This is a genomic window from Pseudomonas sivasensis, from assembly GCF_013778505.1.
In the GTDB taxonomy this organism is placed as follows: domain Bacteria; phylum Pseudomonadota; class Gammaproteobacteria; order Pseudomonadales; family Pseudomonadaceae; genus Aquipseudomonas; species Aquipseudomonas sivasensis.
On record NZ_JAAOWU010000008.1, the window covers coordinates 165,881 to 222,777 of the forward strand.

Consider the following 56,897-nt stretch of genomic DNA (forward strand, 5'->3'; position numbering starts at 1 on the left):
AAATTCCTCGGAACGGCGATAGCGCTCGTCGTGTTCCAGCCAGTGTTCGCCGATGGCCTGGAACTCGCCCTTGAACCAGCCACTGACGATGTTCACCGCAATGCGGCCGTTGGTGAGTTGGTCGATGGTCGCCAGTTGCTTGGCCGCCAGCGCCGGCTGCCAAGGGCCGGGAAGGATCGCGGCGATGACCTTGAGCTTGGTGGTCGCCGCCAGCAGCGCATGGCTGAACGCCACGGATTCATGCTGGTTCTCGGCGCCGTAGCCAGCGGTGAAGCGGATCTGGGTCAGGCCGTATTCGAAGCCGGCTTCTTCGGCCAATTGCGCCAATTTACGGTTGTAGTCGATGCCCCAGTGGGTGCGTTGTTCGATCTTACTGACCACCAGCCCACCGCTGACGTTGGGCACCCAATAGGCAAATTTCACGGCTTGCTGACTCATCGAACGGTACCTCGTGCAAAAGGGATGTATCGAGGCTTGAGCAGCAAGCGTGCCAGTCAGTGGCAAAGGCCCATGCCATGGGCGTTGCGCCCAAAAAAACGCCCCCGGCGGGCGTGCAGGCACATGTCATGGATCGCGCCGGTTTGTCGGAATGCTGTTGCTGGAGCAACAGTAATCAAAGCAAATCCCCCGTAAACATTGGGCCACGAACCCGGCACGGACTGTGCAATCCCCCTTGCATTGACCACTGCCCCGGAGCCTTGCCCATGACCGAACATCACGTCATTAACCCGCTGTCCATCGGCGTCGATTACCCCACCTTGGCCGCGCGCTTCCGGCCGATCTTCCAGCGCATCGCCGACGGTGCGGTGCAGCGCGAACTCAGCCGTACCCTGCCCCATGAGCCGATCCAATGGCTCAAGGAGGCCGGTTTCGGCGCGGTGCGCGTACCGGTGGAATATGGCGGTGGCGGTGCTTCGCTGCCGCAACTGTTCGAACTGCTGATCGAACTGGCCGAAGCCGACTCCAACGTACCCCAGGCCCTGCGCGGGCATTTCGCCTTTGCCGAGGACCGCCTGAACGCGCCGCCGAGTGCCGGCCGGGACCTGTGGTTCAAGCGGTTTGTCGACGGCGATATCGTCGGCTGCGCCTGGACTGAAATCGGCAACGTGGCCATCGGTGATGTGGTCACCCAGGTCAGCCCCGACGGCGATAAGTGGAAGCTCAACGGTGAAAAGTTCTACAGCACCGGCAGCATTTTCTCTGACTGGATCGATGTGTACGCCCAACGCAGCGACACCGGCGGCGATGTGATCGCTGCGACCCGTGCACGCCAGCCTGGCGTGGTGCACAGCGACGATTGGGACGGCTTTGGCCAGCGCACCACCGGCAGCGGCACCTCGCGCTTTACCGATGCTGAAGTCGAGGCGGATAACGTCATCGACTTTGCCACCCGTTTCAAATACCAGACCGCGTTCTACCAACTTGTCCTGCTGGCCAGCCTCGCCGGTATCGGCCGTGCGGCGTTGCGCGATGTGGCCCACCAGGTGCGCAGCCGCAAGCGCATCTACAGCCACGGCAATGCCCAGCATGTGAGCCAGGATGCACAGATTCAACAGGTGGTGGGCGAAGTCGCGGCGCTGGTGTATGCCGCTGAGGCCAGCGCGTTAAGGGCGACATTGCCAGCGCAACGGGCTTACGTGGCGCGGTTTGGCGGGGATGACGCCGTGGAGCGCGAAGCCAACGTCGCCGCCGAAATTGAATCGGCCACGGCGCAGGTGGTGGTGTCGGAGTTGATCCAGCGGGCTACCAGCGAGTTGTTCAACGCACTGGGGGCGTCGGACGTGCGCCAGGGGAAAGCCCTTGATCGGCATTGGCGCAATGCGCGGACTGTGTCGTCCCACAACCCGGTGATCTACAAAGCGCGGATCGTGGGGGACTGGGTGATCAATGGCACCGAGCCGCCGTTTGTGTGGCAGATCGGCAATGGTCCGGCAAAAGCCTGAGGCTGAGCGGGGTCAAAACTGTGGGAGGGGGCTTGCCCCCGATGGCAGTGGGTCAGTCACTGTATTCAAAAACTGACCCACCGCTATCGGGGGCAAGCCCCCTCCCACATTGGATACTGCGCACGCCTCAGAAGGCCAGTTTGTAACCAACCGCCATTAACATGATCGCCAGGCACGGGCGAAGCACGCCGTCCGGGATCTTGCCGGTCATGTGGCTGCCGAAGTAAATGCCCGGCAACGAACCCATCAGCAGAAAGCCCAGCAGGTGCCAGTCCATATTGCCCATGCCGGCATGGCCCAGTCCGGCCACGAGGGTCAGGGGAACCGCGTGGGCGATCTCGGTGCCCACCAGGCGGCGCGTAGCCAGGAATGGATACAGGATAAACAGCGCCACAGTGCCCAGGGCGCCGGCGCCGATTGAAGTCAGGGCGACCATGGTGCCGAGGATGGCGCCGGTGACAACGGTCAAGCCGTTCAGGTTGCGCGGGTTCATGTGGTAGCTGTCGCCCGCGTGACGCTGGGCGAAGGCCAGCAGGCGTTGCTTGAACAGGATCGCCAGGGCCGTCAACAGCAACACGACACCGAGGGCTTGCTTGATGACCGCGTTCATCGCCGTAGGATCGGTATGCAAGGTGGCGAGAAACCACAGGGTCAGCAGCACCGCAGGCACACTGCCCAGGGTCAACCAGCCGGTGATGGTCCAATCGATGTTCTTGTTCTTGCTGTGTACCAGCACGCCACCGGACTTGGTGATGGCCGCGTACAACAGGTCAGTGCCCACAGCCGTGGCCGGGTTGATGCCGAACCACAACAGGATCGGGGTCATCAAAGAGCCCCCGCCGACACCGGTCATGCCCACGATAAAACCTACGATCAGGCCGGCAATTACGAAACCAAAGTTACCCACTTCCATTACAGCTACCCGCGGCCTTATAAATTTCTGGCGGCAGGATAGCGATTTTTCTTATAACGACTTATACCAATATGATCTGACTTTAGATCTTTTTCGCTTAATGCAATTTTTTTGCCGATCACTGCATCCAGTTGGCGTGCCCATGGGTAGTCCTTGCAGCAACCCTGCTGTTTCATCTAGTGGAGAAACACCCATGAACGCTAAAGCCCTGCTCTGCCTCACCGGTTTGCTCGTTGCCAGCCCCGCCGCCTTTGCCCAGGCCGGTTTGCCGGACAGCATTAAAGTGCCGGACGGCCACAAGGTGGCGATGGAAACCACCGGTGTCGGCGAAATCACCTACGAGTGCCGCGACAAAGCCAACGTCGCTGGCCAGACCGAATGGACTTTCGTCGGCCCCAAGGCGGTGCTCAATGATCGCAGCGGCAAGCAGGTCGGCACCTACTTCGGCCCACCTGCCACTTGGCAAGCCAAGGACGGTTCGAAAATCACCGGCACCCAGCTGGCCGTGGCGCCATCGAGCCCGGGCAACTTGCCTTATCAACTGGTCAAGGCCAACCCGGCCGAAGGCAAGGGCGCGATGAGTGGCGTGAGTTACATCCAACGGGTCGCCCTTAAAGGCGGTGTAGCGCCGAGCACTGAATGCACGGTCGCCAACAAGGGCAAACAGGAAGTGGTGAAGTACCAGGCCGACTACATCTTCTGGGCGGCCAACTGATCAAACTGCGCTACGCTGCCTGTGGCGAGCATGCTCGCCACAGGGGTTCAGCCATTTGAGGGATGTGCGTGTTTGATTACGAAGCCTGTCTGCTGGCCTGTGCCCGTGGCGACCAACGCGCCTTGCGCCGACTGTATGAGCAGGACAGCAGCCACTTGCTCGGCGTAGCCCTGCGTATCGTGCGTGACCGGGCGCTGGCCGAAGATATCGTGCATGACGCGTTTATCAAGATCTGGCGCGGCGCCGGCAGTTTCGACCCCAGCCGTGGTTCGGCGCGGGGTTGGGTGTTCAGCGTGACCCGACACTTGGCGCTCAACGTGGTGCGCAACCAGTACCGTGAGGTGCCGCTGGACGACGAACACGAGCACGTCACCGCGCCCACCGACACCTTTGAGTTTTCCGCGCGTTCCGGGCAGATCCACACCTGCCTGGAGCAGCTCGATCCGGCCCGCCGCACGTGCATCCTGCATGCGTATGTCGACGGCTATTCCCATAGCGAAATCGCTTCGAGGTTGGACACCCCCCTGGGGACCGTCAAAGCCTGGATCAAACGTAGCCTCGCCGCGCTGCGGGAGTGCATGGCATGAACAACCCCTTGGACGAACTGGCCAGCGAATACGTGCTGGGCACCCTGCCCGCCGAACAACGGGCCGACGTGGAACAACGCCTGCCCCACGATGCCGAGTTACGCGCGGCGGTGGATGCCTGGGAGCAGCGACTGCTGCCCCTGACCGCGTTGGCCGAGCCGGTGTTGCCCTCGGCGCAGTTATGGCGGCGCATCGAACGTAACACCGCGACCCCGGACGCCGACGTACCGTGGTGGAACCTGCTGGCCTTGTGGCGCGGCCTGGCCGGTGCCGGGCTGGCGGCGAGTGTGGTGCTGGGGACGTTATTACTGACCCGCCCGCCTATCGCGGACCCCGCCTTTGTGGTGGTGCTGGTGGCCCCCCAAAGCCAGGCGCCCGGCTGGGTGATCCAGGCCAGCAACAATCAGCAGATTCAGTTGATCCCGTTGGGCGTGATGGAAGTCCCAGCGGACAAGGCGCTGCAGTTCTGGACCAAGGGTGATGGCTGGCAAGCTCCCGTGTCCCTGGGGCTGGTGAAGCCGGGGCAAACCCTGTCGCTGCCGCTGGACAGGCTGCCGCCGCTGTCGCCTAACCAATTGTTCGAACTGACCCTGGAAGACCCGAGCGGCTCGCCGACCGGCAAACCCACCGGGCCGATCCAGGCCATCGGCCGCGCGGTCAAGGTGCTCTGATCAACCGAGGCTGGGCAGCCACACGCGAAACCGCGCGCCACCCAACGGCGACGCCTGGGCGGTCAACGTCCCGCCCTGGGCTTCCAGGGCGCGGCGGCTGATCGCAAGACCCAGGCCGAAGCCGCCGGTGCTGCGGTCGCGGCTGCGGTCGAGGCGATAGAACGGTTCGAAGATACGTTCACGCTGGTCCAGCGGTATGCCGATGCCATCGTCATCTACCCAGATTTCACAGCCCTTTGGACACACCTTGACCCCCACCTGGATGCGCTTGTCGCAGTAACGCGTGGCGTTGCGCAGCAGGTTCTGCAAGGCACGGGCGGTGAGGCGCGGGTCGAGGCTGAAGCGTTCTACAGCGCAATCAAGCACCACGTCGATGACGATCTCGGGGTTTTCCAGCTCGTCGTCGACGCTGCCCAGCACGCTGTCGATAAACTCATCGAGCACCACCTCGACCCGCTCCGGCAATTGCGCCGGGTTTTGCAGGCGGCTGTAGGAGAGCAACTCCAGCACCAATTCATCCAGCTCACGAATATGCGCCACAAGGCCGTGCAGACGTTCGCGACTGGCCTCGGGCAAGTCTTCGGACAGCGCCAGGGCCAGGCCGAAATCCAGGCGCGTCAACGGCGTGCGCAGTTCATGGGAGACGGCGTTGAGCAGGTCTCGCTGTTGGTTGAGCAGGTGTTCGATGTCGTCGGCCATGGTGTCGAACACCGCCGCCAGGCTGCCGATGTTAGAGCTGGGCGGGATACGCGTGCGCTCGGCCAGGTTGCCCTTGCCGAGTTGAGCGGCGGTGCTTTTCAGGCGTTCCAGATCACGCCAGTGCGGGCGCAGCCAGAACAGCAGGCAGGCGAGCAACGCCGCGCCGATCAGCACATTCATCGACCAGTACAGCAGGTTCATGTCCAGCGGGTCTGGCGGGATGGTCAGCTTGACCGCGAACTGCTGGTTGAGCGGCGAGCTGATCTCTTCCATCCAGCCCCATTCTCCCAGGCGAATCACCGGCTTGCCCTGCTCCAGCAGCTTGGCTTCTTGCGGGGTATAGCTGGCGTCCTGACGCAGCAGCAGTTGCACTTTGAGCGGCGCAAAGTCGCGGCCCAGTTGCTCGGTGACCTGGGACCAACGCTCCACCGGCGCCCGCAGGTATTGCTTGACGATGAGGGTTTGCTGGCCACGGGACTGCTCAATGTTGTAATCCAGGTAACGGTGTTCGAACAGCTGAATGACCAGTTTGGGAATCAGGTAGATCGCCGCACTGTAGGTGACGATGGTGATCAGGTAGAGGCGCAGCAGTACACGAAACATGGCTCAGCATTCCCACTCGGAACGGCTGAACAGGTAGCCCTTGCCCCACACAGTCTTGATCTTGCGCGCCTCGCCGGCATGGTCGTCGAACTTGCGGCGCAGCTTGGAGATGGCCACGTCTACCGAGCGATCGGTGCCGTTGAACTCGATCCCGCGCAGGCGTTGCAGGATCTGATCGCGGCTGAGCACTTCACCGGCATGCCGCGCCAACACCACCAGCAGGTTGTATTCGCCGCTGGACAGCTCCACCGGCTGCTCACGCCACACCACGGTGCGCTCCGACAGGTCGATGCACAGGTTGCCCATGTGGATCTGATCGTTGGCCACCTGGGGCTCCGACAAACTGCTGCGCCGCAGCAAGGTGCGCACGCGGGCCAATAGCACGCGCGGCTCGCAGGGTTTGGTCACATAGTCGTCGGCGCCCATTTCCAGACCCAACACCTGGTCGTGGCTGTCGTCGCGAGCGGTGAGCATCAGGATCGGCAGCCCTGCCGAATCGGCGCGCAGCAGGCGGCACACTTGCAGGCCGTCGAGCCCCGGCAGCATGAGGTCGAGGATCACCAAGTCCGGCGGATTGAGGCGTGCGCGTTCCCGTACGTGGTCGCCACGGCTGAGCACACTGACGTGATAGCCATTGCGCTCCAGGTAGCTGGCAATCAGCTCCGAGAGTGCGGCGTCGTCTTCCACCAGGAGGATGTTGGGCATGAAGGTGTTTCCAAAAAATACAGTGATAGGTCGTACACAAATCCAATGTGGGAGGAGGCTTGCCTCCGTTGGCGGTGCTTCAGATGCAGAGTCGTTGACTGATTCACCGCCACCGGGGGCAAGCCCCCTCCCACATTGGATCGTCAGTTTTTGCAAGGTTGTGCAAGGATATACGCCCTCGGCGCCCCGCGCGCCGCACCTTACATTTCTTCACAGACCACCTACACAGCTTCACAGCACCGCGGCGCAGGTGAACTTAGGATGCGCCAGTCACTATTGGGATAAGAGCATGTCGAAGAATCTGTTTGCGCCGTTTTGCCTGTTGGCCCTGACGCTGGCCCTGAGTGCTTGTGACAAATCAGCCGCCGAAGCGCCGGAAATGCCCCTGGCCAAAGTGCGCATCGAAACACTTGAGGCCAAGCCTCTGTCCATCACCAGCGAGCTGAGCGGACGCATCGCCGCGCCGCGTGTGGCCGAAGTGCGCGCGCGGGTGGCCGGCGTGGTGATGCAGCGGGTATTCAAGGAAGGCCACGACGTCAAACAGGGCGACGTGCTGTTTCGCATCGACCCGGCCCCGTTCAAGGCCGATCTCGACAGCGCCCAGGCCAACCTGAGCAAGGCCCAAGCCAACGCGTTCCAGGCGCGCCTGCAAGAGCAGCGCTACAGTCAATTGGTGGAAGGCAACGCCATCAGCGGCCAGGACTACGACAACGCCCGCGCCAACCTGCGCCAGACCAACGCCGAAGTCGCCGCCAATAAAGCCGCCGTCGAACGCGCCAAGTTGAACCTGGGATATGCCACTGTGACGGCCCCAATTTCCGGGCGTATTGGCCGGGCGCTGGTGACCGAAGGCGCACTGGTCGGCCAGAACGAGGCCACGCCCCTGGCGATCATCCAGCAACTGGACCCGATTCACGCTGACCTCACTCAATCCACCCGCGAACTGAACGACCTGCGCCGCGCCTTCCGCGCCGGCAGCTTGAAGCAGGTCGGTCAGGACCAGGCCAAGGCCACGCTGATCCAGGACGACGGCAGCCTGTATCCGCTGCCGGGCAAATTGCTCTTCGCCGACATCAGCGTCGACCCCGGCACCGGGCAGATCATTCTGCGCAGCGAGTTCCCCAACCCGGACCTCGACCTGTTGCCCGGCAGCTTCGTGCGAGTGCGCCTGGAGCAAGCGGTCGACAAACAAGGCATCAGCGTGCCGCAACGCGCTATCAGCCGTGACAGTGCCGGTATCCCGATGGTGCTGCTGGTGGATGCCGAGCAGACCGTCAGCCAGCAACCGGTGCAATTGGGTGCGGTGATCAACGATCGCTGGATCGTCAGCAGCGGCCTCAAGCCCGGTGATCGCATCGTCGTCGAAGGCCTGCAACACGCGCGCCCCGGTGAAAAAGTCCAGGTAGACGACAGCCCGACGCCACTCGCTCAGGCTTCCGGCCAATAAGGATTATTCGACCATGCCGCAGTTCTTTATTGACCGCCCGATCTTCGCGTGGGTGGTTGCCCTGTTTATCCTCCTGGCCGGTTTACTGGCCATCCCGCAGTTGCCGGTGGCCCAGTACCCCAACGTGGCGCCGCCGAAAGTCGAGATCTACGCGGTGTACCCCGGCGCCTCGGCCCAGACCCTGGATGAAAGCGTGGTCAGCCTGATCGAGCAGGAGCTTAACGGCGCCGATCACTTGCTGTACTTCGAATCCCAGAGCAGCCTGGGTTCGGCCACCATCACCGCCACCTTCCAACCCGGCACCGACCCAGAAATGGCCCAGGTCGATGTGCAGAACAGGCTCAAGGCCGTGGAGCCACGCCTGCCCCAGGCGGTGACCCAGCAAGGCTTGCAGGTAGAAAAAGTCTCCGCGGGTTTCCTGCTGCTGGTGACCCTGACCTCCAGTGACGGCAAGCTCGATGACGTAGCGCTCAGCGATTACCTCGCGCGCAACGTAATGAACGAACTCAAGCGCCTGGACGGCGTGGGCAAGGCGCAGTTGTACGGCGCCGAACGGGCCATGCGCATCTGGATCGACCCGCAGAAGCTGATCGGTTTCAACCTGACCCCGGCCGACGTCAACAACGCGATCAGCGCGCAGAACGCCCAGGTTTCCGCTGGCAGTATTGGTGATTTGCCGGGCACCAAGACCCAGGAAATTACGGCGGCTATCCTGGTCAAGGGCCAGCTTTCCACCCCGGCGGAGTTCGCCGACATCGTGCTCAAGGCCAATCCGGACGGTTCCACCGTTCGCGTCGGCGACGTGGCGCGGGTAGAAATCGGCAGCCAGGAATACCAGTTTTCCACGCGCCTGAACGGCAAGCCATCCACCGCCGTCAGCGTGCAACTGGCGCCCGGTGCCAACGCGCTGAACACCGCGACCCTGGTGCGGGCGAAGATGGATGAGCTGTCACGCTACTTCCCGGCCAATGTGGAATACAAGATTCCGTACGACACCTCGCCCTTCGTCAAAGTCTCGATCACCAAGGTGGTCTACACCTTGCTGGAGGCCATGGCGCTGGTGTTTGCGGTGATGTTCCTGTTCCTGCAGAACGTGCGCTACACGCTGATCCCCACCCTGGTGGTACCGATTGCGCTGATGGGCACCTTTGCCACGATGCTGTTGCTGGGTTTCTCGATCAACGTGCTGACCATGTTCGGCATGGTGCTGGCCATCGGCATTTTGGTGGACGATGCGATTGTGGTGGTGGAGAACGTCGAACGGATCATGGTCACCGAGGGCCTCTCGCCCAAGGACGCGACGAAGAAAGCCATGGGCCAAATCACCGGCGCCATCGTCGGCATTACCCTGGTGCTGGTGGCGGTGTTCCTGCCGATGGCGTTCATGGCGGGCTCAGTGGGGGTGATTTACCAGCAGTTCTCGCTGTCGATGGCCACTTCGATCCTGTTCTCGGCATTCCTCGCCCTGACCTTGACCCCGGCCTTGTGCGCCACCCTGCTCAAGCCGATAGCCAAGGGCGAGCACCATGCCAAGGGCGGTTTCTTCGGCTGGTTCAACAAACGCTTCGAGCAACTAACCGACCGCTATGAAGGCTGGGTGGCCTATGCCCTCAAGCACAGCGGCCGCTACCTGCTGATCTACCTGGTGCTGCTGGTGGGCCTGGGCCTGATGTTCATGCGCCTGCCCGCCTCGTTCCTGCCGGTGGAAGACCAGGGCTACACCATCACCGATATTCAGCTGCCGCCGGGCGCGAGCAAAAACCGCACGGTGCAGGTCGCCGAGCAGATCGAAGCGCACAACGCCGAGGAGCCTGGGGTGGGTGACACCACCATGATCATGGGCTTCAGCTTCTCCGGTTCGGGGCAGAACGCCGCGTTGGCGTTTACCACCTTGAAGGATTGGTCCGAGCGCAGCAGCGAGGATTCGGCCGCATCGATTGCTGAGCGGGCCAATATGGCGTTCAGCGAATTGAAAGACGCGATTGCGTACTCAGTGCTGCCACCACCAGTGGACGGCCTGGGCACGTCCAGCGGTTTCGAGTTCCGCCTGCAGGACCGCGCTGGCGTCGGCCATGCCGCGTTGATGGCAGCGCGCACCGAGTTGCTGGCGGCAGCCGAGAAAAGCCCGATCCTGGCCAACGTGCGCGAAAGCGCCCTGGCCGAAGCGCCGCAAGTGCAGCTGGAAGTGGACCGTAAGCAAGCCAACGCCTTGGGCGTGTCGTTTGCGGATGTGGGTAATGTGCTGTCGTCGGCGATTGGCTCGGCCTACGTCAACGACTTCCCCAACCAGGGCCGCATGCAGCGCGTGGTGGTGCAAGCCGAAGGCGACCAGCGCAGCCAGGTGGCGGACCTGATGAAAATCAACGTGCGTAATAACGCCGGAAAAATGGTGCCGCTGTCGGCATTTGTCGAAGCCAAATGGACCCAAGGCCCGGCGCAACTGACGCGGTATAACGGCTACCCTGCCATCGCCATTTCCGGCGAGGCGGCCCCCGGGCACAGTACCGGCGAGGCGATGGAGGAAATCCAGCGCCTGGTCAGCCAACTGCCAGCGGGCCTGGGTCAGGAATGGACCGGGCTGTCGTTGCAGGAACGCTTGTCCGGCGCACAGGCACCGATCCTGCTGGGCCTGTCGCTGCTGATCGTGTTCCTGTGCCTGGCCGCGCTGTATGAAAGCTGGTCGATCCCGACCTCGGTGTTGCTGGTGGTGCCACTGGGCGTGCTCGGCGCGGTATTGGCCGTGACCTTGCGCGGCATGCCCAACGATGTGTTTTTCAAGGTCGGTTTGATCACCATCATCGGCCTGTCGGCGAAGAACGCGATTTTGATCATCGAGTTCGCCAAGGACCTGTATGACCAGGGAGAAGACCTGATCGAAGCCACGTTGAAGGCTGCGCGCTTGCGCCTGCGGCCGATCATCATGACCTCGCTGGCGTTTATTCTCGGCGTGGTGCCATTGGCGATTGCCACCGGGGCCAGTTCGGCAAGCCAGCAGGCGATTGGTACGGGCGTGATTGGCGGGATGATTACCGCGACGTTGGCAGTGGTGTTCGTGCCGGTGTTCTTTGTGGTGGTGATGAAGCTGGTGCGCAAAAAGCGCTGATGCGAACAGCCGGCGGGTTGTAGCGAGCAACCCGCTCGCTACAAAAAATGCGCTAAGGTGCTAACAGGTAACCATCTGTGAGCTGCCATGCCCTTCCTCGCCCGTACCCACCCTCGCCTCTCCGCCGCCGCCGTACTGGGTATTGCCGCAGGCATCCTGATGCCCGCCGAAACACTCATCAGCAAAATCCTGATCGGCTGGAACGCTGGGGTCTGGACCTACCTGGTGCTGATGCTGTGGCTGACCAGCCGCGCCAAGGCCGAAGACGTCAAACGCATCGCCGAAGTCGAGGACGAAAACGCCGGGCTGGTGCTGTTCATGGTGTGCATCGCCGCCATCGCGAGCCTGGCGACCATTACTTTCGAATTGGTGGGCAGCAAGGAGTTGGCCACCGGGCAACGCCTGTTGCACTACGGTTTCACCGGGCTGACGGTCATCGGCTCATGGCTGCTGATCGGGGTGATTTTCAGCGTGCATTACGCCCGGCTCTATTACACCTGGGCAGGCAAGGAGCCGGCGCTGCGTTTCGCCGAAGGGTTGCTCACGCCCAACTACTGGGACTTCCTGTACTTCTCCTTCACCATCGGCGTGGCCGTGCAGACCTCGGATGTGGGCGTCGCCACCCGTGGCCTGCGCAAGGTTGTACTGGCGCAGTCGTTGATCGGGTTTCTGTTCAACACCGCGATACTGGGGTTCTCGATCAATATCGCCGCCGGCCTGTTCGGCTAGCCTTGCACAAACCTTCTAGACGCTCATTAGCGGATGGGCGCCAATAGCCTCACTTATTCCTCAACGGTGATGTATGGCCGCGCACAATTGGATCGACCTGTCTCAGGACGCCGACACTGGCATCGAGACCCTGCGCGCGCATTTTGAAGGCCATGCTTATGACCCCCATTGGCATGACAGCTACCTGATCGGCGTCACCGAACAAGGCGTGCAGCAATTCAACTGCCGCCGTGCCCGCCACAACAGCGTGCCCGGCCAGGTTTTTTTGGTGGAGCCTGGCGAAGTGCATGACGGCGACGCGCCCACGGCGGACGGCTTCACCTACCACATGCTGTACCTCGACCCACAGTGGCTGGCGCGGGAAGTGAGTGCGGTATTTGAAGAAGCGCCGGTCAACAGTCAATTGGGCTTCGCCAGCACCCTGGCCAACGATGCACGCCTGGCGCTGTCCACCAGCCAAGCCTTCCAGACACTGCACAGCGGTGAACTGCGCATCGTGCGGCAACGGGCAATGGACCACTTGCTGGAATGCCTCACCGACCAACTCTACTGGCGCACCCGCTACCGCGAAGATCCGCGCCTGCCGCGGGTGGCCCACAAGGCGCGGGAATACCTGCATGACCACCTGCATCAGGACGTGGGCATGGACGAACTGGCCCTGGCCTGCGGCGTCGACCGCTTTCGTCTGAGTCGCACCTTCAAAAGCGCTTTCGGCCTGCCGCCCCATGCCTACCTGGTGCAACTGCGCCTGGCCCGCGCGCGCCACTTGCTGGGCAAGGGCGCGCAACCGGCCGATGTGGCGATTGCCTTGGGCTTCGCCGATCAAAGTCACTTGGGCCGCTGGTTCGTGCGCGCCTATGGCCTGACACCGGCGGCGTACCGCAAGCGCTGCTCAAACGTTCCAGACAGCTAAGTCACGGGCTTGCAAGGATGGACACCACTGATCTGTTCACTGGAGTCCCGTCCCATGCTGTCTACCTTACTGCCCTTCGCGTTATTTGCCTTCGTCGCCTCCATTACGCCCGGCCCCACCAACATCCTGGTGCTGAGCAACAGTGCCCGCTATGGCCTGCGAGCGGCATTGCCGATCATCCTCGGGGCTTGTGCCGGTGCAGCGGGCATTGTGCTGATAGTGGGTTCGGGGTTCGGTGAGTCGCTGATTCATCTGCCCAAGGTACAAGCCACCCTGCAGTGGGTCGGCGTCGCATGGCTTAGCTACCTCGCCTGGCAGATTTTCAGTGCGCCCGCCCAGGCCGTTGAGCGCGATGCATCCCACAAGCGCCTGGGCCTGCTCGGCGCCGCCAGCTTGCAACTGGTCAACCCCAAGACCTGGATGATGGCGTTGGCGGTGGTCAGTGTGTTTGCGGGGCAAGGAGACGGGCGTCAGGCGCATGTGCTGGCCCTGTCCCTGATGTTTTTTGTAGTGTCCCTGCCGTGTCTTGGCATGTGGGCGGTGCTGGGCGCCGGATCGACCCGGCTGCTGGGCTCGGCCAGGGCCATGCAACGGTTCAATCGGTTAATGGCGATCTTATTGCTGGTGTCGGCCTGGATGAGTGTGTGGACACAGGGCTAGAACCGACGAATGGCAGAGCGAACCTGTTAGTTCTGACAGTTGCCAACCCTGCTCTTATAGCGCGCAATAGCTTCACCCACAGGGATTCATCGGAGCTGGCGAGATGCCTGGACAGAGTACGTTGATCAACAATTTGCTGCGCAACGGCAACTTCAGCAAATTTGGCGCCGACTGGACCACGCAAGACAGCGTGGACTACTCACGCCAGTATTGCCGCGTACTCACCGGCCAGGCTTCCCAAGTCATTGACGCCAGTGCCGAAACAACCTATCTGCTCGAGTTCTGGAGCCAGGTCCTGTTTAAAGGTAACGGCACGCTTTCTATCCGTTCCAACGTGCCCGGTGCCGACTTGGAAGTTGAGCTCAACGACTTCCATGTTTGGAGATGGCAGCAAATCAGCTTCACCACTCCACCGGCGACAACCCTCCTCACCGTGGCTATCACCGGCACCAGCGGAGAAGTGTGCGTCGACGAGATGCAACTGACTCTGGATACGGGCATCCCGCCCCGACCTGAGTTGGTGCTTAACGGGGATTTCTCCAACAACATGGATCACTGGAACACCGAAGGCTCCCCGATCGGCTCCCGCACTCATTTTGACGGAAATACCCTGGAGTGCGCCCTGGGCGGCCGTGCCCGGCAAACCGTCCCTGTCACCGGAGGAAACACCTACGAATTTTCCTTTCGCTCGCGCAGTGATTTTGGCGGGCATGGGTTCTGCCGATTCGAAGTAGAGCCATCCGGCACGTTTGCGGAAATTCGCGTAGATGCGTCGAGCTGGACCACCTATCCAGAGGAACTGGCGATGCCCGCCAGCGCTACCGCGCTAACCATCATTCTTATTGGCATTGATGGCGCAGAATTTTTCGATGATGTCTCGTTGAGACGCAAAGCTTGAGCCTATCCGCAACCACTGCGCCTCCATCCAGGACGTGAACCGGAGTCGCGATCACTATGTAGAGGAGATGTCGCCATGACAGCCGTTCAAGAAATACTCACCCCAAAATCATCCCAAGAGCTTAATCATTTCAAAGGAACAATCGACGGGAAGGACTTTACTGCCACAGCGTTTTCCATCTCCAAGACAGCGGACCGATGGACTGTTTCCGGCACTCAAGTCGTCGTTCCGGGTCTCGTCCGTCATAAAATCCAGCTCTCGTTTCCGACGACTTTAATGAAAGGCGTTTACAAACTGGAAGAAGAACGTCATCAGATTAGGCTGACCTATACAACAGATGACTTGTTGGATCCCATCTTTATACGCGGTGATACAGGCCTCATTGACTTGACCACCATAGACCCAGCCAATGATCACGTTGAAGGCGGATTGCTAAACATCCTCACACACGATGATGGAAATCCTGTCTCTACCATCACTGCGTTGTTCAGGGTGCGTTGAGCCCTGAGCGATAACCAAAAGCCACCGCCCAGACACCCAAAAAGGAAGCCGAAGCTTCCTTTTTGGATTACCGCACAGGCTTTTACCAGCTATAGCGCAACCCCACGTTAACGCCCCACGGTTGATCCACATGCTTGCCTTGGCTGTGTTCAAAGTCGCCATGCAACTGCAGGTTCTGCGAGAGCGACACCGCCACACCCGCGCCAAACTCGGCACGCGAGCCCGACAGATCATTCTTGAAGACTTGGCCGTTCACCCGCGCTTTGTTATCGCTGGCAAACTCGTGGGCCACTGCAGCGCGAAGATATGGCTGAACCACACTGCCGTCATTCATGATGAAATCGCGGCCTACCGTCACACCCAATTTACCCAGCACAGAGTGAGTATTTTCACCTTTGGCCTGGAGGCCGTTGTCCAGATCATACTTCTTGCCCTTGACCACCACCGTAGAGGCCTGAGCAAAGGGCTCAATGAAGAACGCGTCATCCAGTTTGATGTGGCGCCCCACTTCCGCCGACGCACCAATACCGTTGGTTCCGTACTTGCCTTTAGCCTGGGCACCATCGCTCATGCCGACCTTGGATTCGTTCTCGAAGCGGTTGGCTTTGACCACACCGTCGAAGTAGTAACCGCTGTCCGCATCCATCCACGTCGCATAGAGACCGGCGTAGTAGCTTTTCACTGTTCCGGAGGTGCCACGGCTCAAGTCCAGGTCCGAGGTGCTGTGCCCCGCCATGACACCGACCAGCCAATTGCTGTCTTCGCTCAGCGGTGTATCTGCACCGAGGGAGAACCCGCGCTGAGTCTGTTTGAAACCCGTACCGTTGGCATCAGAGACTGTGTATTTATTGCCATAACTACGAATCCAACCGCCGGCCTGGGCATCATTGTGCCGCAATTCGCCCATGCGACTGCGCAACGAGGTCATCTCGCCGTACCACACGGTAGGCGCGGTATTGAGCAGCGCCAGTACCGAACGCGTGCCCGGGCTGATAGTGCGTGCGCTGGGGTCGAGAAACCAGTCGTTGCCATCCTGCTTAAGGCCATAAGACCAGGCACCGATATCCACGGCCCCCCCCGCCAGAGAGAACTCCGCGTCGCCGCCACCGGTATGCACGATGTGCACGTCACCGGGGGAAACAGGTTCCAAACCACTGCTGGCCACTAACAAACTGTGTTGGCCGGTAGCTTCCCCGGTGATATTCAGGAAATCGTTCGAGCCGACCGCAAAGTCGGCGCCCATCACGAACGTGCCGTTACCACTGAGGGTGTCCAGGTTCAACTGGTAAAACGCATCGGTCTCACCGAATTTCACCGTACCGCCAGCGAGTTCCAGGTCCCCCACCAAGCTGTCACCGGTCAGGTTCCAGAACGACCCATCAGCAATGCTCAACGTGCTGACGTTCAACAAAGCGCCCGTCAACGATGCGTTGTTGTGCAAATTCAAGTTGGCATTGCTGCCAGCTTCAACGATGACATTGCCGTTCAAGTGGCTGTTATTGACGTTCATATTGGCCGTCGCACCACCGGTCACTTCCAGCAGGTTGCCGTTGCCGCCGATCAATTGAGAGCCGTTGTTCACCTCGATGGTTGCCGTCGGCACCCGACCCGGCAAGCCGGCGACCAGAATTGCCGCGCCGGTTTGACCTTCGACTGTCGTCTGATCCAGGACCAGTGAGCCATCTTGAGTGGTTCCGGCCACACGGGTAAGACGAACCCCATTTTGCTCACCCAACAGCACACTATTCTGGGCAAACGCAGAGCCGCCGATTAACAACACGCCGGTGCTGCCGACGGCAGTCCCTTGTACCAGGGAATCCTGCAAATACAGTTCACTGAATTGAGTCGCCGATGCACCCGCTTGTGCGCCCTTTATCGTGCTGTGACTGACGTCTGCACGAGAACCATCCGGCGTCGAGCTATAACGATTGAGTACCAGGCCGATAGATTGGGCACTTTCCAGATGGCTGCCGGAAATGGTCGCGCTGCCGTTGGTCAGCTCCATCGCTGACGCGCCCGCAGCACTGGCTTTAACAGTCGCGGCGTCCAGGCTCACAGTGGAACCTTCCTGGGCAACAATACGTTCAATGGCGCTGCCACTATTCACGGTCAATTGCGCACCCAGGCTAAGGATGGCACCGGTAGTTGCTCCGTTGACGGTCAGGCTGGAGCCGGCCTGCAGCGCCCAGTTTTTTACTGCCTCTCCAGACTCAATAACTTTGGATTCACCTGGGGCGACGACTTCCTGACTTGCCTGGCTTTGTACCGATACGCCCAGCAACAGGCCCAGTGAAGACACCTTGACAGCCGCACTTATGGGGGAAAGTTTAAAAAAATACTTGATGGACATGCTGTAACACTCGCTCTAACTAAATGCCATGAATCAGTGGCATGACTCGTTCCGAAGGAGTGGAGCCAGACCTGTAGAGGCCGCGAGGTTATAGTTGGGGGAGGTAGGCGTAAGTAGGATAAATCTGAAGAGCGCAGAAGAACTGAGTGGTGCAACCGTAGTAAAAAGCACCGAGACACATCATGTCTCGGTGCTTGTCGCACGCCTTGGGTTACGCGGGCGTTCCATCGCAATAGTTATTGGACGTCACCATACGAATCGGAACAACCGCAGGTATCGATCGTGCCGGTGTTCCGGCGATGTCCAGAGAGTATTGGAACCAGAGCGTATTCCACGGCGCGGCGGCACCGACCACTTTGAGATGCGGATCGAACGGTTTGAGTTGGAAGATAAACCCTTTCGCCGCCATCTCCGCGTCCAGCGTAACTGAAGCTGTACCGCGTGTAGCCTCGATAGGGATATCGCCTAGAAGTCCCGTGGAAGCAACAAACTCAACGGTGATTTGTTTTCCATCCGCAAAAAACTCAGAATTGGGCGGAATCCTCACCTCAACATACTTCTCACTCCACGGCGTACCGGCATCTGTCGGCCGCAAGGAATCACAGATAAGCCTGCCTCTAGGATCCATGCTCCAGGGTCCCAAATGGAGAAACTCCGCCGGGTCGAGTTGATGAGTAATGGCGTCGTCCACGTTCACGGACGTGCTATCCGAGTAGTTACTATTGCTTGCCCCGGAGCGGCTCACCCCATAGAACACCGGAATATCGTCGCCATTGCCTCCCGCAGCAATCGCAGTTTTATCTACCTCGATTTCAACCTCAGTGCCAGGCCCATCGCCAGGCCCAACGGTGTATGAGCCTGCCGGGTTCAACTTGCTCCCCCAATACAGCGTAACGACGTCGTCTTCTTCCGGCTCAGGGTCGACAGACCACAAATCGAAGGTGGCCAGGATGGGGCCAACGTGATCGATGTCGGCGGAGTTCAGATAGTTCGTCGTGGGGGCCGACGCGGGGCCGGTGATGGTGACGATGTCCAGGTCTGGGCTAGGCTCGCCCGGAACCGGACCCGGAGGCCCAACAACGCTTAAATCAACACTCACCAGAGTGTCATCGGTCGGAGAATTGGTAGAGCCGGTCCTGATGATGTCATAACTGGCCGTCACCGAAACCGGGCCTTCCTGATCGGCGTACTCGTCCACAATCAGTTGGCCAGGGACCGTGAATTCGAACGGAAAAACCCCGCTTAGAGGCGCCAGAGCGGTGGTCTGGTCGCCCCAATGCAACCTGTATTGATCGCTCGGCTCCCATGCATATTGTGGAATGGCCCCCTTCACGCCGGCCTGCCATGCTTCGATATCCACCATCCCACCAGAGGGTGGTGCAACGATTACAAGAGGATCCAGGTTCAGGTTTGCACTGCGCTTAAGCCTGCGCCCGGTGGGGATTCTGGAAATCTCGCTGTAATTGCCGGCAGCGTCGACGAATTGGTAGTAAGCAAATAAAATGCCATCAGCCATAGCAGCAATGGCTGAAATAGGTACGTTGAACACTGTTCCACCAGCCTCCATGGGTTTGCTGCCCAAAGAGGGCGCATCGTCGGGCGGCTGGATGGCGGTAAGCCAGACCCGGGCCACGGTGTCCCCCGCCTCATAATCCCCATAGCCAGGAATATCAAGCTCAAACCCTCCGGGGTTCAGGTCCAAGGTCTCTTGCGTAATATCAACACCGAGAGGCAATGAAGCCGGCCAAACAACTCTTGCAGGTGCTTCACTCTTACCGGGCGCTTTGTAAGGACCGTACAGATCAATCTTGACCCGTTGTTGGGCAGAGAAGTCTAAATAATCACTGCCCGAACCTGGCCTTACTTTAAACCTGAGATCAAACTCACCATGGCCGAGGGGTGCGATATTGATGGTCACCTGAACGAAAGGTCCCGAAGGTTGAACTGGAAAGAAAATGGGATCCAGCGGTATCCAGAAGGCTTGCCCAACCACGCTGAAATAGATCTGCAGTACGTCCCCGTCATCCGGGAAGGCCCAGATCGGGCAGTCAACCCTCAAACCGCCATCGCTCTCCAAGTACGGTCGCCAGATCAAACCACTTGTACTATTGAGGGCCTGAGGAAAAATCGGCGCAGCCAGGTTGGGGGTTTCCCAGTCCGCCACACTTGCTTTTTTTGAACGGTTAATTGCCATCTCAGTTTCTCCTTGCCAGTAGTAAGGCGCTCAAGAATGACCCGGGTATGTTGTCGGCCGCTCAGCAACCGAAACAGCCGCCAGCCCGTACATAACCAAGTTCAAATCAAGCACGATGAAGAACGATCAATTAATCTTTAATTACCCTTCACAGCCACGAATGGAAACTTCGCTTTTTAGTCCGGACCATCACCACCAGGTCCACAAAACAGTGGCAAACTATGTGATTTACGCCGATCAATTTTTATATAACGAATCGATGAGCTGCCTATGCGAGTTTTATTACGCCATACCGTGAACTCAGCATAAGCGCCTGCATCGTCTTTCATGGGTTTTACATAAGGAACATAAGGCACGACACATTCGTAATAACCCTGAGCCTCATGGGCGGCCGACCAATAATCCACAAACACCTCAGTGGTTTCCGGGATAGGCTGGTCGCCGCCGAAGCCAAGCGTACCCTGCCATTTCAACCGCACTTCGTCCCCTATCTTGATATCAGCATGTTTGAGCACGTGAACACGAACCCCGTCCCAGATGCGTGGGTAGGTGTCACAGTTCAACCAGGCGTTACTGTTTGCATTTGGAAATTCCGGCCGAGGAAATCTAACCGGCGGGGCTATATTTATATTCACCAGTTGACTGGGCGCCAGTTGGTCATTCACACCATTACGGGTTCGATAACTCACTGGGAACGCCGGGTTATTGGGTGTTTCAGCAACCACCGACCAGGCAATAGGGGTAAATGTCACCAAGGCCCCTGCTACGTCCCCGGGCTGTACATGATAGGAGGCCACTGGCTCTTCTTTATCTCCCCAATACAAGTCCAACCACTTACCGACACTCGGACCGTCGGGCAGCGCGACGGTCGCCGTGACAGGTTGATCCGAATCACTGAAATCCAAGTGGTTGGCCGTATCGGAAACCGCACCGCGAATCTCGACCCGCTCCAAGTGTCGATTCAACTCTTCAGGTGCCTGATCATGATCCACGCCAAAGACCCGGAAGTCGGCATCGACATGCCGCACGGGCGATGGAATGGCCGTCGGAACGCCTGCACGATAAATGAAGTATTGGACCGGTAGATGGGTCTGCAGGTAACCCTTCTGGATCAACGTAGACCAGGGCACCGGCACCACTTTCGGGAAACCCTCGACCCCCTCTCTTGCCAGAACAATACCGTCCCAGCTGACCACTACCTCGTCTGCCGGATCCCAATCGAAATAGGCTTCAAACCTCACACTGACGCCCGCACGTGCATCCGCGCGATCAATCAGGCCGTCAAATTCGTAGGCAAGGACTTGGGGTGGTTTAAGCCCACTTTGAGACGGTTTCAAATTGATGTAGACGGGCGTAGGCCCCGAATAATTGGTCTGCTGGTTACCTGCCTGGTCACGCAGGCCATAACGAATAAACCGCGGGCCATTCGGTAATTGTCGAAACAAAATAGAAGGCAGAGTGACTAGCAACAGATCCTGAACAGTCGTGAGCGTGTACGTATAGTTGGCCTCGAAAGGGTTCGACTCTTCGCTCAATAATAAAAAAATCAATATATCGTCACGGAGTTGGGCATCTATATACCTAGGAATACGCAGACCCGTGTTCTCATACTTGCTCAAATACTCTTCAGTGACGCCGTGCTGGATGATCTCGTTGTTTATGAAGGTCGCAGGCTGCAAAGGCCCTGTCCCACCGGGCGGTATCCAGTCCAGTGTGAAGGTCGTGGTATATGGGCAGTGTTCTATGCCGCCGGGTCCGTCAACATAATAGGTAAGGTCATAGGAGCCGCTGATCTTCAGCCAATTTCCGCCTATGGTCAGCTCCACAGGGAAATCGTCTTCCTGGCTCAGTGGCCCTTCTAATGGAATCGGTGTCAGCGGATAGGCTGGCTCAGGCGTATGAGGTTTGATGAAGAAGTGGACATAGTCCGTCTCACCCTCTTGGGCAGGGAACCTCCAGATGTTCTTCAACTGAATTTTTATCGGGTGGTACAAAAACTCAGTGGGAATCAATCCGACTGGATCACCCTCAATGGCATCCACTACTACAGCGGCCTCAAGTGACGATACCTGCCCTCCTGAACGGCCGCAGAAGGATTTTTGGGTGGTCTTCGAAAGCGTCATCGTGCGCTCCTTGATGCTCAGACAGACAGGTAGAAAACCATGGCTGGATCAAATTAAGCGCCCATTTCGAACCTCTGGATACTGTCATAAGTAACAGGTAGGCGACCCCTTTCGTCGGATTCCACAGGAGCCTCCCGACGAGCGCCCCCTTGACGCAAGGGTTGTGTTGGTGTTTCCTGAAACCGGTTTCAAGGCAACCTCCAAACTAATAAAAAAGGCTCTACCGTGACTTCCTTTTCCGATGCCCAGCGCTCTCGCGTCACCATGCTCGACGTCGCCCAACACGCCGGTGTATCCAAGGCCAGCGTGTCGCGCTTTATCGGCGACGACCGTGCCCTGCTCTCCGATGCCATTGCCTTGCGCATCGAGCAAGCCATCGAACAGCTTGGCTACCGCCCCAACCAGATGGCCCGTGGCCTGAAACGTGGCCGCACCCGTCTGATCGGCATGCTGGTAGCCGATATCCGCAACCCCTATTCCATTGCCGTGATGCACGGCGTCGAAACCGCCTGCCGCCAGCACGGCTACAGCCTGGTGGTGTGCAACACCGACCGCGACGACGAGCAGGAACGCCAACACCTGGCTGCACTGCGCTCGTACAACATCGAAGGGCTGATCGTGAATACCCTCGGCCATCACCTCGACCAACTGCTGGAACTGCAACGAGAAATGCCTCTGGTGCTGGTGGACCGCAAGGTCGAGCCGCTGCACAGCGACCTGGTGGGGCTGGATAACCCGGCAGCAGTGCGCATGGCGGTGGAGCATCTGGAACAACAGGGTTATCGCGAGGTATTGCTGGTGAGCGAAGCCGCCGATGGCACCAGTTCACGGGTAGAACGCTTGGGCAGTTTCAAGGCCGAAATTGCCCGGCGCCCGGCGCTGACCGGCGCGGTGCTGGAGTTGGATGGCAACCTCGAAACCGGCCTAAAGAATTTTCTCGCCAAGCCCGGCCCCAAGGCGGTGTTCTGTGCCAACGGCGTCGCCGCGCTGGCCTGTACTCATGCGCTCAAGACGCTGGGCTGCAACTTGTTTGAAGACGTGGGCCTGATCGCCCTGGATGACCTGGATTGGTATCCATTGGTGGGCAACGGCATCACCGCCCTCGCCCAGCCGACCGAGGCAATTGGCGCCAGCGCGTTCGACTGCCTACTCAAGCGCTTGCGCGGTGACGATGCACCCACGCGCACCCTGGACTTCCTGCCACAACTGATCGTTCGCGGTTCTACCCACCGTCGATAATTTTTTTGCACAAAAATGAAACCGGTTTCAGAGGTAAACAACAATGCATAAATACCCCGTCTCCATCAGCCTTTCGAGCTACGGCGCCGACTTGGTCCGCCAGCAAGGCCAGTTGAGTTTTGTCCAGCTATTGGCCGCCGCCGGTGCCCAACGCATCGAGTGGCGAGAAGAGTTGCTGACCGGCGAAAACGCGGCCGAACTCGCCCAGGCCGCTGCCGAAAAAGGGCTGGAAGCCGTGTTCTCATCGCCCCTGGAACTGTGGGTCGCCGGTCGCGCCCAACCCAACGCCGAACTGAACGCGACTCTGGACCGCGCCCAGGCTTTTGGCGCGCACTGGTTGAAAGTCTCACTCGGATACTTCACCGACACTAACGATCTGGAAAGCCTGCACGCCCTGCTCAACCGCCACCCGGTCCATCTGTTGGTGGAAAACGACCAGACTCTGCACGGCGGGCGCATCGAGCCCATGCAGCGGTTCTTCACCGAGGTCGAGCGCCTGGGCCTACCGGTGAAAATGACCTTCGACATCGGCAACTGGCAATGGCAGGACCAATCCGCCCTCACCGCTGCCCGCCTGTTGGGCCGGCATGTGGACTACCTGCACTGCAAGGCCGTGGCCCGCCGCCCGGACGGCAAGTTGGTAGCGCTGCCGCCTGGCGCCACCGACCTGCACCTGTGGGAACAACTGCTCAAGCACATGACTCAAGGCATTACGCGGGCGGTGGAATTTCCGCTGCAAGGCGATGACCTGATTGATGTCACCGCCCAACAGGTCGCCACCCTTGCCCTGCTCGGCCAACCCCGCCAGGAGAATGCCCATGTCTGAGATCGATATCCTGTCGTTCGGTGAAACCATGGCGATGTTCGTCGCCGAGCAGACCGGTGATTTGGCGCAGGTCAGCCAGTTTCACAAACGCATCGCCGGAGCCGACAGCAATGTCGCCATTGGCCTCTCGCGCCTGGGCTTCAACGTGGCCTGGCTGAGCCGGGTAGGCAACGACTCACTCGGCCGCTACGTGGTCGACACCCTGCAAAAGGAAGGCCTGGATTGCCGCAATGTGGCCGTCGACCCGCTGCACCCCACCGGTTTTCAGTTCAAGTCCCGCGAAGAAGCCGGCGCCGATCCCCAGGTGGAGTATTTCCGCAAAGGCTCGGCTGCCAGCCATTTGTCCATCGCCGCCATCAGCCCGGCGCTGCTGCAAGCCCGTCATTTGCACGCCACCGGGATTCCGCCGGCGTTGTCCGAGGCCACCGGTGAACTGTCCGTCGAGTTGATGACCCAGATGCGCAAGGCCGGGCGCAGCGTGTCATTCGACCCGAACCTGCGGCCGTCGCTGTGGGCCAGCCAAGCCCAGATGATCCGCCAGATCAACGCCCTCGCCGGCCTGGCCGATTGGGTGTTGCCGGGCTTGAGCGAAGGCCGCCTGCTTACCGGTTTCGACGACCCGGCCGACATCGCCGCGTTCTACCTGGACCAGGGCGCCGAAGCCGTGGCCATCAAGCTCGGCCCGGACGGCGCCTACTACCGCACCCACCTGGACCAAGGCTTCGTCGCCGCCGTACAGGTGGACAAGGTCGTGGACACCGTCGGCGCCGGCGATGGGTTTGCCGTGGGCATGATCAGTGCCCTGCTGGAAAACCTGAGTTTCCCCGAGGCGGTACAGCGCGGTAACTGGATCGGCAGCCGCGCCGTGCAAAGCCGTGGCGATATGGAAGGCCTGCCCACCCGCGCTGAATTACCCACCCGATCCGTTGCGTGACCCACACCCTGTTGCCACAACTACAACAAGCTCAGGAGCAACCTTATGGAAACCGTGAAATTCGCCACCCGTCGTTGGTGGTACATCATGCCCATCGTTTTTATCACCTACAGCCTGGCCTATCTGGACCGCGCCAACTACGGCTTCGCCGCCGCCTCCGGGATGGCCAAAGACTTGATGATTACTCCCGGCATGTCGTCGTTGCTGGGCGCACTGTTTTTCCTCGGCTACTTTTTCTTCCAGGTGCCGGGGGCGATCTACGCGCAGAAGCGCAGTGTTAAAAAGCTGATTTTCGTCAGCCTGATCCTCTGGGGCGGCCTGGCCACCCTGACCGGCGTGGTGTCCAACGCCTACATGCTGATCGTTATTCGTTTCATGCTCGGCGTGGTCGAAGCCGCAGTGATGCCGGCGATGCTGGTGTACCTGTGCCACTGGTTCACCCGCGCCGAACGATCGCGGGCCAACACCTTCCTGATCCTCGGCAACCCGGTGACCATGCTGTGGATGTCGGTGGTGTCGGGCTACCTGGTGCAGCATTTCAGCTGGCGTTGGATGTTTATCATCGAAGGCCTGCCCGCGGTGCTGTGGGCGTTTATCTGGTGGAAGCTGGCCGATGAGCGTCCCAAGGATGCCAAGTGGCTGAGCGACAGCGAAAAGCACAGCCTGGAAACCGCCCTCGCCGCCGAACAGGTGGGCATTAAGGCGGTGAAAAATTACGCCGAAGCGTTCCGCTCGCCCAAGGTGATCATCCTGGCGCTGCAGTTTTTCTGCTGGAGCATCGGCGTGTACGGCTTTGTGCTGTGGCTGCCGTCGATCCTCAAGGCCGGTTTGCAGATGGACATGGTCGAAGCAGGCTGGCTGTCGGCACTGCCGTACCTGGCGGCAGTGATCGGCATGCTGGTGGTGAGCTGGGGGTCGGACAAACTGCAAAAACGTAAACGCTTTGTATGGCCGCCGCTATTGATTGCCTCCATCGCGTTCTATGCCTCCTACGTACTCGGCGCCGAACACTTCTGGTGGTCCTACACCCTGCTGGTGATTGCCGGGGCCTGCATGTATGCGCCTTATGGACCGTTTTTCGCGATCGTCCCGGAAATCCTGCCCGCCAACGTCGCCGGCGGCGCCATGGCGCTGATCAACAGCATGGGCGCGCTCGGCTCGTTCGGCGGTTCGTACCTGGTGGGCTACCTCAATAGCAGCACGGGTTCACCCGGCGCTTCGTACCTGCTGATGAGCGGTGCGTTGATGCTGGCGGTGGTGCTGACGATTTTCCTCAAGCCAGGCGCCAGCGACCGTGAGCGCGTGCCCCTGCAAACCCTCGAATTGAAGGTAAAAGCCCAATGAAAAAGTCTGTGGTGTTGTACAAGAAACTCTCCGCGCCGCTGATGGCCCGCCTGCATGAACAGGCCGAGGTCACGCTGATCGAAGCCCTGGACGACACCGGCCTGGCCAAGCTGCGCGACGCCCTGCCGACCGCCCATGGCCTGCTGGGCGCGAGCCTGCGCCTGGATGCCAAATTGCTGGATCTGGCGCCTCACCTGGAGGCGGTAGCCAGCGTGTCGGTCGGGGTCGACAACTACGACATCGACTACCTGACCCAACGCGGCATCCTGCTCAGCAACACGCCGGACGTGCTGACCGAAACCACCGCCGACACCGGCTTCGCGCTGATCCTCGCCACCGCCCGGCGCGTGGTGGAACTGGCTGATATGGTGCGCGCCGGCCAATGGAACAAAAACATCGGCCCCTCGCACTTTGGCAGCGATGTGCACGGCAAGACCCTGGGTATCATCGGCATGGGCCGCATCGGCGAAGCCCTGGCCCAGCGCGGGCATTTTGGCTTTGGCATGCCGGTGATCTACCACAGCCATTCGCCCAAGCCGGCGGTGGAACAACGCTTTGGCGCGCAATACCGCAGCTTGAACGACTTGCTGGAGCAAGCCGATTTTGTCTGCCTGACGTTGCCGCTTACGGCTGAAACCGAAAAACTGATCGGCGCGCAAGAGTTTACGCGGATGGGCCCCGAGACGATCTTCATCAATATCTCGCGGGGCAAGGTGGTCGACGAAGCGGCGCTGGTCGAGGCGTTGCAGCAGCGCACAATTCGGGCAGCGGGGCTGGATGTGTTCGAAAAGGAACCGCTGGATCACGGCTCGCCGTTGCTGCGTTTGAACAACGTGGTGGCAACCCCGCATATCGGCTCGGCGACCCATGAGACGCGGGAGGCGATGGCCACCTGTGCGGTGGATAATCTGCTGGCGGCATTGGCGGGCGAACGGCCAAAAAACCTGGTGAACCCAGATGCCTGGAAACACTAGTTTCTAACACTGCGTAGAACACATGTGGGAGGGGGCTTGCCCCCGATAGCGGTGGATCAGTTATAGATATCTTGACTGACACACCGCCATCGGGGGCAAGCCCCCTCCCACATTTGATTGCGTTGCACAGTGGGTCAGATCACGAACTTGGCCACCATCCCGTTCAAATCCACCGCCAGGCGTGACAGTTCATGGCTGGCAGCGCTGGTCTGGTTGGCCCCCGCCGCCGACTGGGTGGCCAGGTCGCGGATATTCACTAGGTTGCGGTCCACCTCGCGGGACACCTGAGCCTGTTCCTCCGAGGCGCTGGCGATCACCAGGTTGCGCTCGTTGATCAGGCTGATCGACTGGGTAATCTGCTCCAGCGCCACCCCGGCGGCGCGGGCCATTTCCAGGGTGCTCTGGGTACGTTGATTGCTCTGCTGCATCGATTGCACCGCTTCACCGGTGCCGTTCTGGATGCCGGCGACCATTTTTTCGATTTCCTGTGTCGACTGCGCGGTGCGGTGAGCCAAGGCCCGCACTTCGTCCGCCACCACCGCAAAGCCACGCCCGGCTTCACCGGCGCGGGCCGCTTCAATGGCGGCGTTGAGCGCCAGCAGGTTGGTCTGCTCAGCGATCGCGCGGATCACATCAAGCACCTTGCCGATATCGCGGCCCTGAGTGGCCAGGCCTTCGATCATCGCGGCGGTGTTCTGCACGTCCTGGGTCATGGTCTGGATCGCGCCGACGGTTTCCACCACCCGGTCGCGCCCTTCCCGTGCAGCCTGGTTCGACTGGCTGGACGCCTCAGAGGTGGACACCGCATTACGTGCCACTTCTTCGACTGCGGCGGTCATCTCGTTAACCGCGGTGGCCGCCTGATCGATTTCATTGTTCTGTTGCTGCAAGCCTTTGGAGGCTTCTTCGGTGACCGCGCTGAGCTCCTCGGCGGCAGACGCCAGTTGGGTGGCCGAACCGGCGATGTGCTGGATGGTCTGGCGCAGGTTCGCTTGCATCGCGGCCAGGGCGCCGATCAAGCGAGCCGGTTCGTCGTTGCCGTCGTCTGCGATGGTGCTGCTGAGGTTGCCGGCGGCGATGGTTTCGGCCACGGTCACGGCTTTGCGCAACGGCGTGACGATGCTGCGGGTCAGCAACCAGGCCAGTAATACGGTGAGCAACGCGGCGGCGACCGAGACCATAATCACGCCGGTGATGGCACTGTCGTACCCTCGCCCAGCTTCAGCGTCGGCGGTCTTGGCGTCAGCGGCGTTGATGGCAATCAACTTGTTCAGCTGTTCGCCCATCTGATCGGTGCCGTCCTTGATCCGGGTGTTGATCAGCGCACGCATTTCATCGACCTTGCCTTGCCTGGACAGGGTCAGCATGTCGGTCTGGGCCTTGAGGTAGTTGTCCAGGGTCGTACCAAATGTCTTGTACAAAGCCGCCTCTTCCGGCCCGGCGGGCAGCGTGGCGTAACCGGCCTGGGCGGTCTTGACCTTGTCGGCCAACACACCGATGCGGGTTTCTGCTTCCTGCAAAGCGGCCGGTTCACGGTTGACCAGCACGCGAAAGGACAGGATGCGCAGGCGCAGCACGTTTTCCGTGATCGTGCCCAGGTACGTCACGCTGGGCAGCAGGTTGGCACTCATGGCCACTGACGCCTCGCGAATCAGGGTCATGCGGTTGACCGCAAACACTTCAAGAACAACCACTAACAGCGCGATGAACGCGAAACCCAGAGAAGCACGAGGGGCGATATTCAGGTGACGGAGGGACATAGGCGAGACTCTCAGGAGTAGTGTTTGCGCGCGTCCCTGCCGCGAAACGATCCGCCGGTGTCAACGCACCGCTCAGACCTTGGCCCACTGTTGTTATTGAGGGGTGGGCCTATAAACGGTATCGGCCGGCTGCAGCATTTTATGCAGGGGGTTCATAAATATTTTTTTACACTTCTGACGACTAGCGGTTTCTGGCATCCTACGCCTCCATTTTCTGACCCGAGCCCTCAACTTGTCTGACGCTCAAGCCCCCCGCCCGCGCTATAAATCCGACCTGATCTACGGCCTGGAAGACCGCCCACACTTCACCGCAGCGATCTTTGCCGCGTTGCAGCATGTGCTGGCGAGTTTCGTCGGCATCATCACCCCAACCCTGATCGTCGGCGGTGTGCTCGGCCTGGAAAGCGAAGTGCCGTACCTGGTGAGCATGGCGCTGTTTGTGTCGGGGCTCGGCACTTTTGTGCAGGCACGCAAGTTCGGCCCGATCGGTTCGGGGCTGCTGTGCCTGCAAGGCACCAGTTTTTCGTTTATCAGCGTGATCCTCAGCGCGGGTTTCATGGTCAAGGCCCGGGGCGGCGGCACCGATGAAATCCTTTCGACCATCTTTGGCATCTGCTTTTTCGCGGCGTTTATCGAAGTGGTCCTGAGCCAATTCATCGGCAAACTGCGCAAGCTGATCACCCCGGTGGTCACCGGCACCATCATTACCTTAATGGGCTTATCGCTGATCAAGGTGGCGGTCACCGACATGGCCGGCGGCTTCGGCGCCAGTGACCTGGGTGCCGCGAGTAATATGGGCCTGGCGGCGCTGGTGCTCGTGACCATCGTGGTGCTCAACCGCTTCAACAACCCGTTCCTGCGCCTGGGCTCGATCGTAATCGGCCTGACATTGGGCTTTGTGGTCGCCTGGTGGCTGGGCCGCGTCGACCTGGCCGCCTTGCCCCACGTGCCCTTGATCAGCGTGCCGGTGCCGTTCAAGTACGGCTTCTCTTTCGACTGGGTGGCGTTTATCCCAGTGGCAGTGATCTTCCTGATTTCGCCGCTGGAAGCGGCGGGTGATCTGACAGCCAACTCAATGATTTCCCAGCAGCCGGTCAAGGGTCCGCTGTATATCAAGCGCATCAAGTCCGGCTTGCTGGCCGACGGCCTCAACTCGGCGATGGCGGCCACGTTCAACAGCCTGCCGATGGTGACCTTTGCGCAGAACAACGGCGTGATCCAGCTGACCGGCGTGGCCAGCCGCTACGTGGCGTACTTCATCGCGGGTTTACTGGTACTGCTGGGGCTGTTCCCGATGATCGGCGCGGTGCTGCAACTGATGCCCAAGCCGGTGCTGGGCGGCGCAACCCTGATCATGTTCGGCACCGTGGCCGTGGCCGGCATCAAGATCCTCGCCGAAGCCGGGCTGCACCGGCGCAATGTGCTGATCGTGGCGATCTCCCTGGGCATGGGCCTGGGCGTCGCCGCCGTGCCGGAAGTACTGCGTGACCTGCCCAAAGCCCTGCACAACATCTTCGAGTCGCCGATTACCGTGGGCGCGTTCTGTGCGATCCTGCTGAACATTTTCCTGCCGGAAGAGTTCATAGAACTGCAAGAAGATGAATTTGATCCGGAGTCCTCCACCCTCAAAGTGATGCAGGACCCGGACGTCACGAAATAGGAGCACCTTTGTATGCGCAAGCTCATGGTTCTATCACTGTTGCTGCTGACCTTGAGCGCCTGCGCGCTGTTCCCCAACCGAGATCCGGTCAACATCAATGTAGTGGGCATCGAGCCACTGCAAAGCCAGGAACTGGAAGTGCGCTTCGTCGTGAAACTGCGGGTGCAAAACCCCAATGAAACGGCGATCGACTACAACGGCGTGGCCCTGGACCTGGAGGTCAATGGCCGGCCGTTGGCGTCGGGTGTCAGTGATCAGGCCGGAAGCATCCCACGCTTTTCCGAGGCCGTTCTGAGGGTCCCCGTCAGCGTTTCTGCGTTCTCGGTGTTGCGCCAGACCCTGGGCCTGAGCCAGACCCAAAGCTTGAACAATCTGCCGTATGTGCTGCGCGGCAAACTCGCGGGTGGGCTGTTTGGCACGATGCGGTTTGTGGATCGCGGTACCCTGGACCTACCCAATACTGCCACTTGGTAAACCTGGAGTTTCTGCAACATGGATGCGTTGCCCACCCTTTACACCGAACGCCTGATCCTACGCCCGCTGACGCTGGACGATGCGGACGCCGTCCAACAGCACTTTCCCCACTGGGACGTGGTGCGTTACCTCAACGCCCTCGTGCCCTGGCCCTACCCGGCTGACGGCGCCCTCGCCTATCTGCGAAACGTGGCCTTGCCGGCCATGGCACGGGGCGAGGAATGGCATTGGGCAATCCGCCTCAAAACCGCGCCTGAACAACTGATCGGCAACGTCAGCCTGATGGATGAAGTGGATAACAACCGTGGCTTCTGGCTGGCGCCCGCATGGCAAGGCCAGGGATTGATGACCGAAGCCAGCGCGGCGGTGACCAACTATTGGTTCGGCGTGCTGCAACGCCCCGTGATGCGTGTCCCCAAGGCCGCGCCCAACCTGGGGTCGCGGCGAATTTCCGAGCGTACGGGGATGCGCTTGATCAGGACCGATGAGGGGCAGTTTGTCGAAGGCACCTTCCCACGGGATATCTGGGAGATGACCCGCGAGGAGTGGTTGGAATCCCAATGACCCAAACGCTGAAAATCAACTGTGGGAGGGAGCTGCCCCCGATGGCAGTGGGTCAGTCAGGCCTGCACCCATTGACACAGCGTCTTCGCGAGCAAGCCCGTTCCCACATTTAGACCCGGTTCAGTCTGTAACAAAGCGCACGCCCGGCTTGGCCCGCTCATCCACCGTCAACTCAAACACATCCGGGCGAGCGTAGTGCCCCACCACGTCATAGTCGTACCGCGCCTTCACCAAGTCATCGGTGTTGATCTGCGCCGTCAACAGCCCAGCCCCACCCAGCAACGGCCCCGCGAGGATGTCACCCATAGGGCCGACAATCACACTGCCGCCAGCAATCAACGGACGGCCTGCTGGCCAGTTGGCAATCTCCAGCACCAATGCCTCGGGCGAAGCTTGCACCTGGCACGCGCTCACCACAAAACAGCGCCCTTCATGGGCCACATGACGCATGCTCACCTGCCACATTTCGCGCTCATCCACTGTTGGCGCGCACCAGACCTCGACGCCCTTGGCGTACATCGCCGTGCGTAACAGCGGCATCATGTTTTCCCAGCACACCGCGCCACCGAGACGCCCTACTGCGGAGTCGATCACTGGCAAGGTGGAGCCATCGCCCTTGCCCCAGATCAGCCGTTCGGTGCCGGTGGGCATCAGCTTGCGATGCTTGGCCACCAGACCACCCGAGGGTTCGAAATACAGCACGGTGCAATACAGCGTGCTGCCACTGCGCTCGATCACACCCAGAACCAAGCTGGCGCCGGTGCGCGCCGACAAGCCGGCCAGCGCCTCGGTTTCAGCGCCTGGCACATCAATAGCGTTGGCAAAGTAACGGGCAAACGCCTCGCGCCCCTCGGGCAGGCGGTAGCCCAGTTGTGTGCCGAAGCCTTCGCCTTTGGGATAGCCGCCCAGCAGCGCCTCGGGCATGACCACCAATTGCGCGCCGCTGCGTTTGATCTCGTCCTCGTAGCCCAGGATTTGTTCAAGGGTTGCCGCCTTGCCGTCCGGCAACGAACCCAGTTGCAAAGCTGCCACAGTAGAAACAGGCATTACGATCACTCCGAATTAGGGGGGTTGCCCATTCTCCGGCCAGCCGTGATCATGAATAAAGCCCACCTCAGCACTGAATGATATGAGCCAAATGAATATCGCCCAGGTCGATCTGAACCTGCTGAAGACCTTCGAAGCGCTGCACGACGAATCCAGCGCCAGCCGCGCGGCATTGCGCCTGGGCGTCACGCAATCGGCCATCAGTGCGGGCTTGCGACGCTTGCGCGAGGTGTACGGCGACCCGCTGTTCGTGCGCACGGGCCGAGGCCTGGCGCCGACGTTGCGGGCCAATCAGTTAAAGCCGGTGATCAGCGAGGCGCTGGACCGTTGCCGGCAGAGCCTGGCGATGGTCAACCCGGATAACCCGCATTACCAAGGGCGTTCCGTGGTAGTGGGGTTGTCCGATGATTTCGAGATCGCCTACGGTCGCCGCTTAATGCAGGAGATCGCTCAACGTTTGCCGAAACTGCGCGTGATCTTTCGCCAGACCCACAGCCAGATCGTGGCAGGCGCCCTGCTCGACCGCACGCTCGATCTGGCAATTACCGCCGGCGGGTTTGCGCAGAACCGTTTGAGTCGACAGGTATTGGCGGAAGGAGACTACCTTTGCCTGGTGGACCCCGGCAGTCTTGCTCCGGACCAGAACAGCATCGGCCTGGAAGAGTTCGTCAGCCGAGAGCATGTGCTGGTGTCGTCAGGCGGTTTTATCGGAATTACCGATGAGGGGCTCGCAGCGCTGGGGCTGAGCCGGCAAGTGTGTGCGTCGACCAGCCACTTTGCCGCACTGCCGTTTTTGCTCAAGGGCAGCCAAGCGGTTGCGACCATTCCGGGGCATGCGGCACAGGCGATCGCCGAGATGACAGGCCTGCGCGTACTGCCCTGCCCGCTGGCGCTGCCGCGCTACCCCGTGGAACTCGGCTGGCGGACACAGGCCCAGTTGGACCCTATGTTGCTCAAAGTACGTGAGGCGATTGCCGCCAGCTTTACTTCGCCGCTGCCATCAGCTTATTGACTTCGCTGCGCACCATATTGGAAAACTCTGGCGGTGACATGCCATCAAGCTCTGCGCGGACCCACTCGGCCCACTTGCCCTTGCGCTTGGCACGCTCACCGAACAACCGCGCCGCTTCGCTCTTGGCCTTGCCCAGATTGGTTTGCCACAGGTCATAGAGGCGGGACTTTTCATCTTCCAGCTCGGCACGTTCGGCGAGGGTCTTGTTGGCGAGATTGAAGCTCATGTTGAATTACCTGCTGCACAAATAGGCGACATCTTACACTGTAGGTCGAAATTTCCTGATTCGGATTTTGGCTGGAACTGCGCTCAAGCAAAAAAACTGCAACTTTTGCCATCGCGCGATACTCCATTGTTCACTGTCACATTCACTCGCAAGGAGTCACACAATGGCCCGCAAAACTGCTGCCCAAGCTGTCGAAGACCAGATCAAGGATCAAGCCTTCAGCGAACTCACCGCGCTGATCGAAGAGTCGGACAAACTGCTCAAAAGCAGCGCCGCCCTGGTAGGCGAAGAAGGCGAAACCCTGCGTGAGCAGGTCGCGATCAAACTCAAGCAAGCCCTGGACTCAGTGTCCAACGTGCGCGAGCGTAGCAAGCCGGTGGTGGATGCCACCGAAACCTACATCGGTGGCCACCCGTGGCAAACCGTGGCCATTTCCGCAGGTTTTGGCCTGGTAGTGGGTTTGTTGCTGGGTCGTCGTAACTGATCAAGCAAGCGGCGCAATAGCAACCACACCGCTGATGCTATTGCGCCGTTGCCCTGGCTCTTGATCTGCTTGTGATCTTGATTTTAAGCACCCGACAAACAGTTATCGCTGGCAAGCCAGCGCCTACATTTAGGCTGCGCCAAACCCTTCTCAGTCAATCACCAGCGCCTGTAATCGCGCCAGATCCTCAGCCTCCAGCTCAATCCCCACCTCCAACGACTTCGTCCGCGTGCGATGACGTCGATCCCCCGGCAACCTGCGCAACCCTGCCGCATGCATCTGCCGCACCAGTTCCTGGCTGCGCTCGGCAAAGCTTTGCCCAGCGGTTTTACTTGGGTCGATCACGATCAGCAACTGCCCAGTCCACGGCGTGCGGGCGCCTGGGTGATCTGCCCAATCAAACTCAAAGGAGAAGTTGCCTCCGGTCAACGCCGCCGCCAACAGCTCGACCATCATCGACAACGCCGACCCCTTGTGCCCGCCAAACGGCAGCAACGCGCCGCCTTCGAGCACGGCTTTAGGGTCAGTGGTGGGTTGGCCGAGGCTGTCGACGCCCATGCCCGGCGGCAATCGCTCGCCCTTGCGCGCGGCTATTTGCACGTCGCCATGGGCAATGGCGCTGGTGGCCAGGTCGAAGACAATGGGCGCGCCATCGGCACGCGGTGCGGCGAAGGCGATGGGGTTGGTGCCGAACAACGGGCGGTCGGCGCCATGGGGCACCACGCAGGTCATGCTGTTGACTACGCTCAGCGCCACCAGGCCTTCTTCGGCGAAAGGTTCGACGTCGGGCCACAGCGCCGCAAAGTGATGGGAGTTGTGAATCGCCAGCAACGCAATGCCGGCGCTGCGGGCCTTGTCCACCAGCAACCCACGCGCTGCCGCCAGGGCCGGCTGAGCGAACCCGTTGCCGGCGTCGACCCGCACGAAGCCGGACGCCACGTCGGTGACCACCGGCACCGCCTGGCCGTTGACCCAGCCGCTGGCCAGGGTGCTGAGGTAACCAGGAATGCGGAAGATGCCGTGGCTGTGAGCGCCATCGCGCTCGGCGCTGGCGCAGTTGTGCGCAAGGATCGCCGCGACGTCGGGCGAGGTGCCGTGCTTGACGAAGATCGCCTGCAGCAACGCCTTCAGCTCGTTGAAACCCATGAATGCTGTAGCACTGTCGATGATCGGGGACTGGGCAGACATCTGTAGCTCCGATTTTATAATTGGAAGAGACAACAACAATCCAGACCCGTCGATTAAACAACGCCTCCTGTGCTTGCTGTCAACGTCCGCTTGCCGCCGAAGCAGTTATCTACCGCCCCGCCCCTGGCGCAAGCGCCTACCGTGGAGCCTCGTGATTGCCAGTTTGATGGAGCGAGCACCATGGCGACGCTTTCCCCGCCGTACTTTTTCGACGAATTCCTGCTGCCTGCCGGGCGTAAACAGCCGAGCCTGCAAGGGATGCTCGATAGCCTGCTCGGACACGCGGGGGATTTTTTCAGCCGTGACTCGCAGCAAAAAAGACCGTCGCTGGCTGGCCTCACAACCGTTGCGCGAGGCGCGGCTGCAGTTGTATGCCAAACAAGCCCGGCCCCAGGAGCAAACCCATATCGTTCGTCAATATCGGCTACGAAAGCGGCGCCGTGACCGCAGACCTGCATGAACAGCGAACTGGGGCGCAGTCTGAAAGCGGGAGCCTGAGCAGGCTCCCGGCGGGGTAGATCAGTCTTTCTGGTCGCGCAGGATATTGCCCGAAGCGCCGTCGATACGTGCTTCATAAACGGTGCCGTCGGACTTGCGCCCTTTGACTTCCCAATAACCGTTGTCGTCGGCTTCAGCGGCGTAGACCTCGACATAGCCTGCCTTGGTCTTGGCCACTTCGATGGCCTTCTCGATGGTGATCCAGCCCGCACCCGGTTTATCGGCCAGCGCGGCGCCGGCGCTGAGCAGCGCAGTGGTTGCACACAGGGCGACTAAGGTTTTCTTCAGCATTTTCGTTCTCCATTGTAGGAATGTCCTGAATTTTTTAGGCGCCTCCAAACGAGAATAAGTTCCAATTGATGTGCAATCGCCATGATGGATGTTCTCGCGATGCACCCTGGGGGTTAGAATGTGGGAAATCAGGATGAGTTAATGAGCGAAAAGTCCCTTTCAGAAGCCGAATATGACGCCATCACCGACGCCGCTGCGCATTGGTGCATGCGTATGCATGCAAGTGATTGCACCCCCGGTGAACGTCAGGCTTTTGCCCAATGGCACGATTGCGACCCGCTGCACGCCTTCGAATACGCCGCGATGCTGGAAATCTGGGACGTCGCCGACCATCTGCCCCGCCACGAACCCACCGCCTTGGTGGTGCCGTTCAAACCGCGCAGTCGGCTACGTACCTACGCCGCCGCGGCAGCCATATGCCTGGCAGCCTTACCGGTGGCGGCCTTTACCGGTTGGGAAGCGGGCTGGCTGCCCAATGCCTACGAGCGCTTTGAAGCCGCCGATGGTTTGCGCCAGGTGACGTTGGGGGATGGCAGTCAAGTGGAGCTGAACCTCGGCACAGAACTGGTCTACAGCAACTACAAGGACCAACGTCGGGTCACGCTGAAAAAGGGCGAAGCGTTTTTCAAAGTCAGCCACGACCGTGAGCATCCGTTCGTCGTGCGTGCCGGCGAAGGCCAGGTGCAGGTGACGGGCACGCAATTCAATGTGTGGAAATATGGCGATCAGGTGCGGGTCATGCTGCTTGAAGGCGCAGTCCAGATTTCCAGCGACCGGATCCACGGCAGCGTGCCGCTTACCCCCGGGATGCAGGCCAGCTATCAACTGGGCGACGCTACACCGCGTGTCGCCACGATCAGCCCCAACGACAGCGCGCTGGCCTGGCGCCAGGGCAAGCTGATCCTCGACAACCTGGCCCTGGTCGACGCGTTGCCGCTGATCAACCGCTACCTGAACAAACCGGTGATGCTCGCAGATGCCAGCACCGGGGCGATTCGCATTGGCGGCATCTACAACATCAATGAAGTCAACAACCTCATCCCCTCCCTGCCCAAGGTGCTGCCGGTCTACCTGACCCAGAACCAGGATGGCAACCCCGTGCTCAACTCCATTCCGCGTCAATCCCCCAAAGGCTGAGCCTGATCCACATCCCCGGGCCTCTTTGCGCCCGCAGTGTCCATTTTTGAAACACACGGCGCCTCTGAAGCGCCCGTACTGTGCGGATTCATCGATTTGTCATGGGCGGTGTTACAGCGGTGATACAACAGGGTGAATCGTTTGTGGTACGGCCGCGTGCGCGTGCCGTGACCGCAGGTGTATCAGTCATGAAACAGCACTGACATCACTTTGCCCTCGATTCATTCCAACCTATTGAAAATAAACACTAAATAAAAAGCGGCACGGCTTCTGCTCTATCCCTTACAGCGCTGTTTAGGGTCAGCGCGAAGAATAGGGAATGCCGCCGTGATCACACTCACTCAAGGTCCGATGAACGTACTGCTGATCAGCTGTGTACTCAGCGTCGGCATCAGTGTTCCAAGCTTTGCAGGCGATGGCGTGATCGTGACAGGGCGCAACGTACAGGCTCACATGTACGGTCGCGCCGCCTTCGGTAAAGACCCCTACCCCACCACCGCCAACGCCAATCCCAGCCGCGACATCATCGGTGCAACCGGCGAGCTCAGTGATATGGATATCGGCGGCATCAGCAGCGGCTCCAGCATCGTCGGCGCGATTCCGACGAACAACACCTTGACCGGCCTGCATGCCACGCAAAACAGCATGTCCACCCTGGGGGCCGGCTCTGCCGCCGGCCACGGTGCGGGCAGCAGCATGGGTGGACAGATCAGCGACTCGATCCAGCGCGGCATGGCGCCGCTGAACAACATCGGCAGCATGATGGGGGGCAAGTAATGAACCGCTCCCTGCTCGTTCTCGCCCTGCTGGCCGCCGCTCCGGTCTTCGCCGACAACACCGCGGTGATCAACAACAGCGGCCAACAATACGAAGGTGTCGTGTCGATCAACCAGGCGGCCGGCAACCAGCAACAAATGTCCAACAGCCGTGCCATTGCGCTCGGTGGCCAGGCCACCAACGTCAACATCCAGCGCCAGAACGGCAGCGTCGACCCGTCCCTGAACGCCAAAGCGGCGATTCATGGCACCTCTTTTACCAACGGCAACGGTGTGCTGGGTATCAACCAGTCGGCCGGGGCCAATAACCAATCAGTCAATGCCGTGCGGATCAGCATAAACCCTGGCCCGCAAAGTATTGATGACAGCGTCCTGTTGCAACAGAACTCGACGCAGTTGACCGACTCAGGGCTCACCCCCACCACTGGCAGCCGCCAGGTCGCTACCAGCGACCAGGCCTTCACAGGCAGCCGAGGAGTGATTCAGGTGAACCAGAGTGCCGGGGTGGGGAACCGAGTGGCTAACACCCTAGGCATCACTATCAAGTAAACGCTTGGTAGTACTCGTTAGACCGTACCAACACTTAACCAACTAATTAGAAGCAAGGAGAAACACCATGAAACCTCAAATGGCTCTGAAACCAATGGTTTTCGCTCTCGCCGCACTCATGGCTGCTGCTGCTCAGGCAGGTGGTGGTTGGCACCCTGCGCCTCAACCAACCGGCGTTGTTGCCTCTGTCGTTACAGACGTACAAAACAGCGGCGGCAACAAGTTTGACGACACCAAAACCGAAAACAATGCCTCTGCCGACAACTCGGTAAACGGCAACAGCGGCAACACCGGTGTTAACGTTCAGTCGGGCAGCGGTAACCAGGCAGACAACTCCGGCGCCATCTCCAGCGCCAAGGGTGACTTTGCAACAGTATTCGCTGTCGTCGATGTCAATCAAAACAGCGCGCTGAACAACTTCGTCAACAAAGGCACCCAGAACAACGCCTCTGCGGATAACTCCCTTAACGGTAACTCCGGCAACCTGGGTTACAACGGCCAGGCCGGTCAAGGCAACCAGGGTAAAAACAACCTGGCAATCACCACTGCTGATGGCAAAAACATCGCAGCGGCCGCCAACACCGAGCAAAACTCCCTCGCCAACAGCTACCTGAACACTGCCGCTACCAGCTACGGGTATGGCCATGGCAAGGCTCAATACGTGTCCAACAACTCCAGCCTCGACAACTCGGTTAACCGCAACTCCGGCAACGTGGGTGTGAACCTGCAATCCGGCGGCGGCAACCAAGGCAGCAACAGCCTGTCGATCGGTCAAGGTTGCACCGTCTGCTCCAGCGGCGTGCGCTTCTGATCCAACGGGGCCTTGGCAACAAGGCCCTTTTTTATTCCAGTGTCCAGCAGGTCACACGATCATGCGCCTCGCGACCCTCACCCTCCTGATGTTACTCACCGGCCCAACGTGGGCAGGCAACATGGCGATCTCCGCCCTGCCTGGCGGTGCAGTGATCTACAAGAAGGTCGAGAGTATTCGTGAGCGCCGGTTCGCCAACCTGGTGGAACAGAAAACCGATTTCAGCTGCGGTGCTGCGGCACTCGCCACCATTCTGCGCCAGGGTTACTGGCTGGACGTGGACGAAGATCACGTCATCAAAGGCATGTTGGTCAATGCAGACCAGGACCTGGTACGTACCCAGGGCTTTTCCATGCTGGACATGAAGCGCTACCTCGAAAGCATCGGCATGCGTGCCCGGGGCTACAAGATCGGACCAGAGACCCTGGTCACCGTGAAGATCCCTGTGGTGGTGCTGCTGGAAATTCGTGGCTACAAGCACTTCGTGGTGATGCAGCGCGCGGACAAGGACTGGGTCTATATCGGCGACCCGGTATTGGGCCACAAGCGCTATTCGCGTGACGACTTCCTCAAGGGCTGGAATGGCATCGTCTTCGCTGTGCTGGGTGAAGGTTACGACAAGGCCAATGCCTTGCTCGACCCGCCTACTCCGCTGACCGCCAAGAACCAGTTGAATGAGTTCAGGCCCGTAGGCGATGCCGAGCTGATGGACTTCGGTTTTATCCAGAGCGACTTCTTCTAAGAAGCGCAATAAGGGGCAGGACGCTCCAGGAGCAGAAGATGAACACTTCCCGTTGGCTGACGGTCATGTGTCTGGCAGCCTCAATGCCCGCTTATGCTTCATCGGGGTTCAAACCGATCGAACTCAAGGATTCGGAAATGGCCGACCTGCGCGGCCGCTACGTCATGCCGGGGCGCATCATTAGCTTCGGCATTGTCATGAGCAGCACGTGGACCAACGCCGTAGGAGACACCATCACCGGCAAGGCCAGCATGCAGGTCGACTCGTCGACCATCACCCCACAATTCTACGTACAGGCCACCGGCTCGACCGGCAACGGGACCAACCCGAACACCGGTACCGGCACAGTCACAGGCGGCGCCGGGCTGGGCAGCGGCCAAGGCGTGACCCAGAGCGTGCGAACCGCTGGCGATGGCAACACCGCCTATAACAACGTAGGCATTACCGTCGAGAACGGCTTCGCGCCTTCCAACGCGGTGCAATCGGGGCAAGTACTCGTCGCCGGCGGTACCGTTACCGGGGACAGCGCAGCAGGCCGGGTGAGTGTGTCGGCCAACAATGGCGGCTTGCAGATGGCGATCCAGGCCAACCATAACCAGGGCAACAGTTTGCAGCAGATCGGCGGCGGTACTGTGCTGCAAGGTACGGTTTTGACCGGCAACACCAACTTCGTCAACAACATGACCCAGCTCAACGTCGTGATGAATAACAACGGTTTGAACAACGGTGCGCTGAACTGCAACTTGGACCAACTCAAAGGCCTACGCACCCTCGGTTATTGAACTACGCTGACCCTCGACACTTACGCATTAGAAAAGGACGGCTTATTTCATGCATCGATCGTTATCGCTTCGTGCGGTGGTCTGTTTAAGTACGCTCTTGCCTGCATCCGTTCTGTATGCCGCGCCAGACGCCGATATAGAAACGCTCAAACAGGAACTTCTAGAACTCAAGCAGCGGTATGACGTTCAGCAAAAAGCTTTGGCGGTACTGGAACAACGGGTACGACAGGTCGAAGATCAACCGTCGGCACCAGCGCCCAAGCGCCTGGCCAAATCCCCGGCAGACTTTCAGAAAGCCAGTGGCGCGACGGTCGCAGGCACGGGCGCCGCAGCAGCATCCGGCGGCGCCGGTGGTGGCGGCGGGAGTTCCTACGGCCAGTCCCTCAAGGACGACTCGGCCCCTGCGCAAAGTGTGAGTAACCTCTATAACGAAGCCAGCGGCTTTTTCGGGAATGGCAAGTTCAGCTTTGAAACCGGTATTACCTATGCCCGTTACGATGCTCGCCAGTTGACCCTCAACGGCTTCCTGGCGCTGGACTCGATTTTCCTCGGCAATATCAACCTGGACCGGATCAAGTCCGATAACTGGACCCTGGACCTGACCGGGCGCTACAACTTCGATAATCGCTGGCAGTTCGACGTGAACGTGCCCGTGGTGTACCGCGACTCCACCTACCAGTCCGCCGGCGCCGGCAACAACGGCACGGCGACGTCGGAAGCCTCGGTCACGCGCGACCCGACCATCGGCGACGTCAACTTTGGTGTGGCGTACAAATTCCTCGACGAAACTCCCAATCTGCCGGACGCCGTGGTGTCGGTGCGGGTCAAGGCGCCTACGGGTAAAGAACCGTTTGGTATCAAGCTGGTCAACACACCCGGCAACGACAACCTGTTCGTGCCGGAAAGCCTGCCTACGGGTAACGGGGTCTGGTCGGTCACGCCGGGGATTTCCCTGGTCAAGACCTTCGACCCGGCGGTGTTGTTTGGTTCGCTCTCGTACACCCACAACTTCGAGGGTTCGTTCGACGACATCAGCAGTGACGTCAACCAGAAGGTCGGCGGCAAGGTCAGCCTGGGTGACAGCTTCCAGTTTGGCGTTGGTGTGGCCTTTGCCCTCAACGAGAAGATGAGTATGTCGTTCTCGGTGTCGGACCTGGTGCAGCGCAAGAGTCGGCTCAAGCCTAATGGCGGCGACTGGCAGTCGGTGGTGTCCAGTGATGCGAACGCCGGGTACTTCAACGTGGGGATGACGATCGCGGCATCGGATAATTTGACGATCGTGCCGAACCTGGCGATTGGGATGACGGATGATGCGCCGGACTTTACGTTTAGCCTCAAGTTTCCGTATTACTTTTAACTGATCCGACGGTGTATTCATGAGGCGAAGGAGCTTGCTCCGATAACGTAATAAAAGGAAAAGCCCCGCAACGATAAGGGTCGTTGCGGGGCTTTTCGGTTTACCCGCCCTAGCGGATCTGGTGTTTGTGCAGCAACCGATAGAACGTTGGCCGGGAAATTCCCAGGACGCGGGCAGCGACACTCAAGTTATCGCTGTGCCGGTTGAGCACATCGCACAGCGCCTGGCGTTCGGCGCGGTGTTTGTAGTCTTCCAGTGTAGACAGGGGTGGCGAAATTGCCTGTTCGCTGATCAATCCCAGATCAATAGCCTCGATCTGCCGCCCTTCGGCGAGTACCAGGCCACGACGCACGCGGTTGGCCAACTCGCGCACATTGCCCGGCCACGGGTGTTGCCCCATCGCCACCAGCGCGTCTTCGCTGAAACTGCGCGGACGGCGGCCGGTTTCCTGGCTGTAGAAGCGTGAGAAGTGGTTGGCCAGCATCGCTACGTCGCCATGGCGCTCGCGCAGCGGCGCAGTGACCACTTGCAGCACATTGAGTCTGTAGTACAAGTCCTCACGAAAAGCCCCCTTGGCCACAGCGGCTTCGAGGTCGACGTGAGTTGCCGCCAGTACCCGCACATCCACGGGGATAGGCTGGCTACCGCCGACGCGCTCAACCTGTTTCTCCTGGAGAAACCGCAGCAGATTGGCTTGCAGTTCCATGGGTAAATCGCCGATTTCATCAAGGAACAGCGTGCCGCCATGGGCCGCTTCGATGCGCCCGACCTTGCGCTGATGGGCGCCGGTGAAGGCGCCCTTCTCATGGCCGAACAGTTCGGATTGGATGAGGTGTTCAGGAATCGCACCGCAGTTGATCGCGACAAAGGGCTTGGCGTGGCGTTGGGATTGGCGATGCAAGGTCTTGGCCACCAGTTCTTTACCGGTGCCACTGTCACCACGGATCAAAACCGGGGACTCGGTGGGTGCGAGCTTGGCCAATAGCTTGCGAAGTTCGCGAATCGGCCGACTGTCGCCGAGCAGTTCGTGCTCCGGCTCATTTACAGGTGTATTGCCCTTGCCGCGCAAGCGCGCCATGCCAAAGGCCCGGCCGAGGGTGACCTGCACGCGCGCGACGTCAAACGGCAGGGTATGGAAGTCGAAGAACCACTCGCAGACAAAATCACCGACATTCTGCAAACGCAGCACATCCTGGCTGAGCACAGCGATCCACTCGGTGCCGCTGCGGCCAATCAATTCCTTGACTGCTTCCGGTCGCTCCAGGTGATAGGGCTGCAACCGCAGCAAACCCAAGTCACACGACCGGTCGCCCACCGCCTCCAAAGCACAGCTGTCCACCTCCCAACCTGCCGTGCGCAAACCGGGCAATAGCCCATGGCAGTCATCACAGGGATCGACCACGAGCAAGCGGCGTTGCGCAGGTGTAACAACCATGACTATTCCTTGGCGCCAAAATTGTTGATTGCTGGAGGTAAAGTTATTTAGAAACAACGGTTTGTGGCGCTCAGCGCTAACACTAGCAAAATCTTGACGCGGGCCTTGTACCGTTTCGCTATAAGTGCGGGCAAAAAGCCACCCACTGTCGCGCCCATCAAAAAAAGTTGGGCACGGCTAAAACTTTCATTCAGCTTTCAAAACAGCCGCTTACATGACAGTCATCAGGAAAAGTTAAAATTTGTTGCTCTAACATGTGACCCGTACCCCGTCATCGTGCATCAGTACAAGTAACCCGCCGCACGGTCAGCCCAACCGCCGGTACTCACTTGAATGGGCATTTAGAGAGAGACCCACATGAACGCCCCGCTCCGCATCAACGAAGCTCTTTTGATCGCAGACCGTGCTTTTCAGCCCTTTCAGTGCGTGGCCTGGCACGATGGCAACGGCGCCTTGAGCCTGAGCGTCATCGACCGCACCAATACCCGTATTGGCAGCAAACAACTGTCATCGAACACCTACAGCGACCCGGCGCAATTGGAAGACCTGCTGTTGCAGGCCCGTGCCGAACTCGACAAAGATGGCTACCAGTTGCAGTCCTGGGCCATGCCTAAGTAAGTTGCTGCACCAACTTCCGATCACTGCAAGACACTGATCGGAAGTTGGGCAACTGAACTTAAGACGTTTATCGCGCGGCGAGAACAAACCGCTCGATTGCCTCTGCAGCACCGTCATCAATATTACTACCGGTGACCACATTGGCCTGGCGCTTGACGGTTTCTTCCGCCTGCCCCATGGCAATCGATAATCCGGCTACCTGAAACATCGCCGGGTCATTTCCCCCATCGCCGATGGCCGCCGTCTGCTCCAGCGGGACCCCAAGGTGCGCCGCCAGGGTCTTCAAGGCCTCGCCTTTATTGGCCAGCATGGCCGTCACATCCAGATAAATCGGTTGCGAACGCGATACCTGCGCCAGGCCTTGCACCTTGGGCTGTAAACGCGCCTCCAGTTCCACCAACAACTGCGCGTTGTTGCTGGCGGCGACGATCTTGTCGATCCGATCCAGGTACGGCTCGAAACTCTCCACCACCACTGGCCCATACCCCAGGCCATGAGCTTCGCGCGGTTCCATCGGGCCTGGCGGGCCACGGCGCAGCCAATCGCCGTCGGCAAATACCCATGGTTCCACGTCCGGCTCGGCCGAGAACATCGCCAGTGCGACCAGCGCCGCCTCCGCCGGCAGATGGTGGGCAACCAGGATGCTGCCGTCCGGGTTGATCAAGGTGCCGCCGTTAAAACCGGCTACCGGCACATCGATCCCAAAGGTTTCGATCAGGTGCAGCATGGCTTTGGGCGGTCGCCCGCTGGCGAGGCTGAAAAACACCCCCGCCTCGCGCAACGCACTGACCGCATCGACCGTACGCTGGCTCAGACGGTGATCTGGGTGCAGCAACGTGCCGTCCACGTCGCTGAGGATGAAACGGATGGGATGAATCGCGGCATCACTCATCCCAGGGTGTGCCAAGTGCGACCATCGCGGGCCAGCAACGCATCTGCAGCAGCTGGACCGTCTTCACCGGCCTTGTAAGCCTGGATTCCATCGTCTTCCTTCCACGCATCGAGAAATGGCTGCACGGCACGCCAGCCGTTCTCGATATTGTCGGCCCGCTGGAACAAGGTCTGATCGCCGGTCATGCAGTCGTAGATCAGGGTTTCGTACCCGGTCGACGGTTGCATCTCGAAGAAGTCCTTGTAGGCAAAGCCCAACTGAATGTTGGCCATATCGAGGGTCGGCCCTGGCTTTTTAGCGAGCAGGTCAAACCACATGCCTTCGTTGGGCTGGATCTGGATTTTCAGGTAGGTGGGCTTGAGCTCATCAACCTCGGTATCGCGGAACTGCGCATAAGGCGCCGGTTTAAAGCAGATCACGATTTCGGTGTCGCGCACGCTCATGCGCTTACCGGTACGCAGGTAGAACGGCACACCGACCCAGCGCCAGTTGTCGATCATCACCTTGAGGGCAACGAACGTCTCGGTGCTGCTGTCGGGCGCGACGTTGGCTTCTTCCCGGTAGCCCGGCAACGACTTGCCGCCGATTTCGCCGGCGGTGTACTGCCCACGCACCGAGTTGGCCCGCGCATCTTCCAGGGACCACGGCCGTACCGCGCCAATCACCTTGGCCTTTTCACCGCGCACAGCGTCGGCACCAAATGCGGCGGGCGGTTCCATGGCCACCATCGCCAGCAACTGGAACAGGTGGTTCGGCACCATGTCCCGCAGGGTGCCGGTTTTTTCGAAGAAATTACCCCGGGTTTCCACACCAACGGTTTCGGCGGCGGTGATTTGCACATGATCAATGTAATGGTTGTTCCAGAACGCCTCGAACAGCACGTTGGAGAAACGGCTGATCAGGATGTTCTGTACGGTTTCCTTACCCAGATAATGGTCAATGCGGTAGATCTGCTTCTCGCTCATCACCTTGAGCAAGCTGGCGTTCAGCGCTTCGGCGGTGGCGAGGTCGGAGCCGAACGGCTTTTCGATCACCACACGCCGGAAGCTGTCATCAGTCTCCGTCAACAATCCGGCGCTGCCCAGGCGCTGCACCACTTCACTGAAAAAGCGGGGCGCAGTGGCCAGGTAGAACACAGCGTTGCCGGTGCCGCTGTCGGCGATTTTCTTGCCGATGTCGGCGTAGGTGCTGTCGTCGAGGAAATCACCCTCGACGTAGCTGATGCCTTTAGCCAACTGCGCCCACAGGTCCGGGTCCAAAGCGTTCTCGCCATTGCCCTTGACCTTGCTCGCAGCCTCGGTGCGAATGAAATCCTCGAGTTTCTTGGCGAAGTCGGCATCGCTGATGGCGTTGTGATCAACGCCCACAATGCGCAGCCCATCGCCCAACAGGCCATCACGACTGAGGTTGTACAGCGCCGGCATGAGCAGGCGCTTGACCAGATCGCCATGGGCGCCAAACAGAAACAGCGTGGTTGGGGGTGCGGGTTCGGCCTTGGGTTTCTTGCCGTTAGCGGTCATTTTTTGGAAGTCTCCACATGACCACCAAAGCCGAAGCGCATGGCAGACAGCATCTTGTCACCGTAGGTGCTCTGCTGGCGCGAGCGGAACCGCGCGAACAACGAGGTGGACAGCACCGGTACCGGCACGGCTTGTTCCATGGCGGCTTCGATGGTCCAGCGGCCTTCGCCACTGTCGGCGACGGAACCCGAGTAGTTTTCGAGTTTCGGGTCGGTGGCCAGGGCGTCGGCGGTCAGGTCCAGCAACCAGGACGAAACCACACTGCCACGGCGCCAGACTTCGGCGATATCGGCAACGTTGAGGTCGAAACGCTGGTCTTCCGGCAGGTTGTCCGAGTTCTTGGTCTTGAGAATGTCAAAACCTTCGGCGAAGGCCTGCATCATTCCGTACTCGATGCCGTTGTGGATCATCTTGACGAAATGCCCGGAACCCGCAGGACCGGCGTGGATATAACCCTGCTCGGCGCGCGGGTCTGCGGAGGCGGAACGGTCCTTGGTGCGCGGGATATTGCCCAGGCCCGGTGCCAGTGCGGCGAAGATCGGGTCGAGGCGTTGCACGGTCTCGGTATCGCCACCGATCATCATGCAGTAGCCGCGCTCCAGGCCCCAGACGCCGCCAGAGGTGCCGACATCAACGTAGTGCAGGCCCTTTTGCGCCAACGCCTTGCCGCGACGAACGTCATCCTTATAGTTGGTGTTGCCGCCGTCGATGATCACGTCACCGTCTTCGAGCAGCTCACTGAGTTCATTGATGGTGTTTTCAGTGGGGTCGCCTGCTGGCAACATCACCCACACGGCGCGAGGCTTTTGCAGCCCGGCAACCAGGGCTTTCAAGTCGGCAACGCCAGTGGCGCCCTCCTCGCTCAAGCCTTTGACAAATGCTTCGTTACGGTCGAAAACAACGGTGGTATGCCCATTGAGCATCAGGCGCCGTGCAATATTCCCGCCCATGCGGCCTAGTCCGATAATCCCCAGTTGCATGTGCTGATGCTCCTAACTACTAAATAAATGTGTGACATAGTTTATAGCGCAATGAGGCTAATGAGGGTTAGTCAGGGGCAGATCCATGTAGTTTCATGACAAAAAAGTTGCCATCGTTTCAACATCACAGCAGCAAAAGTCACAGGACCACCAAAAATAAAAAAGTTCCATTGCGCTGAAAAAGAATTCAGAATTGCTTCCGACTGTTGCCGAGAACCTCGACTCAAGCGTTCTGGCACACCGCGACACACCGGCTATTTGCGAGGTAAGCAATGAGCACTGCACAGATGACCCGTCCTCCCCAGACCCTCTACGTCACGCTCCGTCGCGATGAACTGCGCCAGTTGAAAGACGAACGCGAGCAGTTGCAGCAGGAGGTCATGCGCCTGCGTGCTCATATCATTCAAGCCCAGCTGGATCAGCCTTACGGCGCGCAACCTGCGCTCTGCTGAGCCCTGTCATGACTTTGTAAGATAACGGCTACACAAATCTCACAAAGTTTTCACACGCACTTCCCGATACTCCCGCCCACAAGGGCCACCCCAATGCAAGGGTGGCCTCTATTGCGCGCAGCCCTGCGCGTGATTGAAAAACTACCGGGTTGGAGCGCTGGATGGCGATGTTCGAACGCAGCACTAAGTCTGCGAAAGGCTTTGATTGGGCCGGTCTTGGCTGGCTATTCCTGTTTTTCTGGTACTTCTCCGGCATCACACAACTGCTGATCCAGCTCAGCGGCACGTCCGGCTTCAGTGGTTTTCGCCAAGCGTTCTTCATGAGCGCACTGTGGCTCGCCCCCCTGCTCGTTTTCCCACGCCGTACGCGCTTACTCGCCGCCCTGATTGGCGTGGTGCTGTGGGCCTGCTCCATGGCAAGCCTGGGTTACTTCTTCATCTACCAGCAGGAGTTTTCCCAAAGCGTCATCTTCATCATGTTCGAGTCGAACATCTCTGAAGCCGGTGAATACGCCACTCAATACTTCGCTTGGTGGATCGTGCTGGCCTTTATTGCCCACACCGCCGTAGCGGTTTTCCTGTGGACCCGCGTGCGACCGGTGTACCTGCCGCGCGGCCAAGCCCTGGTGGCGGCAACGGCGATCCTGGTGGCCATTGTCGGATACCCGCTGGTCAAGCAAATTGCCCGCAGCGACACCCTGGACGATGCCATCGACCGCTTTGAATCGCGCATCGAGCCTGCCGTGCCTTGGCAGATGATCGTCGCCTATCGCCGCTACACCGAACAACTCGACAACATGCAAGGCATGCTCGACAGCGCCAGCCAGATTGCGCCCTTGACCAATCTCAAGGACACCATGGCCGGCCAGCCCTCGACCCTGGTGCTGGTCATCGGCGAATCCACCAACCGCCAGCGCATGAGCCTCTACGGTTACCCGCGCAACACCACGCCGGAACTGGACAAGCTGCGCGACCAACTGGCGGTGTTCGACAACGTCATCACCCCGCGCCCCTACACCATCGAAGCGCTGCAACAGGTGCTGACGTTCGCCGATGAAGAGAACCCGGACCTGTACCTGAAAACCCCGTCGATTGTCAGCGTGATGAAACAGGCCGGCTACAAGACTTACTGGATCACCAACCAGCAGACCATGACCAAGCGCAACACCATGCTCACGACCTTTTCCGAACAGGCCGACGAACAGGTGTACCTGAACAACAACCGCAACCAGAACGCACGCCAATACGACGGCGACGTCCTCGCGCCATTCTCCAAGGCCCTGGCCGATCCAGCGGAGCGCAAGTTCATTGTGGTGCACCTGCTCGGCACTCACATGAGCTACCAGTACCGTTACCCGCCGACGTTCGACAAATTCACCGATCGCCAAGGCGTACCGACAGGCATCAGCGATGATCAATTGCCCACCTACAACAGCTACGACAATGCCGTGCTGTATAACGACTTCGTGGTGTCGAGCCTGATCAAGGATTACGCCAAGACCGATCCAAACGGCTTCCTGCTATACCTGTCCGACCACGGTGAAGACGTATTCGACTCCGCCGGCCACGCCACACTGGGACGTAACGAAGGCAAACCGACTGCGCCGATGTACACCATTCCCTTCATGGCCTATGCCTCGCCGAAATGGCGTGAGAGCCATGACTGGAGTTTCGCCGGCGATCTGCAACGCCCTTACACCAGCTCGCAGTTGATCCACACCTGGGCCGACCTGGCCGGGTTGAGCTCCGATGAAATCGACCGCAGCAAAAGCCTGGTGAGCGACAGTTTCAAAGCACGTCCGCAACTGATCGGCAACCCGTACTTGCGCCAGCAGAAGGCCCTGATCGACTTCAGCCTGATCAAGCCGAAGAAGGTTGGCCCGACCGATGTGGTGCTCCAGGAAGCGCCGGGTTCGTAACAGAAAGATAACAATCATTCTCGTTTAACCCTAAAGTTCCGCTCCTCCTTTCGTCTTTGAGCCAAGGCCTTCCCTTTCCGGGGTGGCCGCAAAGACGACAAGGAGTCTCACGCGATGTTCGCGCCAATTACCCGTTCCATGACCCTCACGCTCGGCCTGTGCAGCGCCGCGCTGAGCCCGGACCTGCTGGCTGAAACCGACCCCGAACAGACCCAACTCGAACTCGGCGCCACCCGCATCACCGCCGAAGGCCTGGGCGCAACCACTGAGCACACCGGTGCCTACACCACCGGTTCGATGAGCACCGCCACCCGCCTTAACCTGTCCGTGAAAGAAACCCCGCAGTCGATTTCGGTGATCACGCGCCAGCAAATGGACGATTTCAATCTGAATACCTTGACCGACGTGCTGCGCCAGACCACCGGTATCAACGTGCAGCACAACGACTCAGACCGCGTGTCCTACTCCTCTCGCGGCTATGGCATCACCAATTTCCAGATTGATGGGATGCTCAACACCTTCGGCTACATGAAGTCCGACGCTGACACCATCATCTACGACCACATCGAAGTGGTGCGCGGCGCCACGGGCCTGACCACCGGAGCGGGCGACCCTTCAGCCACTATCAACATGGTGCGCAAGCGCCCCACCGCCCAGTGGCAGGCGAAAACCGGCGTAAGCGCGGGCAGCCATGACAACTATTACAGCTACGTGGACGTGGGCGGCCCGCTGGCGTTCGACGGCAAGTTGCGCGGGCGTACCGTGCTGGCCTATCGCGACAGCCAATCCTTCCGTGACAACTATGAGCTACAGCGGGAGGTCGGCTACGGCATTCTCGAAGGCGATCTGTCAGACGACACCGTGCTGGCCGTAGGTTTTGATTACCAGAACAAACAAGTCCAGGGCACTTCCTGGGGCACCGTGCCGTACTGGAACAGCCAGGGCGGCAAGGCCGGGCTGTCGCGCTCCACCAACATGGCCGCGCACTGGAGTTCCTGGCCGCTGACGGACAAGACCACTTTCGCGACCCTCGAACATCGACTGGGTGGCGATTGGCATATCAAAGCCGCCTACACCCATCGCCAGAGCGACACAGATGGCAAGGTCTACTATGGCGGCTCGGGTTTCCCCAACGACGACCGCAGCGGCATGACCGCCTGGGCGAGCCACATGCGCGGCACCTCGCGGATGGAAGCCATCGACCTCAACCTGGCCGGCAGCTATCAGTTGCTGGGCCGCGAACACGCCTTGATGATGGGCTACGGCGAGGCCGCGCAACGGGACAGTTCGCCGTTTATGCGCGAGAACATCCCAGCCGGCTACTACAGCATTGAAGACTGGAAATACATGGGTGGGATCGCTAAGTTCGGCGACACCGTCACCGGCCTCAAAGGCGAACACAGCAGCAAGGAACAGAAGGCCGGCTACCTGGCCACGCGACTGAGTCTCACCGACCGCCTGCATGCGGTACTGGGCAGCCGCTATGGCAGTTGGGAACTGAAAAGCGCAGCCCCTCGATACGACGACAACGACCAACTGACCGCCGCTGGCAAAACCAGCCAGACCCACAACGACATGTGGACGCCCTATGCCGGGCTGCTTTACGACATAACGCCGGAGTACACCGTCTACGCCAGCTACACCGATATTTTCAAACCCCAAAGCCTCAAGGATGCCAACAAGAAATTCCTTGAGCCGGTGGTGGGCAGCAACTACGAAGTGGGCATCAAGGGGAGTGTGCTGCAAGAGCGCCTGAACCTGGCGGCGGCGTATTTCTGGAGTACCCAGGACAACGTTGCCGAGCGCGATTACTCGGTGCCACGCAACCCAAGGACCGGCGAGGAATATTACAAGTCAGGCGGCAAAGGCAACAAAGTGAACGGCTTCGAACTGGAAGCGTCCGGGGAAGTGATGCCCGACTGGAACCTCACGGCAGGCTACACCTACACCCATTCGGTCAACGGTTCGGGCAACCGCAATAACACGGGTCAGCCGCTGAACCTGCTGAAAGTATCCAGCGCTTACCGCCTGCCGGGTACATGGCGCAACCTCACCGTCGGCGGCGCCGTGAACTGGCAAAGCGATTTCTTTGATTTCAGCAATCGACCGACCGGTGCGCGCGATACCGATGGCGACCCGATCACCACCCGGGCAAAAATCACGCAGCAGGCCTACACCGTGGTTAACCTCATGTCCCGCTATCAATTCGACGACCATGTTTCAGCGTCGCTTAACGTCAACAACCTGTTTGATAAAAAATATTACGAGCGTGTCGGCTTCTATAACGGCGTGTACTGGGGTGACCCGCGCGCCATTACGTTGGCCTTGGACTGGAGACTTTAAAGCGCACAACCCGAAGTTAACGAAATTGTTAACTTCGGACGTTTCTCGAGTTAATTCCCACTTAATAAGATCGCTGCAAAATCGCCCCATGAATCTGCTCAAGGACAGAACGGATAACCGATCACACTTAATGAGAATACCCCGATGAAACTCTCTACTTTGATGCTTGCCAGCCTGATGACCCTAGCCTCCGCCGCCGCTTTTGCAGAAGATGGCTCGGAGCGCGCGAAGGAGTACTACAACAACTTCACCTTCATGCAGCAGAAGGTTCACGGCACTAACGAGCAAACAGCATCCGCCGACGACACGTCTTCCAAGACCAGCACCACCAATCAGGAACAACCTAAGAGTTAATTAATGTTTAGTTAATCCGCAACACCCTGGGCCATTCCGCTCCGTTGGCAAAGGTTTATTGGGCGCCATTTAATGGCGCCCTTTTTTTGCCTGTTATTTATTAAAGCGGCTTGTTCCAGAACAGCATACGGCCATGAGCCGGATCAAACTTTGAATCATCAAAACCAAACTTTCGGTACGCCGACTGAGCGATAGCATTACCCTCAAGCACCTCCAAGGTGATCTTGCAGCAACCGCGCTGGCGGGCAATTTCCTCGACCTTTTGCAGCATTTTCTGACTCAGGCCCAGGCCGCGGAACTCATTCATCACCACCACGTCATGAATGTTGACCAGTGGACGGCAGGCAAAGGTGGAGAACCCCTCAAAACAATTCACCAGCCCCGCCGGCACGCCGCCGACGAACGCCAGCACACTGAAGGCATGGGGGCGCTTGGCCAATTCGGCTGGCAGTTGTTCTAGAAGGTCAGCGGGCAGGCTATGGCTTCCGCCCATGGGGTCTTGTGCGTAGTGGTTGAGCACGCGGCCTATGGCTTCAGCGTGCACGGGGTTGGTGTAGCTGGCTTGCAGCACCAGGATATCTGGGGTTTCCATTGCCTTCCTCGATCACGACAACAAGGGAATCGGCTCCCTTTGAGGGGCTCGATTGTAAGCGTGGAGTTGGCGGTAGATGAAGGAGAAAAACTACAAATATTTGCCAGAAAGCGCGAGGTTCATGCCGACGAAAAAGCGCTGGCGGCAGATTTCGGAGGTTGCCCTGCACGCCTTAACCGAAACGCTGCAATTGCATCTCCTGCAGCCGGCTCAGGGTGCGGCGGAAGGGAAACTCCAGGTAGCCCTGGGTATAGAGGCGCTCCAGCGGCACTCGGGCCTCGATGAACAGGGGCACCTTGCGGTCGTAGCACTCATCCACCAGGGCGATGAACCGACGCACGCTGTCGTCGTGCACCGACAACTGCGGCAATTCGCGATCACCCGCCACCACCCGCTGGGCGCCGTCTTCGGTGCCTCGGGCAATCCGGCCCGGGCGCTGCTGCGCACTCAGGTCAGGCACCTCGCCGAGTAAAATCGCCTTGAAGCGATCACACAGCAGCATGAAGTCCATAGCGGCCAAGGGTTGTTCGCACAGGTCGGCATAACGACACCAGAGCACGCTGTCACTGGACCGCACCGTCACGATGCTACGGTGACCGACAACGACCGGCTCGTGGCTCACCACCTGCCCTTCTGCCAATTGCGTGAAGACAGTCGCAAGCGCCTCGGGCTGATTCACCCAATAACGCTGCATGCCGACACCTGGATGCAAACGATGGTCTTCAGCGCCGTCCACCGCCACCACCCGCATATGCTGCTTGATCGCTGCGATACCCGGCAAAAACCGTTCGCGGTTGAAGCCATCGGAATACAGTTGGTCGGGAGGCTGGTTGGAGGTACAGACCATCACCACACCTTCCTCGAACATCACCTGGAACAACCGCCCCAGGATAATCGCGTCCCCGATGTCATTGACGAACAACTCGTCAAAGCAGAGTACGCGCACCGCCCTGCTCAGCTCTCGCGCCAGGGCCTGCAACGGGTCGGCGGTGCCAGTAAGCTCGAATGAACGCTGATGCACCCACCCCATGAAGTGATGAAAGTGCTGACGCCGCGCAGGCACTCGCAGGCTCTGGTAGAACTGGTCCATCAACCAGGTTTTGCCCCGACCCACCGGCCCCCACAGGTAGACACCAGTGACCGACGCACGCCCTTGGTGCAGAGCCTCATGGCAGGCTTGCAGGGCATCCACCGCCCGCCGCTGGGCATCGTCAGAGACGAAGCCCTGTTGGGCGATGGCGTGTTGATAGGCAGCGAGAGGCGAGTCGAAAGTCATGCACGCACTCCTGACAGGCCGTTTTCTTAAACTTCGAACTTACGCAAGGCTCTTACTGACCACCTCGAAGACATCGCTCGACAGCTCGCCCGAACCACGAATGCGCTCCAGCTCGGCCTTCATCAGCGCCTGTCGCGCGCTGTCGTATTTACGCCAGCGGGTCAACGGCGCCAACTGGCGCGACGCAATCTGCGGGTTGAAGCCATTCAACTGGATCACCAGATCCGCCAGGAAACGGTAGCCGGAGCCATCCGCCGCATGGAAGTTGATCAGGTTCTGCCCGGCAAAGGCGCCGATCAGTGCACGCACTTTGTTCGGGTTTTTGAGCGTGAACGCCGGGTGTTCCATCAACGCCTGGACCCGCGCCAGCCCGCCCGGCAAGGTGCTGCCAGCCTGCACGCTGAACCACTGGTCCATCACCAACGGGTTGTCCTTGAAGTTCTCGGCAAACACCGCCAACGCCTGGGCTTTTTCCGCCTCGAACGGCGAGTTCACCAGCACCGCCAGCGCGGTCAGACGCTCGGTCATGTTGTCACTGGTATCGAACTGCTCCAGGGTGGCCGCCAACACCTCAGGCTTGCCGCTGAGCATCAGGTACGACAGGGCGATGTTCTGCAAGGCGCGACGGGCAAAGTGCTCGGCCGCTGCCACATATGGGGTTTGCTTGGACAGGTCGCGATTGGCCTGATAACGCAGCCACAGCCCTTCGAACAGGTTGTCGGCCAGTTGCTTGCGTGCAAATTCGCGTGCGGCGTGGATCGCATCCACATCCGCCACTTCGCTGATTTCTGTCAGGTAGGCTTCGCCCGGCAACGAGAGCATTTCCGCGACCATCGCCTGGTCCAGGCTTTCGTCGCTCAGTACCGTACGCAGCGCGTCGATCAGGCGTTGATCCATTTTCAGCGCCTGGCCCGCCTGATGCTGGCCAATCAGTTCCTGCAACACCTGCACCGACAGTTGCTGGCCGGCATCCCAGCGGTTGAAGCCGTCGCTGTCGTGCTGCATCAGGAACATCAACTGATCGCGGTTGTACGGGAAGCTCAGTTTCACCGGCGCAGAGAAGCCACGCAGCAGCGACGGCAACGGCTGTTCAGCGATGTCGACAAACGTGAACGTCTGCTCGGCCTCAGTCACCGAAATCACGCGGGACGTACCACCCGCCGCTGCTTCACCGACCAGGCGCAAGGCGATACCGGCGCCCTTCCCGTCCAGCAAGCCCAGCTCAACTGGAATCACGAACGGCAGTTTCTCGACCTTGTCCGGGGTTGCCGGGCAGCTCTGGCGGAAGGTCAGGCTGTAGGTCTTCGCCGCGGCATCGTACGACTCGCTCACCGCCAGACGCGGTGTACCGGCCTGGCTGTACCAGCGCTTGAACTGGCTCAGGTCGGCGCCGTTGGCGTCTTCCATGGCCTTGATGAAATCGTCGCAGGTCACGGCCTGGCCGTCGTGGCGCTCGAAGTACAGGTCGCTGCCTTTACGGAAGCCTTCGGCGCCCAGCAAGGTGTGGATCATGCCGACCACTTCCGAACCCTTTTCGTAAACAGTCAGGGTGTAGAAGTTGGAGATCTCGATAAAACTGTCCGGGCGCACCGCATGGGCCATCGGGCCGGCGTCTTCGGCGAACTGGTGGGTCCGCAGGTATGCCACGTCCTGGATACGCTTGACCGTGGCCGAGTTCATGTCAGCCGAGAAGCCGGAGTCGCGGAACACGGTGAAGCCTTCCTTGAGCGACAGCTGGAACCAGTCGCGGCAGGTCACGCGGTTGCCCGACCAGTTGTGGAAGTATTCGTGGGCGACGATGGCCTCGACGCGCTGGTGCGCGGCATCGGTGGCGGTTTCGGCGCGTGCCAGCACGGCGCTGGAGTTGAAGATATTGAGACCCTTGTTCTCCATGGCGCCCATGTTGAAGTCGTTCACCGCGACGATCATAAAGATGTCGAGGTCGTACTCACGGCCGTAGGTTTCTTCGTCCCAGCGCATGGATTTCTTCAGGCTGGTCATGGCGTGCTGGCACTTGTCGATGTTTTCTGGCTCGACGTAGATGCGCAGCGCCACTTCGCGCTGGGTCATGGTGGTGAAGCTGTCTT

The 56,897-nt window shown here is 59.8% G+C and carries 52 protein-coding genes (2 of these 52 running past the window's edge); 33 read left to right on the forward strand and 19 right to left on the reverse strand.

The window, feature by feature from the left end:
* A protein-coding gene (sfnG, locus tag G9Q84_RS15785; protein ID WP_032886892.1) for a dimethylsulfone monooxygenase SfnG crosses the window boundary here: on the reverse strand, positions 1-438 show its beginning. The gene continues 648 nt to the left of window position 1, outside the view; the window shows 438 of its 1,086 coding nt (coding positions 1-438); the start codon lies at positions 436-438; its stop codon lies beyond the left edge, outside the window.
* A 266-nt stretch (positions 439-704) separates the two neighbouring features.
* On the opposite strand from sfnG, the gene G9Q84_RS15790 reads away from it, so the two are divergent.
* Positions 705-1,943: an acyl-CoA dehydrogenase family protein gene (locus G9Q84_RS15790; protein ID WP_099602885.1), complete on the forward strand. Its 1,239-nt coding sequence runs from the start codon at positions 705-707 to the stop codon at positions 1,941-1,943.
* A gap of 127 nt (positions 1,944-2,070) precedes the next feature.
* On the opposite strand, the gene G9Q84_RS15795 is transcribed toward G9Q84_RS15790, so the two are convergent.
* On the reverse strand, positions 2,071-2,856 hold the full coding sequence (locus tag G9Q84_RS15795; RefSeq protein WP_032886896.1) for a sulfite exporter TauE/SafE family protein: 786 nt from the start codon (positions 2,854-2,856) through the stop codon (positions 2,071-2,073).
* A gap of 193 nt (positions 2,857-3,049) precedes the next feature.
* Here G9Q84_RS15795 and G9Q84_RS15800 point away from each other — a divergent pair, with 193 nt between their 5' ends.
* The 3 genes from G9Q84_RS15800 to G9Q84_RS15810 all read left to right on the forward strand — a co-directional run bounded on the left by G9Q84_RS15800 (position 3,050) and on the right by G9Q84_RS15810 (position 4,829).
* Entirely contained in the window at positions 3,050-3,571 is a 522-nt protein-coding gene (locus G9Q84_RS15800; RefSeq protein ID WP_181643676.1) for a DUF3455 domain-containing protein, read from the forward strand.
* A 62-nt stretch (positions 3,572-3,633) separates the two neighbouring features.
* Entirely contained in the window at positions 3,634-4,158 is a 525-nt protein-coding gene (locus tag G9Q84_RS15805; protein ID WP_095185881.1) for a sigma-70 family RNA polymerase sigma factor, read from the forward strand.
* Complete coding sequence (locus G9Q84_RS15810; RefSeq protein ID WP_179179141.1) at positions 4,155-4,829, forward strand: anti-sigma factor; 675 nt, start codon at positions 4,155-4,157, stop codon at positions 4,827-4,829. The genes G9Q84_RS15805 and G9Q84_RS15810 overlap by 4 nt, the downstream gene beginning before the upstream one ends.
* Here G9Q84_RS15810 and G9Q84_RS15815 read toward each other — a convergent pair whose 3' ends face one another.
* Positions 4,830-6,131 carry an ATP-binding protein gene (locus G9Q84_RS15815; protein WP_181643677.1) on the reverse strand — a complete coding sequence of 434 codons (1,302 nt, stop codon included), beginning with the start codon at positions 6,129-6,131 and terminating at the stop codon, positions 4,830-4,832.
* A 3-nt stretch (positions 6,132-6,134) separates the two neighbouring features.
* Positions 6,135-6,836, reverse strand: coding sequence for a response regulator (locus G9Q84_RS15820; RefSeq protein ID WP_032886904.1), 702 nt, complete (start codon positions 6,834-6,836; stop codon positions 6,135-6,137).
* Positions 6,837-7,125: 289 nt separating this feature from the next.
* Between G9Q84_RS15820 and G9Q84_RS15825 the strand changes: the two genes are divergently transcribed.
* From G9Q84_RS15825 to G9Q84_RS15855, 7 genes are all read left to right on the forward strand, one after another.
* On the forward strand, positions 7,126-8,283 hold the full coding sequence (locus tag G9Q84_RS15825; RefSeq protein WP_095185883.1) for an efflux RND transporter periplasmic adaptor subunit: 1,158 nt from the start codon (positions 7,126-7,128) through the stop codon (positions 8,281-8,283).
* A 13-nt stretch (positions 8,284-8,296) separates the two neighbouring features.
* A complete protein-coding gene (locus tag G9Q84_RS15830) occupies positions 8,297-11,386 on the forward strand; it encodes an efflux RND transporter permease subunit (protein WP_181643678.1) in 3,090 nt (1,029 codons plus the stop codon).
* An 87-nt stretch (positions 11,387-11,473) separates the two neighbouring features.
* Positions 11,474-12,115, forward strand: a complete 642-nt coding sequence (locus G9Q84_RS15835; protein WP_181643679.1) for a DUF1345 domain-containing protein — start codon at positions 11,474-11,476, stop codon at positions 12,113-12,115.
* A gap of 73 nt (positions 12,116-12,188) precedes the next feature.
* Positions 12,189-13,028, forward strand: a complete 840-nt coding sequence (locus tag G9Q84_RS15840) for an AraC family transcriptional regulator (RefSeq protein WP_181643680.1) — start codon at positions 12,189-12,191, stop codon at positions 13,026-13,028.
* 54 nt (positions 13,029-13,082) lie between these two features.
* The gene (locus G9Q84_RS15845) at positions 13,083-13,688 is read left to right on the forward strand and encodes a LysE family translocator (RefSeq protein ID WP_181643681.1); all 606 of its coding nucleotides are present in this window, start codon (positions 13,083-13,085) and stop codon (positions 13,686-13,688) included.
* Positions 13,689-13,809: 121 nt separating this feature from the next.
* Entirely contained in the window at positions 13,810-14,586 is a 777-nt protein-coding gene (locus G9Q84_RS15850) for a carbohydrate binding domain-containing protein (protein ID WP_181643682.1), read from the forward strand.
* Positions 14,587-14,661: 75 nt separating this feature from the next.
* On the forward strand, positions 14,662-15,087 hold the full coding sequence (locus tag G9Q84_RS15855; RefSeq protein WP_181643683.1) for a hypothetical protein: 426 nt from the start codon (positions 14,662-14,664) through the stop codon (positions 15,085-15,087).
* A gap of 82 nt (positions 15,088-15,169) precedes the next feature.
* Here G9Q84_RS15855 and G9Q84_RS15860 read toward each other — a convergent pair whose 3' ends face one another.
* From G9Q84_RS15860 to G9Q84_RS15870, 3 genes are all read right to left on the reverse strand, one after another.
* The gene (locus G9Q84_RS15860) at positions 15,170-17,437 is read right to left on the reverse strand and encodes an autotransporter outer membrane beta-barrel domain-containing protein (RefSeq protein WP_181643684.1); all 2,268 of its coding nucleotides are present in this window, start codon (positions 17,435-17,437) and stop codon (positions 15,170-15,172) included.
* A 211-nt stretch (positions 17,438-17,648) separates the two neighbouring features.
* Complete coding sequence (locus G9Q84_RS15865; protein WP_181643685.1) at positions 17,649-19,631, reverse strand: hypothetical protein; 1,983 nt, start codon at positions 19,629-19,631, stop codon at positions 17,649-17,651.
* Positions 19,632-19,807: 176 nt separating this feature from the next.
* On the reverse strand, positions 19,808-21,754 hold the full coding sequence (locus G9Q84_RS15870; protein ID WP_181643686.1) for a hypothetical protein: 1,947 nt from the start codon (positions 21,752-21,754) through the stop codon (positions 19,808-19,810).
* Between the two features lie 225 nt (positions 21,755-21,979).
* Between G9Q84_RS15870 and G9Q84_RS15875 the strand changes: the two genes are divergently transcribed.
* The 5 genes from G9Q84_RS15875 to G9Q84_RS15895 are packed head-to-tail and all read left to right on the forward strand — an operon-like array spanning position 21,980 to position 27,071.
* Positions 21,980-22,993: a LacI family DNA-binding transcriptional regulator gene (locus G9Q84_RS15875; RefSeq protein ID WP_181643687.1), complete on the forward strand. Its 1,014-nt coding sequence runs from the start codon at positions 21,980-21,982 to the stop codon at positions 22,991-22,993.
* 43 nt (positions 22,994-23,036) lie between these two features.
* The gene (locus G9Q84_RS15880; protein ID WP_181643688.1) at positions 23,037-23,819 is read left to right on the forward strand and encodes a sugar phosphate isomerase/epimerase family protein; all 783 of its coding nucleotides are present in this window, start codon (positions 23,037-23,039) and stop codon (positions 23,817-23,819) included.
* The gene (locus G9Q84_RS15885; RefSeq protein WP_095185894.1) at positions 23,812-24,753 is read left to right on the forward strand and encodes a sugar kinase; all 942 of its coding nucleotides are present in this window, start codon (positions 23,812-23,814) and stop codon (positions 24,751-24,753) included. Before G9Q84_RS15880 ends, G9Q84_RS15885 begins: the two co-directional genes overlap by 8 nt.
* A gap of 45 nt (positions 24,754-24,798) precedes the next feature.
* Positions 24,799-26,097, forward strand: coding sequence for an MFS transporter (locus tag G9Q84_RS15890; RefSeq protein WP_181643689.1), 1,299 nt, complete (start codon positions 24,799-24,801; stop codon positions 26,095-26,097).
* A complete protein-coding gene (locus tag G9Q84_RS15895) occupies positions 26,094-27,071 on the forward strand; it encodes a 2-hydroxyacid dehydrogenase (RefSeq protein WP_099602897.1) in 978 nt (325 codons plus the stop codon). The genes G9Q84_RS15890 and G9Q84_RS15895 overlap by 4 nt, the downstream gene beginning before the upstream one ends.
* 134 nt (positions 27,072-27,205) lie before the next feature.
* Here the strand turns inward: G9Q84_RS15895 and G9Q84_RS15900 are convergent, their stop codons facing one another.
* The gene (locus tag G9Q84_RS15900; protein WP_181643690.1) at positions 27,206-28,831 is read right to left on the reverse strand and encodes a methyl-accepting chemotaxis protein; all 1,626 of its coding nucleotides are present in this window, start codon (positions 28,829-28,831) and stop codon (positions 27,206-27,208) included.
* 232 nt (positions 28,832-29,063) lie between these two features.
* Between G9Q84_RS15900 and G9Q84_RS15905 the strand changes: the two genes are divergently transcribed.
* From G9Q84_RS15905 to G9Q84_RS15915, 3 genes are read left to right on the forward strand one after another with little or no spacing between them, the layout of a single operon-like run.
* On the forward strand, positions 29,064-30,491 hold the full coding sequence (locus tag G9Q84_RS15905) for a nucleobase:cation symporter-2 family protein (protein WP_032887032.1): 1,428 nt from the start codon (positions 29,064-29,066) through the stop codon (positions 30,489-30,491).
* A gap of 12 nt (positions 30,492-30,503) precedes the next feature.
* On the forward strand, positions 30,504-30,965 hold the full coding sequence (locus tag G9Q84_RS15910; RefSeq protein ID WP_032887033.1) for an LEA/WHy family protein: 462 nt from the start codon (positions 30,504-30,506) through the stop codon (positions 30,963-30,965).
* A gap of 18 nt (positions 30,966-30,983) precedes the next feature.
* Positions 30,984-31,529 carry a GNAT family N-acetyltransferase gene (locus G9Q84_RS15915; RefSeq protein ID WP_181643691.1) on the forward strand — a complete coding sequence of 182 codons (546 nt, stop codon included), beginning with the start codon at positions 30,984-30,986 and terminating at the stop codon, positions 31,527-31,529.
* A gap of 120 nt (positions 31,530-31,649) precedes the next feature.
* On the opposite strand, the gene G9Q84_RS15920 is transcribed toward G9Q84_RS15915, so the two are convergent.
* Complete coding sequence (locus tag G9Q84_RS15920; protein ID WP_181643692.1) at positions 31,650-32,576, reverse strand: carbon-nitrogen hydrolase family protein; 927 nt, start codon at positions 32,574-32,576, stop codon at positions 31,650-31,652.
* 91 nt (positions 32,577-32,667) lie between these two features.
* On the opposite strand from G9Q84_RS15920, the gene G9Q84_RS15925 reads away from it, so the two are divergent.
* Positions 32,668-33,588, forward strand: a complete 921-nt coding sequence (locus G9Q84_RS15925; RefSeq protein WP_181643693.1) for a LysR family transcriptional regulator — start codon at positions 32,668-32,670, stop codon at positions 33,586-33,588.
* On the opposite strand, the gene G9Q84_RS15930 is transcribed toward G9Q84_RS15925, so the two are convergent.
* Entirely contained in the window at positions 33,560-33,814 is a 255-nt protein-coding gene (locus G9Q84_RS15930; protein ID WP_181643694.1) for a hypothetical protein, read from the reverse strand. The genes G9Q84_RS15925 and G9Q84_RS15930 overlap by 29 nt on opposite strands.
* Before the next feature lie 163 nt (positions 33,815-33,977).
* Between G9Q84_RS15930 and G9Q84_RS15935 the strand changes: the two genes are divergently transcribed.
* The gene (locus G9Q84_RS15935) at positions 33,978-34,298 is read left to right on the forward strand and encodes an ElaB/YgaM/YqjD family protein (RefSeq protein ID WP_032887039.1); all 321 of its coding nucleotides are present in this window, start codon (positions 33,978-33,980) and stop codon (positions 34,296-34,298) included.
* 150 nt (positions 34,299-34,448) lie between these two features.
* On the opposite strand, the gene G9Q84_RS15940 is transcribed toward G9Q84_RS15935, so the two are convergent.
* The gene (locus G9Q84_RS15940) at positions 34,449-35,486 is read right to left on the reverse strand and encodes an Ldh family oxidoreductase (protein ID WP_122764292.1); all 1,038 of its coding nucleotides are present in this window, start codon (positions 35,484-35,486) and stop codon (positions 34,449-34,451) included.
* Between the two features lie 519 nt (positions 35,487-36,005).
* Complete coding sequence (locus tag G9Q84_RS15945; protein WP_016979404.1) at positions 36,006-36,275, reverse strand: PepSY domain-containing protein; 270 nt, start codon at positions 36,273-36,275, stop codon at positions 36,006-36,008.
* A 141-nt stretch (positions 36,276-36,416) separates the two neighbouring features.
* On the opposite strand from G9Q84_RS15945, the gene G9Q84_RS15950 reads away from it, so the two are divergent.
* The 7 genes from G9Q84_RS15950 to G9Q84_RS15980 all read left to right on the forward strand — a co-directional run bounded on the left by G9Q84_RS15950 (position 36,417) and on the right by G9Q84_RS15980 (position 42,429).
* The gene (locus tag G9Q84_RS15950; protein WP_095185903.1) at positions 36,417-37,412 is read left to right on the forward strand and encodes a FecR family protein; all 996 of its coding nucleotides are present in this window, start codon (positions 36,417-36,419) and stop codon (positions 37,410-37,412) included.
* Positions 37,413-37,739: 327 nt separating this feature from the next.
* Positions 37,740-38,189 (forward strand): hypothetical protein, encoded by a 450-nt coding sequence (locus G9Q84_RS15955; RefSeq protein WP_032887045.1) that lies wholly within the window; start codon positions 37,740-37,742, stop codon positions 38,187-38,189.
* On the forward strand, positions 38,189-38,737 hold the full coding sequence (locus G9Q84_RS15960; protein WP_032887046.1) for a hypothetical protein: 549 nt from the start codon (positions 38,189-38,191) through the stop codon (positions 38,735-38,737). Before G9Q84_RS15955 ends, G9Q84_RS15960 begins: the two co-directional genes overlap by 1 nt.
* A 67-nt stretch (positions 38,738-38,804) precedes the next feature.
* Positions 38,805-39,548, forward strand: a complete 744-nt coding sequence (locus G9Q84_RS15965; RefSeq protein WP_181643695.1) for a hypothetical protein — start codon at positions 38,805-38,807, stop codon at positions 39,546-39,548.
* Between the two features lie 61 nt (positions 39,549-39,609).
* Positions 39,610-40,290 (forward strand): C39 family peptidase, encoded by a 681-nt coding sequence (locus G9Q84_RS15970; RefSeq protein ID WP_032887048.1) that lies wholly within the window; start codon positions 39,610-39,612, stop codon positions 40,288-40,290.
* 38 nt (positions 40,291-40,328) lie between these two features.
* Positions 40,329-41,072: a hypothetical protein gene (locus G9Q84_RS15975; protein ID WP_181643696.1), complete on the forward strand. Its 744-nt coding sequence runs from the start codon at positions 40,329-40,331 to the stop codon at positions 41,070-41,072.
* A 49-nt stretch (positions 41,073-41,121) separates the two neighbouring features.
* Entirely contained in the window at positions 41,122-42,429 is a 1,308-nt protein-coding gene (locus G9Q84_RS15980) for an autotransporter outer membrane beta-barrel domain-containing protein (RefSeq protein WP_181643697.1), read from the forward strand.
* Positions 42,430-42,538: 109 nt separating this feature from the next.
* On the opposite strand, the gene G9Q84_RS15985 is transcribed toward G9Q84_RS15980, so the two are convergent.
* A complete protein-coding gene (locus G9Q84_RS15985) occupies positions 42,539-43,864 on the reverse strand; it encodes a sigma-54 dependent transcriptional regulator (RefSeq protein ID WP_032887052.1) in 1,326 nt (441 codons plus the stop codon).
* 357 nt (positions 43,865-44,221) lie between these two features.
* Between G9Q84_RS15985 and G9Q84_RS15990 the strand changes: the two genes are divergently transcribed.
* The gene (locus tag G9Q84_RS15990; RefSeq protein WP_032887053.1) at positions 44,222-44,482 is read left to right on the forward strand and encodes a hypothetical protein; all 261 of its coding nucleotides are present in this window, start codon (positions 44,222-44,224) and stop codon (positions 44,480-44,482) included.
* A 67-nt stretch (positions 44,483-44,549) separates the two neighbouring features.
* Here G9Q84_RS15990 and G9Q84_RS15995 read toward each other — a convergent pair whose 3' ends face one another.
* From G9Q84_RS15995 to gnd, 3 genes are read right to left on the reverse strand one after another with little or no spacing between them, the layout of a single operon-like run.
* Entirely contained in the window at positions 44,550-45,374 is an 825-nt protein-coding gene (locus G9Q84_RS15995; RefSeq protein WP_181643698.1) for an HAD family hydrolase, read from the reverse strand.
* Positions 45,371-46,894, reverse strand: coding sequence for a glucose-6-phosphate dehydrogenase (gene zwf / locus G9Q84_RS16000; protein ID WP_032887056.1), 1,524 nt, complete (start codon positions 46,892-46,894; stop codon positions 45,371-45,373). Before zwf ends, G9Q84_RS15995 begins: the two co-directional genes overlap by 4 nt.
* Positions 46,891-47,874, reverse strand: a complete 984-nt coding sequence (gene gnd, locus G9Q84_RS16005; RefSeq protein WP_095185909.1) for a phosphogluconate dehydrogenase (NAD(+)-dependent, decarboxylating) — start codon at positions 47,872-47,874, stop codon at positions 46,891-46,893. The genes zwf and gnd overlap by 4 nt, the downstream gene beginning before the upstream one ends.
* A gap of 272 nt (positions 47,875-48,146) precedes the next feature.
* Between gnd and G9Q84_RS16010 the strand changes: the two genes are divergently transcribed.
* From G9Q84_RS16010 to G9Q84_RS16025, 4 genes are all read left to right on the forward strand, one after another.
* The gene (locus G9Q84_RS16010; protein ID WP_256226376.1) at positions 48,147-48,326 is read left to right on the forward strand and encodes a DUF6026 family protein; all 180 of its coding nucleotides are present in this window, start codon (positions 48,147-48,149) and stop codon (positions 48,324-48,326) included.
* Positions 48,327-48,487: 161 nt separating this feature from the next.
* On the forward strand, positions 48,488-50,245 hold the full coding sequence (locus tag G9Q84_RS16015) for a phosphoethanolamine transferase CptA (RefSeq protein WP_181643699.1): 1,758 nt from the start codon (positions 48,488-48,490) through the stop codon (positions 50,243-50,245).
* Positions 50,246-50,359: 114 nt separating this feature from the next.
* Positions 50,360-52,588 carry a TonB-dependent siderophore receptor gene (locus tag G9Q84_RS16020; RefSeq protein WP_181643700.1) on the forward strand — a complete coding sequence of 743 codons (2,229 nt, stop codon included), beginning with the start codon at positions 50,360-50,362 and terminating at the stop codon, positions 52,586-52,588.
* 144 nt (positions 52,589-52,732) lie between these two features.
* The gene (locus tag G9Q84_RS16025) at positions 52,733-52,942 is read left to right on the forward strand and encodes a hypothetical protein (protein ID WP_095185911.1); all 210 of its coding nucleotides are present in this window, start codon (positions 52,733-52,735) and stop codon (positions 52,940-52,942) included.
* A 100-nt stretch (positions 52,943-53,042) separates the two neighbouring features.
* Here the strand turns inward: G9Q84_RS16025 and G9Q84_RS16030 are convergent, their stop codons facing one another.
* The 3 genes from G9Q84_RS16030 to pepN form a co-directional block, all read right to left on the reverse strand.
* Positions 53,043-53,534, reverse strand: coding sequence for a GNAT family N-acetyltransferase (locus tag G9Q84_RS16030; protein WP_095185912.1), 492 nt, complete (start codon positions 53,532-53,534; stop codon positions 53,043-53,045).
* Positions 53,535-53,706: 172 nt separating this feature from the next.
* Positions 53,707-54,810 (reverse strand): cell division protein ZapE, encoded by a 1,104-nt coding sequence (gene zapE, locus G9Q84_RS16035; protein ID WP_181643701.1) that lies wholly within the window; start codon positions 54,808-54,810, stop codon positions 53,707-53,709.
* Between the two features lie 39 nt (positions 54,811-54,849).
* Positions 54,850-56,897: the 3' portion of an aminopeptidase N gene (gene pepN / locus G9Q84_RS16040; RefSeq protein ID WP_181643702.1), read on the reverse strand. Its footprint extends 610 nt past the window's final position; 2,048 of the gene's 2,658 nt are visible here — the last part of the coding sequence; the start codon falls outside the window, past its right edge; it ends in the stop codon at positions 54,850-54,852.

Coding starts and splice junctions, on each gene's coding strand:
- G9Q84_RS15790 (WP_099602885.1), top strand. CDS start 705: ATGACCGAACATCACGTCATTAACCCGCTGTCCATCGGCGTCGATTAC.
- G9Q84_RS15795 (WP_032886896.1), bottom strand. CDS start 2,856: ATGGAAGTGGGTAACTTTGGTTTCGTAATTGCCGGCCTGATCGTAGGT.
- G9Q84_RS15800 (WP_181643676.1), top strand. CDS start 3,050: ATGAACGCTAAAGCCCTGCTCTGCCTCACCGGTTTGCTCGTTGCCAGC.
- G9Q84_RS15805 (WP_095185881.1), top strand. CDS start 3,634: ATGTGCGTGTTTGATTACGAAGCCTGTCTGCTGGCCTGTGCCCGTGGC.
- G9Q84_RS15810 (WP_179179141.1), top strand. CDS start 4,155: ATGAACAACCCCTTGGACGAACTGGCCAGCGAATACGTGCTGGGCACC.
- G9Q84_RS15815 (WP_181643677.1), bottom strand. CDS start 6,131: ATGTTTCGTGTACTGCTGCGCCTCTACCTGATCACCATCGTCACCTAC.
- G9Q84_RS15820 (WP_032886904.1), bottom strand. CDS start 6,836: ATGCCCAACATCCTCCTGGTGGAAGACGACGCCGCACTCTCGGAGCTG.
- G9Q84_RS15825 (WP_095185883.1), top strand. CDS start 7,126: ATGTCGAAGAATCTGTTTGCGCCGTTTTGCCTGTTGGCCCTGACGCTG.
- G9Q84_RS15830 (WP_181643678.1), top strand. CDS start 8,297: ATGCCGCAGTTCTTTATTGACCGCCCGATCTTCGCGTGGGTGGTTGCC.
- G9Q84_RS15835 (WP_181643679.1), top strand. CDS start 11,474: ATGCCCTTCCTCGCCCGTACCCACCCTCGCCTCTCCGCCGCCGCCGTA.
- G9Q84_RS15840 (WP_181643680.1), top strand. CDS start 12,189: ATGGCCGCGCACAATTGGATCGACCTGTCTCAGGACGCCGACACTGGC.
- G9Q84_RS15845 (WP_181643681.1), top strand. CDS start 13,083: ATGCTGTCTACCTTACTGCCCTTCGCGTTATTTGCCTTCGTCGCCTCC.
- G9Q84_RS15855 (WP_181643683.1), top strand. CDS start 14,662: ATGACAGCCGTTCAAGAAATACTCACCCCAAAATCATCCCAAGAGCTT.
- G9Q84_RS15860 (WP_181643684.1), bottom strand. CDS start 17,437: ATGTCCATCAAGTATTTTTTTAAACTTTCCCCCATAAGTGCGGCTGTC.
- G9Q84_RS15865 (WP_181643685.1), bottom strand. CDS start 19,631: ATGGCAATTAACCGTTCAAAAAAAGCAAGTGTGGCGGACTGGGAAACC.
- G9Q84_RS15870 (WP_181643686.1), bottom strand. CDS start 21,754: ATGACGCTTTCGAAGACCACCCAAAAATCCTTCTGCGGCCGTTCAGGA.
- G9Q84_RS15880 (WP_181643688.1), top strand. CDS start 23,037: ATGCATAAATACCCCGTCTCCATCAGCCTTTCGAGCTACGGCGCCGAC.
- G9Q84_RS15885 (WP_095185894.1), top strand. CDS start 23,812: ATGTCTGAGATCGATATCCTGTCGTTCGGTGAAACCATGGCGATGTTC.
- G9Q84_RS15890 (WP_181643689.1), top strand. CDS start 24,799: ATGGAAACCGTGAAATTCGCCACCCGTCGTTGGTGGTACATCATGCCC.
- G9Q84_RS15895 (WP_099602897.1), top strand. CDS start 26,094: ATGAAAAAGTCTGTGGTGTTGTACAAGAAACTCTCCGCGCCGCTGATG.
- G9Q84_RS15900 (WP_181643690.1), bottom strand. CDS start 28,831: ATGTCCCTCCGTCACCTGAATATCGCCCCTCGTGCTTCTCTGGGTTTC.
- G9Q84_RS15910 (WP_032887033.1), top strand. CDS start 30,504: ATGCGCAAGCTCATGGTTCTATCACTGTTGCTGCTGACCTTGAGCGCC.
- G9Q84_RS15915 (WP_181643691.1), top strand. CDS start 30,984: ATGGATGCGTTGCCCACCCTTTACACCGAACGCCTGATCCTACGCCCG.
- G9Q84_RS15920 (WP_181643692.1), bottom strand. CDS start 32,576: ATGCCTGTTTCTACTGTGGCAGCTTTGCAACTGGGTTCGTTGCCGGAC.
- G9Q84_RS15925 (WP_181643693.1), top strand. CDS start 32,668: ATGAATATCGCCCAGGTCGATCTGAACCTGCTGAAGACCTTCGAAGCG.
- G9Q84_RS15930 (WP_181643694.1), bottom strand. CDS start 33,814: ATGAGCTTCAATCTCGCCAACAAGACCCTCGCCGAACGTGCCGAGCTG.
- G9Q84_RS15935 (WP_032887039.1), top strand. CDS start 33,978: ATGGCCCGCAAAACTGCTGCCCAAGCTGTCGAAGACCAGATCAAGGAT.
- G9Q84_RS15940 (WP_122764292.1), bottom strand. CDS start 35,486: ATGTCTGCCCAGTCCCCGATCATCGACAGTGCTACAGCATTCATGGGT.
- G9Q84_RS15945 (WP_016979404.1), bottom strand. CDS start 36,275: ATGCTGAAGAAAACCTTAGTCGCCCTGTGTGCAACCACTGCGCTGCTC.
- G9Q84_RS15950 (WP_095185903.1), top strand. CDS start 36,417: ATGAGCGAAAAGTCCCTTTCAGAAGCCGAATATGACGCCATCACCGAC.
- G9Q84_RS15960 (WP_032887046.1), top strand. CDS start 38,189: ATGAACCGCTCCCTGCTCGTTCTCGCCCTGCTGGCCGCCGCTCCGGTC.
- G9Q84_RS15965 (WP_181643695.1), top strand. CDS start 38,805: ATGAAACCTCAAATGGCTCTGAAACCAATGGTTTTCGCTCTCGCCGCA.
- G9Q84_RS15970 (WP_032887048.1), top strand. CDS start 39,610: ATGCGCCTCGCGACCCTCACCCTCCTGATGTTACTCACCGGCCCAACG.
- G9Q84_RS15975 (WP_181643696.1), top strand. CDS start 40,329: ATGAACACTTCCCGTTGGCTGACGGTCATGTGTCTGGCAGCCTCAATG.
- G9Q84_RS15980 (WP_181643697.1), top strand. CDS start 41,122: ATGCATCGATCGTTATCGCTTCGTGCGGTGGTCTGTTTAAGTACGCTC.
- G9Q84_RS15985 (WP_032887052.1), bottom strand. CDS start 43,864: ATGGTTGTTACACCTGCGCAACGCCGCTTGCTCGTGGTCGATCCCTGT.
- G9Q84_RS15990 (WP_032887053.1), top strand. CDS start 44,222: ATGAACGCCCCGCTCCGCATCAACGAAGCTCTTTTGATCGCAGACCGT.
- G9Q84_RS15995 (WP_181643698.1), bottom strand. CDS start 45,374: ATGAGTGATGCCGCGATTCATCCCATCCGTTTCATCCTCAGCGACGTG.
- zwf (WP_032887056.1), bottom strand. CDS start 46,894: ATGACCGCTAACGGCAAGAAACCCAAGGCCGAACCCGCACCCCCAACC.
- gnd (WP_095185909.1), bottom strand. CDS start 47,874: ATGCAACTGGGGATTATCGGACTAGGCCGCATGGGCGGGAATATTGCA.
- G9Q84_RS16010 (WP_256226376.1), top strand. CDS start 48,147: ATGAGCACTGCACAGATGACCCGTCCTCCCCAGACCCTCTACGTCACG.
- G9Q84_RS16015 (WP_181643699.1), top strand. CDS start 48,488: ATGGCGATGTTCGAACGCAGCACTAAGTCTGCGAAAGGCTTTGATTGG.
- G9Q84_RS16020 (WP_181643700.1), top strand. CDS start 50,360: ATGTTCGCGCCAATTACCCGTTCCATGACCCTCACGCTCGGCCTGTGC.
- G9Q84_RS16025 (WP_095185911.1), top strand. CDS start 52,733: ATGAAACTCTCTACTTTGATGCTTGCCAGCCTGATGACCCTAGCCTCC.
- G9Q84_RS16030 (WP_095185912.1), bottom strand. CDS start 53,534: ATGGAAACCCCAGATATCCTGGTGCTGCAAGCCAGCTACACCAACCCC.
- zapE (WP_181643701.1), bottom strand. CDS start 54,810: ATGACTTTCGACTCGCCTCTCGCTGCCTATCAACACGCCATCGCCCAA.